The sequence below is a fragment of the Pseudactinotalea terrae genome, assembly GCF_009733845.1.
Classification (GTDB): Bacteria; Actinomycetota; Actinomycetes; order Actinomycetales; family Beutenbergiaceae; genus Pseudactinotalea; species Pseudactinotalea terrae.
Genome location: NZ_WNXZ01000002.1, coordinates 509,518 through 567,188, shown reverse-complemented (window position 1 = coordinate 567,188; position 57,671 = coordinate 509,518). Strand labels below are relative to the sequence as shown.

Sequence of the window (57,671 nt, the reverse complement as noted above, 5' to 3'; positions counted from 1 at the left end):
TCTGGCCGCCTCCTGCGCTACCCCTCCAACGGTGCGGGCAGGTTCGCCTCACCCTTGGTGATCGGATCTGCGGGCTGGCAGTCGATGGATGTTCTGCTGAGCGGGCTCGGCTGGAACGGGCCTGGCAGCAACGGCCTCATCGCGCGTCACGCATCGACCGGCGCTCTGTATTTCTACGTGCTCGGCAGCAACGGCATCTTGCGTTCCGCGGGCCGGATAGGCGTTGGGTGGAACACGATGTCCCACGTCCTGTTCGCTGGAGACTGGAATGGCGACGGCGGTCCTGACGTGATGGCAGTAGACCAGTCCGGGCGGCTCTGGCTCTATCCCGGTTCCGGTGCTGGGACCTTCCTGCCCCGCCAGCAACTTGGGCACGGCTGGTCCGGCATGGCGTCCTTGGTGGGCGGCTCGGACTGGAACGGTGACGGCGTCCTCGACCTGCTGGCAACCGACAGCAGCGGACGCCTGTGGCTCTATGCCGGGAATGGGGTCGGCGGTTTCCGCCCGCGTCAACAGATCGGCGTCGGGTGGTCGAGCTTCAGCCTGATTACCTGATTGGCGCGCCGCAGTCGCGTGAGTTCTGGATCGTTCCGCTACCGGGAGGCGCCTACCTGGTCGGCACAGATGTCTCGCCAGGGCTGTGGGTCAACTCTGATTCGAGCGAGGGTTGCTATTTGGGAGTGCCTTTCTGGCTTCCTCGGAGACGGCTCTCAGATTCTCGACAACTAGTTCACGTACTCCACAACCTACGTCGAAGTACTTCCAGGGGACGAGGGCTTCTTCAGCGAGGGCTGCGGGACGTGGACCTGGCTGGGCTAGACCCACTGCACCGCGGGCCAACTAGGCTGGCCGACGCGAGCAAGGTGCTCGTGAGCCGGCCCTAGGAGACGCATTTGCTCGCGCTGTGGCAGATCGTGCGCCGCTTGCTCGCGACGCTGCCGGAAGGTACGAGCCGCTTCGTCATCACCTTCGCCGTGCTCCAGAGTGCGCTCGCGATCCTCGATGTGGCGGCGATCGGGCTGCTCGCGCTCATCCTCGCGCCGATGCTGACAGGCGGTAGCGCAGCGCTGCCGGTGCTCGGCGAGATCAGCGAGCCGACGCAGTTCCGCAACGTGCTGCTCGCCGTCGGCGGTCTCGTCATCGCCAAGAGCGTGCTGGCGATCCTGCTGCAGCGCTGGGCGACGAAGCGGTTCGCCGCGTTCGAGCAGGTGCTGGGCGCCCAGCTGCTCGCCGGCACGTTCCGAGCGCCGTGGACCGAGCGCCTGTCGCGCAACGCGACCGACATCGTGCGTTCCACCGACGTCGGCGTCGGCGCCACGATCTCCGGCGTGCTGATCCCGTTCTGTCAGCTCGCGGGCGAGGTGGTCACGTTCGTCGCGGTGCTGGGTGTGCTGATCGTCGCCGAGCCGCTGCTCGCGAGCGCCACCGTGATCTACTTCGCGATCGTCGCGGCCGGGCTCTACCTGTGGGTGCTCCGCCGCGCCGTGCGAGCCGGCCAGGACAACCGCACGTACTCAGCCCGCGCTGTACGGCTGATGGCCGAGATGATCCACGCACTCAAGGAGATCACGCTCCGAGGCCGCTCCGACGAGCTGGCCGACCTCGTGCTGAGCGTACGGTCGCGTTCCTCCCGTGCCCGCGCCGACCAGACCTTTCTCGGCGCGATCCCCCGCTACGTCCTCGAAGCGGCACTGATCGGCGGCCTCGGGATCGGGGCCGCGATCGGCTACCTCTCCCACCCGGACGACGGCGTCGCGGGCGCGCTCGCGGCCGTCGCCCTCTTCGGGGTCGCCGGGTTCCGGATCGTTCCCTCACTCACCCGATTCCAGACGATCCTTGCGCAGACCGGCGCGAACATGCCCTATGCCGATCAGGTGCTGGCCGAGATCGACCGCAGCCGCGAGTACCCGGAGCCGGCCGCCACCTCGACCGAGAAGCTGGCCGAGGGCAGTCGCACCTTGCGCCTCGAGCACGTGACGTTCTCCTACCCCGGCGGCGCGACTCCGGCGGTGAACGACGTCAGTCTCGAGCTGCCTTTCGGGCAGACGCTCGCGCTCGTCGGCGCCTCCGGCTCGGGGAAGTCGACGCTCGTGGATCTCATGCTGGGCTTGCTCGAGCCCGACGCCGGCACGATCTGGATCGGTGACCAGCCCTTGGGCCGGGTCCTCATCGACTGGCGCTCGCGGGTGGGCTACGTCCCGCAGGACGTGTCGTTGTTCGACGCCTCCGTGGCTCACAACGTGGCGCTGACATGGTCCGACGAGAACATCGATGAGGACCGCGTGCGTCGTGCCCTGGCACGTGCGCAGCTTCTCGACGTCGTCGAAGCACGGCCCGAGGGGATCCATGCACCGGTCGGTGACCGTGGCCTGGCGCTCTCGGGTGGTCAACGCCAACGGCTCGGCATGGCGCGCGCGCTCTACACCGACCCGCTGGTGCTGGTGATGGACGAGGCGACCTCGGCGCTCGACACCAGCACCGAGGCCGCGGTCACCGCTGCGATCCGCGAGCTGGCCGGCGAGATCAGCGTGATCGTCGTGGCCCACCGCCTGGCCACGATCCGGCACAGCGAGCAGGTGTGCTTCATGCGCGACGGGCACCTCGTGGCGAGCGGCACCTTCGCCGAGGTCGTGGCCGGCGTGCCGGATTTCGCCGAGCAAGCGATGCTTGCCGGCCTTACTGGAGGATCCGATGCCTGAGCGCCTGCCACGCGTGCAGGGGCGCGCGCCGCGGGTGGCGCTGCTCGTGTACAACCAGGTCTCGAACGACAACCGGGTCCTCAAGACGGCAGCCTCGCTCCGTGACGCGGGCGCGGACGTGCTGATCGTCGGCAGTGCTCGACCCGGCTACCCCGCCGGTGACGATCTGGTGGGAGACGGCCTCTCGATCCACCGAGCCCGCGACTTCGACCTCGTCGAGCTGCTCCCCTGGCTCGCCCGGGGGGTGCGCCGGCTGCGTGGCCAGGACCCTGATGGCGCCAGGCCGAGCCCGGAGATCGAGGATGCTCCGCCGTCGACACCCCCGACGTCGGCCCGAGCATCGGTCGGATCCGTCGCCGGCGACCTGTGGATGCGCCTGTACCAGGTCGTCCGGCTGATGTGGTTCTGGGGAGGCGTGATGCGCAAGCTGCGTCGCATGCGACCCGACGTCGTGCACGCGAACGACGGCAACACCCTGCTGCCGGCGATGTTGCTCAAGCGGGCGGTCGGCTGCCGGATCGTCTACGACGCGCACGAACTGTGGACGCGACGCAACGTGCGACCCGACCGACTGCTGGCGCCGCTCGTCGAGTCGGTGATCGAGTGGCTCGGGGTTCGCGCGAGCGCCGGGGTGGTGACCGTGTCACCGTCGATCGTCACGTGGATGCGACGCCGTTTCCGGCTGCGCACGGCGCCCACGCTGGTGCGGAACATCCCGCACCGGCGCGGGGCGGTCCCCGACCCCCAGCAGGGCCGCCTTCGTGAGCTCGCGCGCCTGCCCAGCCACGCGCGGCTCGTCGGCTACGCAGGTGGCGTCACCACCGGGCGGGGTCTTGAGGAGATGCTGCACGCACTCACCGAGCTGGATGCTGACACCCACCTGGTGATGTTGGGCTACGGGGACCCCAGCTACGTGACGCGGCTGCTCGGGCAGGCGCGCGACCTCGGCCTCGGTGCCCGCGTGCACCTCGTCGGACCCGTCCCGGGACCTGAGGTCCCGATGACCTTGGCCGATGCCGATGTGGCGGTCGTCTACGTGCGACCGATCTGCTTGTCGTACCGCTACTCGCTGCCGAACAAGCTGTTCGAGTCCATCCATGCCGGGCTGCCGATCGTCGCGGCCGACCTGCCGGACACCGCGGCGATCGTCCAGGGCTATGGCGTCGGCGAGGTGTTCGGCGCCGATCGACCCGACCAACTGGCGGCGGCGATCGAACGCGTCATCGCTGACGAAGCCCGGTACCGTGCCGCCTCGGTCGCCGCAGCCGACGAGCTCGACTGGCGCCAGGAGGCAGATGCCCTGGTGGCGTTGTACGCCGATGTGCTGGGCGCCTCGCGGTGACGCCGGCCGGCGCGCGGCCCCGCGTCCTCATCATCAGCTACTCACCGCTGTACCGCGACGCACGCGTGCTGCGGCAGATCCGGCTGCTGAAGGATCGCTACGAGGTGAGCACCGTCGGGTACGGAGAGGCACCGGAGGGGGTAGCCAGTCACCTCCGGATACCCGACGAGATCGTCTACTGGCACAAGGACCGGCGGCTGCTGCTGGCGCGGGCCTACCAGCGCACCTACGACACGATGCCGGTGCAGCGGTGGCTGCGCGGGCGACTCCCGGTCGGCGAGCACGACGTGGTCCTCGCCAACGACGTCGACACGGTGCCGCTCGCGATCCAGCTGAAGCCCCGGCGCGGCGTGCACGCGGACCTGCACGAGTACGCCTCTCGGCAGAACGAGGAGAGCCTGCCGTGGCGACTCGTGGTCGCGCCCTATTTCCGCTGGCTGGTGCGGACCTGGGTCAGACGTGCCGACTCGGTGACGACCGTCTCCCCCGGTCTGGCCTCGGAATACTGGCGCGAGTTCGGGATCGACACCCGGCTGGTGATGAACGCACCGTCTCTGATCGATCTCGCGCCCACGCCGGTGGGGAACCCGATCCGGCTCGTGCACGCGGGCAACGGGGTGCCGGAACGGCTGGAGACGATGCTGACGGCGATGGACTCGGTGACCTCAGGCGCCACGCTCGACCTGTACCTCATCGACCAGGGAACGGGCTACGTGTCCTCGCTGCGCGACCGGTACGCCGACAGCGACCGCGTCCGCATCCATGAACCGGTGCCGACCGATGCGATCGTCAGGACACTCAACGACTACGACCTCGGCGTCTACGTGCTCCCGCCGATCTCCTTCAACTTCCGCCATGCACTGCCGAACAAGTTCTTCGACTTCGTGCAGGCGCGCCTCGGTCTTGTCATCGGCCCCAGCCCCGACATGGCGGCACTGGTCCGCGAGCACGGGCTCGGCGTCGTCACCACCGACTTCACGGCTGAGGCGCTCGCTGCAGCGATCGATGCGCTCACCCCTGAGCGAGCCGCCGAGCTGAAGGCTGCGAGCGACGCCGCCTCGACCACGCTGTGCGCCGAGCGGCAGGTCACCGGCTGGAACGACGCCGTCGAAGCCCTTCTTCGGGGTTCCTGAGCCGTGGCCGTGCGGTTGCCGCAACGGTGATGTTCCTCGCCATGAGGTGACTCTCGCCCGCTCGGTCGGTACCGTTGATGTCGGACGCCGCAGGTCGGCGGTTCCCCGGACGAGGCGCGCCGTACCCGGACACGACGACGGCGTGATCGCCCTGGGAGGGGCGCGTCATGGTTGCTGCATGGATCGTTCTGGTCATCTCCGGTGTGCTCGAAAGCGTGTGGGCGGGTGCCCTGACCCGGTCGGAGGGCTTCACGAAGCTGTGGCCCTCGGTGATCTTCGGTATCGCGCTGGTAGCAAGCATGGCCGGGCTCGGCTATGCGCTGAAGTCGATCCCGCTGGGCACCGGTTACGCGGTGTGGGTCGGCATTGGTGTCGTCGGCACCGCGATCTACGGGATCGCCGCGCTCGGTGAGGCGGTCTCGGTCGCGCGGATCGTCTGCCTGGTCGCCATCGTGGGTGGGATCGTCGGCCTCAAGCTGACGAGCCCCGCCGCCTAGCGCTGCCACCCCTCGCAGCCTCGACGACGGCGGCGGCCGCTCGCTCGGCGGCCGCCGCCAGCGAACGGTGCTCGGCCACCCAGGCAGCGCGCCTGCTGCGCTCGTGCTCGCCGTCGGGTGCTCGGAGCGCCGCGATCATCGCCGCGGCGACGGCGTCGACGTCGTGATCGGCCACCCAACCGAGCTCGTGCTCGCGCACCAGGTCGGCCGCCGCGCCAACACCCGCGTGGATGACGGGGGTGCCGGTCCCGAGCGCAGCGAAGAGCTTGGTCGGGAGAGCGAAGTCGTACCCCTGGCCGGGCACGATGCTCACGACTGCTGCCGCAGCCCCCCGTAGCCACGCTGCGCTGCGCTCGGGCGGCACGCTGGCGTGCATCGTGACGGCGCCCTGAGGAAGCGATGCGGCGACTGTGCCGATGGTCGGCCATGCACTCCCGTGCCCGAGGTAGACCAGGCGAGCGTCAGGGACCGCAGCCAGCACCTGCGGCATCGCGCGGGCAAAGACATCGGCGCCTTGCCACTCCGAGGCTGTCCCGGCGTACACGAACGTTCGGGGTCCAGCGAGCCGTTCGCCCTGCGGACAGAAGATCTCCGTGTCGATGCCGTTGCCGACAGTCACCACGTGCGGTGCGCCGAGCTCGCGAACTCGGTCCGCGACCTCCTCGGAGACGGCCAGCGAGACAGCAGCGCCCTTCAGCACCCACGACTCGAGGGCGCGAACGACCTTCGTGACGATCGCGGGTGCTCCGGTCGAGGCCGTGGCGTCCGACCACACGTCCGCGGCGTACCAGGCGTACGGCACCCGCCGCACGGCACATACGATCCGTACGGCTACCCCGGTGGTTGGCGGAGGCTCGACCACGAAGACAGTCGGCTTCCTCATCAAGATCAGCCGGAGCAGCAGCGGTACATCGAAGGACAGGTATGGCAGATAGCCACGCACGTAGCCCGAACGGTCGCGGAGGACCGGCCAGCGCCGCACCCGTACCGCGGCGGGCGGGTGGTGGTGCTCGCCCGCTGCGATCACCGTCAGCACGTCGACCTGACCATGCCTGGCTAGAGCCGAGACCATCTTGCCGAGGCGGAACGCGGCCGCCGCCACCTCCGGTGCGTAGATGCGCGTGACGACCGCGGCCCGCATGTCAGGAGACGACGACTGAGACAGGCAGCTCGCCGCGCGGGATGGCCGGGAGGAAGCCTCCGACCCGGTTGCCTGGGTACACGAGCACAGCACCTGTCCCTGTGACAGCAACCAGGTCCGCTGCGCCGTCGCCGGTCACGTCGTTGAGTCCCACGACGCCGCGCATCCCTGCCCAGCCAGGGCCCTGTGCGACCGGTGGAAGGGCCAACCCCGGGCCGTTCCCGTTGTAGAAGAACAGTCTGCCGCTATCAGCCCCTCGCATGAACAGATCAGGCGCGCCGCCAGAGTCCCAACGACCGGCATTGACCAGGTAGTTCATGCCGGTCGCACCGGTGGAAACGACAACCCTTGGAAGGAATCGGCCCGTGCCGTCGCTCGGATACAGGAGTAGTCGTCCCGAGGCGCGTTCGTGGGCGACGAGCCCCGGGCGTCCGTCGCCGCGCCAGTTTCCGGCACCGACGACCGTCACCATTCCCGACCAGCCAACCCCGATCTGGGTGCCTGACGCCGCAAACCGCCCACCGCCAAGGCCGGGGTGGAGCATGAGCGCCCCGCCCGAGGTGATGACCATCAGGTCTGCACGCCCATCGCCGTTCCAGTCGCCGGGGGCGACGACACGCGCGCCTGTACTCACGCGCACACCCGTGCTCGCGAGGTCGGTGTAGGCCGTACGTGTATTGGTATAGCCGTATCGGAGGAGCGCCGCCGAGACATTGACGGCGACGACTGCGAGATCCTCGCCCCCCACGGTCCCGAACGGAAGCACGCGCATCGCGCCCCATCCAGGCCCGAATGGCACACGCTCGAGCGTGTTGAGCCGACCCGCACCGGTCCCTGGGTACAGCCAGAGACGTCCCCCGCTGTCGACAGCCGCGAGATCACCCTTGCCGTCACCCGTGGCGTCGGGTACACCGACTGTCTGTTGCATCGACGACCACGTGCGACTCACGAGAATCCTGCTGGAGAACCCCCCTGCACCGTCGGACGGATAGGCGTAGAGGTTACCGGCGCGGTCGGTGGCGAGTAACGCCGGGCGATCACCGACGAAGTCATCCGACACACTCAGATCCGCCATCAGGTGCCAGCCGACGCCGACCTTCACCGAGCCGCTCTGAAAGCCACCGCGGCCGTTTCCGCGGTACAGCCACAGCGAACCGTCCGCGCGGCGGGCCAGAAGATCGGGATTGCCGTCCCCGTTCCAGTCATTGGTGCCGAGGACGAAGTCGAAGATGTTCCAACCGACGCCGACCTGCCGCCTCGCACCGGTCAACGAGCCGTTCGAGTCACCTGGATACAGCCACAGCCGACCATCGCTTCCGACAAGCATCAGGTCGGACGTCCCATTCCCGTCGAAGTCACCGGCGCTGACCGTCCGCCAGCTCGACCAACCGCTGCCTTCGGTCTGCTTCGTCCAACGGCCCCGATCGACACTTGAGGCCAGAGACACGGTCGTCCCCTGCGTGACGACAAGGTCCGGCCATCCGTCACCGTCCAGATCACGATCGAGCTGACGATCGGCGAACGACCCGATATACGAGCTGATCCTGGTGCGCATCTCGCCCAGGCGGTTGTACATGTACCGCCCCGGGCAGGTGGTCTGCTTCGAGTCCCGGTGACCGTTGACCCGACTGAACGTGCCGGCGTCGACGGTCACAGTGCCGGAGGCCGTGGTGTTGCCGTGCATCGCGAGCTTCCACGCGGCCAGCCGGGCCACCGAGGTGAACGCGGCCGCCGGCACCGCAACCGTGTCGAAGTTGCCCAGCAGCGAGATCCCTGAGAAGTTCGAGTTCAGCCCGGTGGCGTGCGCGCCGACCGGAGCCTGGTCGACACCCCCGTAGCGCCCCTCCCAGATCCGACCGAACCGGTCGACCACGAAGTTGTAGCCGATGTCGCCCCAGCCGCGCCCCCAGTCCTCGGCGTGGTAGGCGTAGATCGACCGCATCAGAGCAGGCACCTGTGCCGCTGTGTAGTCGTTCGCGTTCACCGTGTGGTGGATGTCGATGCCCTGCACCCGGCCCTGTGACGGGTTCCAGGTCATCTTGGACTCGTCGGCGCCCCACTGGGCACGTGAGTAGATCGTCGGGCGGTTCGTCGAGGTGGTCGTCATGGCAGCGGTGGTCACCGGCGCGGCATCAGCGGTGGACTCTCCCGGGTCCACCAGCGCCAGGCTCGGAGAGGCGGGCAACGTCGTGTCGCTCGCGAGCCTCACCTCGACAGCGTCGGCACCGATCAGCGCCGTCGGCAGCGTGCCGTCACGCGCGTCGGCGAGCTCGGCCTCGTCGTCACGGGTCTCGGTGGCCTCGACATGAAGCGGCTCCCACTCGCCCCACACATCCTCGGCCTGCGTGCGCATCTCGATCACCAGGTCAGCGGGTGCGCTACCCAGGTCCCAGGTGACACCGAGGACCGCAAGCTCCGTGGTCTCCGCCGATGCGTACAGCTGCGTCGACAGCTCCTCCCCAGAGGCGTCGTGATCGTCACCGTCTTCGCCGTGGTCGTGCTCACCCTCGGCGTGGTCGTGGCCGTCGTGGTCGCCCTCGGTGGCCACGTCCTCAGAGTCCTGATCGGTCGGCTCGTCGGTCGGTGCCTGCGTCGGCTCGTCGGTGGGGTCTTCGGTGGTCACCTCGTCCGAGGGTGCCTCCGCCGTCGGGGTCTCGTCCGACGACGCATCGGCCGGCTCGTCCGTGGTCGGCATCTCGGTCGAGGCCTCGTCCGTGACCGCGAGCGACGTCATCACTCCGTCGGTCGCGGCGGTCGCGATCTGACCCTGGGCCTCGTCGGCGGTCCCGGCCCCCTCGGCCTCGTCGGACTCGACTGCCTCGTCGGTCGGCGTCTCGGACTCGACGGCCTCGTCGGTCGGCGTCGGCTCCGGCTCCGTGGACTCAGACTCGGGGGTCTCGGCCTCAGCGGTCTGAGACTCCTCGGCCGCGTCCGCCTCAGGGGTGCCCTCAGCAGGCTCGGTCCCGAACGAGACGAGCTCGACCTCGGTCTCGACCGGATGAGCATCCTCGGAGACCGGCGCGACCACGGCCTCGGCGCCGTCGACGTCGGCCGGCGCCCGCAGCACGGGTTGCGGGACACGTCCCAGGTCGTCGGCTGCGGCCGGCATCGCGGTCAGCAGGGTAGCTACCAGCGCGACGGCGGAAGCAGCAGAAAGCGAACGGCGCATGGTTCAACCTTCACAAGGGGGCGAGACGGGGCAACTATGTCACATCACTCCCATGAGTAACAGCAGCAACTTTTCGAGCGGCGTCGCCGTCGGATGGATCGGTGCTGCGCTCCGCGCTGCCACAATGTCGCCATGCCGAACGAGGATGTCGCGATCCTCGTGCCCGTGTACAACGAGGCACGTGTCGTCGGTGACGTCATCGCCGGACTTATCGACCACGTCGGTCACGTCGTGTGTGTCGACGACGGCAGCACCGACTCCTCGGCCGATGCCGCCCGCCGAGCCGGCTCGATCGTACTGCGTCACGCGACCAACCTCGGTCAGGGAGCGGCGCTTCAGACGGCGATCGAGCATGCCCTGACGCTTCCTGACATGCGCTATCTCGTCACCTTCGATGCCGATGGTCAGCACCAGCTCGCGGACGCCCTCGCGATGGTCGACCTGGCCCGGAACGAGGATCTCGGTGTCGTGTTCGGCTCCCGCTTTCTCGACGAACGCACCCAGGCCGGCTTCCTCAAGAGGCTCGTCCTCAAGACCGCCGTCTGGGTGACGAACCAGAGCACCGGGATGCGGCTGACCGATGCCCACAACGGTCTGCGGGTCATCCGCACCGACGCGGCACGAGGCGTCCACCTGACCCAGAACCGGATGGCGCACGCGAGCGAGATCGTGCTCCAGCTCGGCCGGACGGGTTTGCCGTGGCGCGAGCACCCCGTGCACGTGCTCTACACCGACTACTCCAAGGCGAAGGGGCAGTCGCTGCTCAACGCCATCAACATCCTCTTCGAGCTCACCTTCCGCTGAGCAGACAAGGAGCAGCCCGATGGACATTCAGGACCAGCAGCTGGTGATCAAGATCGTCCTGCTCGTCGGCGTGACGGTGGCGACAGCGCTGCTCACGCGCTCCTCCAGCGGCGCGCGGCACCAGGCCATCCGGCGCGTGTTGTTGGTGCTGTTCGCCGCCGCAACCGCGGCGGTGATCGTTGCTCCGCAGCTCGTGTCCGGCCTTGCGCGGCTGATGGGCGTCGGACGCGGCACCGATCTCCTCCTCTACGGCCTGGCCGTCGCGTTCGTCTGCTTCCTCGCGACCTACTACGGCCGCATGCGCATGCTCAACCGCCAGATCACGAACCTCACCCGGGCACTCGCGCTGGCCGAGGGTCGCCGAACCGGCGAGTCCTGACCGCTCCGTGCTCACCACTCTCCCGATCGTCGCCCTGGGTGCGGCGCTGCTTGCCCTCATGATTCTGATCGCGCCGGGCTGGCTGATGCTGACCCTGATCCGCGTGCGCGGCCTGCTCGCCCTCGCGCTCGCCCCAGCCTGCTCGACGGCGGTGCTCGCCTGCGGTGCGATACTCGCCCAGCTCGTGGGGTTGCGTTGGTCGGTCCTCGTGGCGGCGGGCAGCATGATCGCGGCGCTCGCGGTCGCGCTGGTGGTCCGTCGACTGACATCCGCCGGACCCAGCTCGCCCAGCGCCAGCCGCGCCGACGGCCTGTTGCTCGGCGTCGGCGTGCTCCTCGCAGCCGTGCCGACGCTTGCCGCGATGCCCTCGCTCGACGCCTACCTGCAGCGCTGGGACGCCGTGTTCCATCTCGCGGCGCTACGCCTGATCGACGAGACGGGCTCCGCTTCCACGCTCACCCTCGGCGCGCTTTCCTACGGTGACGGCCACGCGTCGATCTACCCCGCCGGCTGGCACGCGATCGGCTCGCTCCTTCCCGGGTCCCCGACGGCGGCGCTCGCCATCGGCGCGACGGTCACCGCCGCGCTGCCGTGGGTGTTGGGCTGCGGTGTCCTCGCTGCCGAGCTCACGCGGCTGACGGCTCGACCGCTCCTCGGCTCGGGGGTCGTCGGCGTCGCGGGCGTGCTCGCAGGACTCGTGACGGCCTCACCGATGAGCCTGTGGACCGGTTGGGGCCACGTCCCCAACGCTGCGGCGTTGGCGATGCTGCCGGCTGCGCTCGCGCTCGGGCTGCGCCTGCTGCGCGAGCCCAGCGGCCGCCCAGCCGGCGTGATCGCGCTGCTGGTCACGGTGCTCGGGATCGGGCTGGCCCACCCCAACGGGGCGCTCGCGGTCGCGGTGCTGGCATTGCCCGCCTGCATCGGTGCCTGCGTTCGTGCGGTGCGGGCGCCTGCGCGCGCTGGTCGTCTGCCCGAGCTGGTCATGCCCGCGCTCGCCACCAGCGCCATCGTGGGCCTGCTCCTGGTGTTCCTGCTGTCCCCGCTCGCCGCGGCGGTCACGGGCTATACCTCTGGCGAGGTCGAGACCCCCGCGACCGCCGCCCTCGAGGCGATGGCGGGCTGGTACCGGCTGTGGCCGTCGATGGCAGGCGTCGTCGTCGCACTGCTCGCGATCGTCGGTGCGGTGATCGCGGCGATCCAGAGGCGCCGGTTGCCCGTGCTGATGCTGCTGGTGGCGTGGGCGCTCTACGTCGATGCAGCGACGGGCGGGTCGCTGAAAATCTCCAGCCTCTGGTACACCTCGGCGGCGCGGCTGTCGGTGGTCGTCAGCGCGGTGGCAGTCCCGCTGGCAGCAGGTGCGCTGGTGGCAGCAGGTACACGCCTGCGCGGGCGGTTCGGCACATCCGCCACGAGCGCGGCTGCGGCCGTGCTGGTCTTGGCGGTCACGGTCGCGAGCCTGAACGGCCGGCTCGAGCGCACGGGAAACGTGTTCGAGGCTGAGCCCGGCAACCCGCCGCAGTTCGTCACCACCGAAGAGATCGAGATGATTTCCGGCCTGCCGCCAGTGCTCGACGGGGTGATCCTCGGGAGCCCGTTCTCGGGTGCGAGCAGTGCCTATGGGCTGGTGGGGACACCGGTCGTCTTCCCGGTGGCCGGCCAGGTGTGGTCGTCGGATCAGCGGCTCGTGATGGAGCATCTCGACCAGATCGAGTCCGGCCAGATCGACGCTGAGGTCTGCGAGGCCGTGGAACGACTGGGTATTCGCTATCTGTACCAGGACACGGAGCCATATCAGGCCGACGTCCGTTACGAGCTGCTCGACTCCATCGAGCCCGCCGGCGCGGTCCCGATCGCCGAGGGGGACAGCGCCGTCGTTCTTAAGCTGCTGCCCTGCCGCGACTCAGGGCCATGACACCGCGGTCAAGCCGTTCGGGGCGCTGCCCGCGCCTTTCCACCCGGCGATGTGAACAGCCAGGCAAACGGCGTGCCCGCCACACGGTCGGCGAGCTGCGTGGATGCCAGCACCATCGCCATGACCGTGGCGGGAACCGCAAGCAGCACGATGAGGTTGTTCGGCGCACCCGAAAGCTGCACCAGCCATCCCTGCTCGTACGTGACGAGGCGGACGCCGTAGACCAGGACGGCATGCACCACATAGATCGGTAGCGTGCGTGCGGCGAGGTACACACCCAGCCGCGCGGCCGCGGGCCACTTGGCGATCAGGACGCTCACTGCCAGCAGCAGCGCCACTCCTGTCACGCTGAGCGGCTTGCTCATGGGGATCCCGCTGAACGACTCGCTCTCGCGGAGGCGTCCGGTGAGCCACACGCACAGTCCGAAGCTGGTGACGGCTGGAACCATCAGATCCCACCACGGGCGTGCACCGATGCGGAGAACGATGGAGCGACCGAAAGCACCGACCACGAACCACATCCCGAAGCTCGCCCAACGGTAGATGTTCGCCGCCAGCGCGTCCGGCACCGAATCTGGCAAGACGGAAGGAACCAGCGAGGCGAAGAACCACAGGATGAAGGATCCGAGCAGCAGCCATCCGGGAGCGCGTCTACCGACTCGGCAGATCGTGAAGAACAGCACCAGGGTAGACAGGTACCAGTAGCCGTCGCCGCCCTGGAGTATCCGCGGCAGCCGCTCGAGGATCGCTGCCCAGGGGTTGTCCGCGCCGCGGAGGGCGATCAGCACGGTCAGCAGCACAGACCAGATCAGGAATGGCCACAGGATCGCCGCGTACCGGGGCCGGAAGACGTCACGCCACCTCCTCGTGAGCGCATTGGCCGCGAGCACCCCGGAAACTACGAAGAATGCCGGCATCCGCACCGGGATCAACACCTGAGCCAGTTCCGACCAAAGTTCCCACGCCCACCCAGACAGACCGGCAAAGACGGCGGAGGCATGTGTCGCCACGTGGTACTGGACCACCAGCACGATCGCCAGTGCCTTCGCGATATCGATCCAGACGAGGCGACCGGTGTCGGGGGGTTGAACTGGTCCACGCGCATGACGTGCGGTGGCGGCGCTCTGCTCTCCCATCATCCGATCGGCGGCCGTTCCGGTGGCAGGTGCTCGACTGCAGCAACGTACCTGCCTTCCCGGAGATACCAGGCGACCATCGTCGCCAGGCCGTCGCGCAGCTTGACGGGCTGCACGTACCCGGTCTCACGCACGCGATCGGCGGCGAAGGAGGTCTCGGAGTCGGCCAGCTTGCGGATCCGCTCGCTCGTGATCGGCAGGTTGCGGCCCGTCACGCGGGCGATCAGGTCGAACGGCTTCGTCGCGATGATCGCCGGCTGCAGCGGCAGCCGCCACCGGGGCGGGCGTCTGCCGAGCCCCAGGTAGACCTCTGCGAGAATCTCCGAGGAGGTCAGGTCCGGCTGGTCCACACAGTTGTAGACCTCGACATCGCGCAGCGGCGGCTGGGTCCACAGGTGCAGGATCGCGGCCACGATGTTCGTCACGAAGATCATGCTCTTGCGGTTCGAGCCTTGCCCGACCGGGAAGAACCGCCGTCGAGCGACCTGATGGATCATCCGGTACACGTTGGCGTAGTTGCGCGGGCCGAAGACCACTGCGGGGCGGATGACCAGCAGCCGGCGGTCCTCGCCGTCGGCCTCCCACGCGCGGTACACACCCTCCGCCGCGAGCTTGGTGCGGCCGTAGTCGTTGACCGGCCGTGGCACGGTCGTCTCGTCCGGGCGCGGCGCCGCATCCCCGTAGACAGCCACCGAGGAGTAGAAACAGAGGTTCGCCACACCCGAGGCGACCATCGCCTCGGTGACCGCGCGAGCGCCGTCGACGTTCACCGACTCGAACGTGGCCGGGGTGAGGCCGAAGTCGTGGTGGGCGGCGGCCAGGTTGAGCACCGCATCGCAGCCGGTGAGGGCGCGCGTGAGGGCTGCGACATCACGGATGTCGCCACGCACGTCCGCCACCCCCTCGGGCAGCGGGTGCTCGGGCGGGTAGACGTCGTAGCTGACCACCCCGTAGCCGGCCTCGACGAGTGCGGGGATGACGTGAGACCCGATGAACCCGGACCCACCGAGCACCGCGACGCGGTCGCCGACACTCAGCTGAGTGGTCACGCCTGGCCTTCCTTCGCTGCTGCCCGATCCCCGGCGATCGTAGTGGGACGCGACCCGGCCGATGCGCGCAACGCCGTGACCTGCGTCATCACCCTCCACAATCCCTTCACCGAGCATGCGCGGCGCTGCCGCCACCATGAGGCGGCCGTTGCTTAGGCTGCATCCCGATGACGCAACCTCGCCACGCCAGCTCGGCGACAGCCCGCCGTCGCGATCTTCGTCACGACGGCGCGCGCACGCCTGCGGCCGCTCGTACCGCCGCGGCCCGACCAGCCGGGAACCGAGTGCAGCCCCGCCACGCAGGCAGCCACACCAAGCACCGCCTCCGCGCGGTCGCGCTCGGGGTGGTGGCCCTGCTCGCGTTCTCCGGGACGGCGGTCGCCGCGACGTACCAGCAGCTCCAGGGCGACGTGAACAGCGTGGACGTCGGCGGGCTCGTCGACCCACCCGTCGATGCTGACGGGAGCACGGCTCCCCCCGCCGATCCCAACGCGGGGACGCCGCTCAACATCCTCATCATCGGCTCGGACAGCCGGGCCGACGGCGGTGTGGACGACGGATTCACCTCGGTCCTCGCGGACACTCACATCATCGCCCACATCTCAGCCGACCGCGATCGCGTGGAGCTCGTCTCGATCCCCCGCGACACCATGGTCGACATCCCGCAGTGCCGCACCAGCAGCGGCACCACGGTCTACGCGCGGTTCGGCATGTACAACAGCGCGTTCGCCGAGGCGTTCGTAGCCGGTGGCGACACCGAGTCCGCCATCGCGTGCGACATCAACCTCGCGCAGTCCGTGACCGGGCTGACGATCGATGGCTTCGTGCTCGTGGAGATGGGCGGGTTCATCGACATGGTCGACGCGCTCGGGGGTGTCGACATCTGCATCCCGGAGCCGATCTACGCCCCGAAGGCCAACCTCGATCTCGAGGCCGGCCAGCAGACCCTGAACGGCGAGCAGGCGCTCGGCTACGCCCGTGCCCGCAGCGGTGAGGGCCTGAACGGTTCCGACACGGACCGCATCGGGCGCCAGCAGCACCTGATGTCCGCCATGGTCGACGAGGTGCTCTCCCGCAACGTCCTCACCGACGGTCCCGCGCTGTACCAGATGCTCCGGGCCGCGCTGAGCTCGCTCACGATGAGCTCCAACCTTGCCTCACTGAACGACATGGCCGGGCTCGCTCTCAGCCTCCGTTCGCTCGACCTCGCCGACGTCACGTTCATGACGACGCCGTACGCCGCCTACCAACCCGACCGCAACCGTCTGGTGTTCACCAGCGAGGTGGACCTCATCTGGGAGCGTATGGCCGCCGACGAGCCGATCGTGCAGGCGGACGAGCCCACCGGTGCGGCGACCGACGACAGCACGGGCGACGAGGCCAGCAGCGACGAGGCGAGCACCGACACCACGGACGAGACGACCACCGGCAGTACGGACGAGGCGAGCGACGACCCGAGCACCGACCCGGCTGACGGCGAGACCTCCGACGACGCCGGCGCGAGCACCGCGGACGACCTCACCCCTGTCTGCTGACGTCATGCGCCACGCGATTCGTGAGCGCAGGCGCCCGCCGGCGCGGGAGTCGGCAGCCCGCGACCGGCCCGCGCCGCCAGGTCCGTTCCGGCACGCCCGGCGGGTCAGGCAGCAGCGCGTGCGTCTCGTCGCGGCTCTCGTCTCGGGCGTCGCGCTGTTCGCCACCAGCGGGGCGGCGTGGACGTACCGCAACCTCGACGACAACATCCGCAGCCACGACATCGAGACGCTGCTCGGCACGGACCGGCCCACGGTTGCCGGTTCCGACCCGACCGACCCGGCCGATCCCCATGCCGGGCAGCCGCTCAACCTGCTGCTGGTGGGCGTCGACGACCGAGAGGGCGACAACGCCCGGTTCGGCGGCGCCGGCCAGAGCGGTGTCCGGTCCGACACGGTGATCCTGGCCCACATCGCCGCGGACCGCTCCCGCGTGGAGCTGATCTCGATCCCGCGTGACTCATGGGTCTCGATCCCCGCCTGCCCGCTGCCGGACGGCACCTGGAGCGAGCCCACCGAGTTCAAGTTCAACCAGGCGTTCGCGCTCGGCGGCGCGACCGGCGACGTCGGCTACGGCGTGGCCTGCTCGATCCGCACTCTCGAAGCAGCGACCGGGATCCGCGTCGACGGGTTCGTCGCGGTCGACTTCAGCGGCTTCATCCGCATGATCGACGCGCTCGGCGGCGTCGAGATGTGCGTGCCGGAGCCGATCGACGACCCGGACGCGGACATCCAGCTCGACGCAGGTCAACAGGTGCTCGACGGCGAGCAGGCTCTTGGCTTCGCCCGCGCCCGCAAGACCCTCGGCGACGGCAGCGACACCGCGCGCATCGGTCGCCAGCAGCAGCTGCTCGACGCCACGATCCGCACCGTGCTCGATCAGAACCTGCTCAGCGACTCCCCCGCCCTGCTGCGGTTCCTGGACGCGGCGACGGCGTCCCTGACCACGAGCAGTGAGCTGGGCTCGCTCTCGGCGCTCTCGGGCATCGCCCTGTCCCTGCGCGAGGTCCGCCGCGACGACGTCACCTTCGTCACGGTGCCCTGGACACCCCGAGGCGACGGCGCCAACGTGGTCTGGACGGCCGAGGCCGAGGAGCTCTTCGCCGCCATCGCGGCAGACCGACCGCTCGGGGGCGAGGACGAGACCTCCGACGGCGGAACCGCCGGCACCGACACGGGCGACACACCGGACACCACGGCCACCACCGCGCCCGGCGCGGACTCACCTAGCCTTGGCGGGTCCCACCACGAGAGCGAGAGCTGCTGATGAGCTCCGACGACCCCTTCGACTTCGAGGCTCCTGCCGGCCAGCGCCCTGCACGCGACCCCCAACGGCCCCCGGCGGGCCAGCCGGCGACGCCTCCGGGGCGCCGCCCGAGCCCGCGCACGTCGTCCCGCGCCCGCAGCAACGGCACCGCCCGGCCACTGCCCGGCAACCAGGTCCCCCCGCGTCGCGAGCCGACCGGCGCGAAGCGTCCCGCGCCGCCGCGGTCCGGCCGAGACGCGGGCCGGAACGCTGCAGCCCCAGGCGGCCCACCGCCGTCGTACACCCCTGGACAGGCTCCCCATGGCGAGGGCGCACCTCGCACCCGCGTGATGCCGGCAGGCGGCAGTGCCTCACCGCGCTCGGTCTCCGCGAGCAGCCGGAACGAGCGACCCGGCTCGCGGCCGCCGGATGCGCCCCCGTCGGCGACGCGCCCGAGCAAGCCGAAGCGGAAGAAGCGCCGCGGCCGCATGGTGGTGGCCGTGCTGGTGGTCCTGCTCGTGCTGGTGCTCGCCTGGCCGATCGGGCTGATGATCTGGGCCAACGGCAAGATCAACCACGTCGACGCCCTGAGCGGTGGTGCGGGTACGGCCGGCACCACATACCTGCTGGCGGGCTCCGACTCGCGGGCCGACGGCGCGCTGCGCAACGACACCACCGAGGGCCAGCGCACCGACACGATCATGCTGCTCACCGTGCCGAGCAGCGGCAACACCTCGCTGATCTCGCTCCCCCGCGACACGTACGCGGAGATCCCTGGTTACGGCCCCAACAAGCTCAACGCGGCCTTCGCGTTCGGTGGCGCCCCGCTGCTGGTCGAGACGGTCGAGCAGCTCACCGGGATCGGCGTCGACCACTACGTCGAGATCGGCATGGGCGGTATCGCCGGACTCGTCGACGCGGTCGGCGGCGTCGAGCTGTGCCTGGACTACGTCGTCGACGACCAGGACAGCGGCCTGGTCTGGGAGGAGCCCGGCTGTCAGGTGGTCGACGGCGAGACGGCGCTCGCGTTCGTGCGCATGCGCAAGGCCGACCCGCAGGGCGACATCGGGCGCTCCGAGCGGCAGCGACAGCTGATCCAGGCGATCACGAGCACGGTCGCGGATCCATCGCTCGTGACCCAGCCGGGCGAGCAGGTCCGGCTCGCTGAGGCAGGGCTGGGTGCGCTGCTGGTCAGCGAGGGCACCGGCATCCTCGACCTGGGTCGCATGGCGCTAGCGTTCCGCAACGCGACCGGGGACGACGGCGTGCGGGGAGCCCCGCCGATCGCGGACATGGACTACCGACCCGGCGGGGTTGGCTCGACCGTGCTGCTCGATCCCGACCTCGCGCCGGGATTCTTCCAGTCGCTCCTCGACGGCACCGTCACCGACGAGGACACCCACTCCTTCGAGTAGGCAGGCGTCGTCAGCGCAGGATCCGCGGGCCCTCGATCGCCGGGCAGCGGTCCATGACGACCTCAAGACCGGCGTCGAGCGCGCGCTGCGCTGCCGCGTTGTCGATCACGCCCAGCTGCAGCCACACTGCTCGCGCGCCGCGGGCGATCGCTTCGTCGACGACGGCGCCCGCGAGATCGGCGTTGACGAAGACGTCGACCACGTCGACGGCGACATCGCCGGGGATGTCGGCGAGCGTGGCGTAGCCGGTCGCCTCGTGCACTGCCTCGGCCTTGGGGTGCACCGGCACGATCGTCTTGCCGATGCCCTGCAGGTAGGCCGCCACCCTGTAGGCGGCACGGGCCCGGTTGGTCGACAGCCCCACCACCGCCCAGGTGGCCGGGGTGCGGATGAGGCGCTCGATCACTGCTGGGTCGTTGATCTGGGTCATGTCGCCAGCCTTCCAGACGCGCCCGGGAGACCCACGGCGAACGGCGGGTCCCATCGAGAGGGCGCGCGCTCCCGCCGCCGGAAGTGAACGGAAGCGTGTGGAAACCGCTCAGGTGGCGATGTGCGAGCCCACCGGGAGGATCGGACCGAGGGTGAACCGTGCGTTGCTCCACAGCGCGTACAGCAGGGGTGTCGCCGACAGCCCGATTGCCAGGGCCGGGTGGAGCGTGAACAACGCGGCCTGCAGCCCGAGGATCACGAGGGCGGCGATGCTGAGGTACCAACGCCTCACCGCGAGATAGAGACACGCGCGGAGCACGTCGCGCAGCCGCGCATCCGGCCGCTCGACGCTCGCGACCAGGGCGAGCACCGCCGTCGAGACGGCAAGGGCGAGCACAACCATGAGGAGCCCGCCGAGGAGCACGGCCCAGCGGCTGGCGCCGAGCACGACGAGGTCGATGGTGATCACCACCGACAGCGCCACCACCCCGGCGCCGATCGCGAGGGAGCGGCGCATCGTGCGCCACCAGCCGGACCAGAAGGCCACGACCACGCTGCCGCTGCGGGCCTCGGTCAGGTGCCGGAACACGGCGAACAGCGCAGGCAGCGCCGGGACCGCTGCGACGGCTGCGACCGCGAGCGCGGGCCAGGATCGGCGCGGGTCGGTCGTGATCAGCAGCACGAGCAGCGGCGCCGAGGCGATCGCCAGACACAGGTTCGCGATCAACGCGCCGGCGACCGTGCTGAAGATCGACTCCCAGGCGATGCCCGAGATCCGCAGCAGCGGGCGCCGCTCGCTCGCCACCGTCATCCCTTCACACCCGTGGTCGCGATGCCCTGCACGAAGTAGCGCTGCCCGAGCATGAAGATGATCGCGATCGGCAGCACCGAGAGCACCGATCCGGTCATGATCAGCGCGTACTCGGCGTTGTACTGCGACACCAGCGACTTCAACCCGATCTGGATCGTCCAGATCTCGGGTGACCGCAGGTAGATGAGCGGGCCGAGGTAGTCGTTCCACACGTTGACGAACGTCAGCAGCGACAGCGAGGCCACGGCGGGTCCGGACAGCGGCAGCACCACGCGGCGCCAGATGCCGTACTCCGAGAGCCCGTCGATGCGGGCGGCCTCGGACAGCTCCTCGGGGATCGACTCGTAGTACTGCTTCATGAGGAACACGCCGAACGCCCCGAATGCCTGCAGCGCGATCATCGCCCACAGCGTGTTCGAGAGCTCGAACCTCGACATCAGGATGAACTGCGGAATCATGTACGCCTGCCACGGCACCGCGATCGTGCCGACGTAGGCCAGGAACAGCACGTCCCGGCCGGGGAACCGGACCTTCGAGAAGCCGTAGGCCGCGAAGCTGCCGGTCAGCACCTGCAGGAACGTGATGACCACCGAGAGCAGCAGCGTGTTACGCAGCCACGTGCTCATGTCGGCCTTGGTCCAGATGTCCAGGTAGTTCTGCCAGACGACGGGGTCCGGCAACCACTGGATCGGCACCGTGAAGACCTGGGTGCTGTTCTTCAGCGACGACGTGACCATCCACACGAACGGCACGAGGATCGCCGCGGCAGCGACGAGCATCACCGCATAGAGCAGCACCCGGCCGACGAGGTGCAGACCTGTCCGCCGGTCCGCGCGGCCGCGGTTGCCCGGGGTGCCGGTCCCGGTGCTCGGCGGGTCGAGCGTGAGCGTGGCCATCATCGCTCCCTTCGCTTGTTCACCAGGAACTGCAGCACCGTGACCCCGATGCAGATGAGGAACAGCACGATCGCCACCGTGGAGGCGTACCCGAAGTCCCGCTCCACGAAGCCGGTGTCGTAGATGTATTGCGACAGCACCAAGGTGGCTGTGCCGGGGCCGCCGTTGGTCATCACGAGGATCAGGTCGAAGACCTTGAAGCTGCCGATCGTCAGCATCACGGTGACGAAGAAGGTCGTCGGGCGCAGCCCAGGCATCGTGACGTTCCGGAACCGCTGCCACGCGTTGGCGCCGTCGATGCGTGCGGCCTCGTACAGCTCGCCCGGGATCGCCTGCAGACCCGCGAGGAACAGCAGCATGTAGTAGCCCATGTCGCGCCAGATCGAGACCAGGATGATCGCGGGCATCGCCCAGTCGGTCGAGGTCGTCCAGCCCGGCGGGCTCGCGATCCCGATCGCCTCGAGGAACTGGTTGACCGGCCCCGCCTCGGGCGAGAACAGCATGTTCCAGACGACGGCGATCGCCACGATCGAGGTGATGTAGGGGAAGAACGCGACCGTGCGGAAGAAGGCCACCCCGCGCAGCTTTTGGTTGAGCAGGACGGCCAGGCCCAGCGCCGCCACCAGCGTGAGCGGGATGTGGAAGACCGCGTAGTACAGCGTGTTGAGCAGCGCGGTGTGGAAGGTGCTGTCGGACAGCAGTCGCTCGTAGTTCTCCAGCCCCGTGAACTCGGCCGCGCCGAAGGCGTTCCAGCTCGTGAACCCCAGGTACATGAGGATCAGCACCGGGACGAGGGTGAACGTGGCGAACCCGAGGAAGTTCGGCAGGATGAAGGTCCATCCCACCAGGGCGCGTCGGCGCCTCAGGCGCCGGCCGGGGGCCCGGGGCCGCTCGATGGTCGTCGCTGACATGCGTGCTCCTTGCAGCGTGTGGCGTGGGATGCCGATCGGGGTGGCGCCGGCAGGTGCCGGTCACCAACCCCGACGGTCGGATCAGCCCAGGACCTCGTCCTGAGCGCGGGCGATCGCAGCGGCGATGCCGTCGGCCGGGCTGATGTTGCCGGTCATGATCTCCGAGTGAGCGTCGTCGAGGATCGTCTGCAGCGGCGGCGTTCCGGAGTTCACCGGGGCCTCGGGCACCGGCTGCTGCGCGGAGAACGCAGTGCGCGCCACGTCATCGGTCGGCACACCCTCGAGCCCGAACATCACCTCGGCCACGGCCTCGGTGGTGTAGGCGGGCATGATCCCGATCGCGGCCAGCTCGCTCGCCGCCTCCTCCGAGCCGATGTAGGCCAGGAACTCCTTGGCGGCGTCGAGCTTGTCCTCGTCGATCGCCGGGTTGATGCCGATCGCGGTCGGGTTGCCCTGCGTGATCGGGGCGTCGAGCGTGCTGTCGTCGAGCTGCGGCATCGGCGCGAAGCTCCAGCCGAAGGTGTCGGCGTCACCGCTCTCCTGCTGCGCGAGCAGCGTCGCCACGTACCACGAGCCCATCGGCATCATCGCGACCTTCTGCGTGCCGAACTGGCCCTGGTAGGTGAGCGAGTTGGTCGTCACGGTGCCGTAGCTCTCCTGCGCGCCCGCATCCTGCAGCTCGAGCGCACGCTCGTAGAACGGCACCATGTAGTCCCACTCGGCGGCGAGGAACTTCTCGTCCGAGCCGGCTTGGGCGTTCGCGAAGCCCTGCACCAGGCTGGCCCACCCGTGCTGGTAGGTGGCCTTCGCGTCGGTGCCCGCCAGGCCTTCCTGCAGCGCGGACGAGGCGGCCACGTAGTCGTCCCACGTCCAGGTGCCGTCCGGCGCGTCGACACCCGCCTGGTCGAACAGCTCCTGGTTGTAGTAGAGGAACCAGGCATCCTGCCGGTACGGAATCGCGTAGGTGGCGCCGTCGACGACGTAGGCGTCGACGCCCAGGATGTCGCCGCTGAGCTCGGACGCGACGTCGCTGACGTCGACCAGCTGGCCGCCCTCCTGGTAGGTGGGCAGCGTCGTCACCGTCTTGAGCGGGTACAGGTCCGGTGCCGAGCCGGCCGCCAGGTCAGCGGTCAGCTGCGTGTCGTAGTTGGCGGCGTCGTACTCGAGGACGTCGATCGTCACCTCGGGGTTCTGCTCGGTGAAGCCGTCCACGAGCACCTGGAACTCGGGCGTGGTCGAGAGCGACCACCCCGCGAGCACCAGGTCCACGGGACCGCCGTCGCCCCCGCCGCCGCCGTTGTCGCCCGAGCAGCCCGCGAGCATGAGCGTGGCTCCTGCTACCGCCGCCACACCGGCTTTCGTCATCCGCTTCATCGCGTGTACTTCCTCTCCTGCTGAGATCCGGCCCGTGGATCGGGCCCTGGTGGTTGGTTGTGCGTCATTGAGTCGGAAGGCGTCATGCGCTGACGCCGATCTCGGCGAGCGCCACCGCTCCCCGCACGGGTCTGCCCGCGCGGAGGTCCTCGAGCGCGTCGAGGGTGTGTCGTGCGAGCCGTTGCGTCTCCGAGCCCAGCGACCCCGCCAGGTGCGGCGTGATCATCACGTTCGGGAGCGCGAGCAACGGGTGACCCGCGGGCAGCGGCTCGGGCTCGGTGACGTCGAGGATCGCGTCGAGCCGGCCGCTCGTGCACTCGGCCAGCAGGGCGTCGTGGTCCACGAGCCCGCCCCGAGCGGTGTTGATCAGGGTGGCGCCGTCAGGCAGCAGCGCCAGCTCCGCAGCACCGATCATGCCGCGCGTGGCCTCCGTGAGCGGGGCGTGCAGGGACACGATCTCGCCCGCGCGCAGCAGCTGCTCCAGCGGCACCAGCTCCCCACCCGCCGCAGCGACGGCGTCGGCGTTGGCGTACGGGTCGGCCACGAGCACCCGGGCCGGCTCGAGGACCTCGCGCACCAGCTCGAGCGTGCGGCGTCCGATCCGGGAGAACCCGACGAGCCCGAGCGTTCGGCCGAGGTTGGAGACCTCCGCCGCGGTCACCGCACCCCACGGCATCGGCGCCGTGCGGTTCGCGGCGGCCAGCGGGATGGCGCGCTTGCCGGCGAGCACGATCGCCGCCAGCGTGAACTCGGCGACCGGGATCGCGTTCGCGTCGGCACCCGAGACCACCGTGATGCCACGCTCGTAGGCCTGCGGCGCCACCAGGTCCCGCACGCTCCCGGCCGAGTGGAGCACGGCGCGCAGCCGCGGCGCGCGATCGAGGATCTCCACGGTGATCGCCGGGCAGCCCCAGGAGGTGATGAGCACCTCGACCTCGGCCAACCGCCCCGGGTTGACGCCGTCGAACCCCTCGCACCACGGAGGTTCGCCGAGCTCGACGAGGGAGCCGAGCCGCTCCAGCTCGGCCTGGCCGAACTGCTGCTGGTACGTGGCTCGCGCCATCACCAGCAATGCCTGCGGGTCCGCCATGACCACCGATCTCTCACCGTCGAGCCAGATTGTTTGTTTATGATCGTTGCGTATCCAACGAGCCGTATGGCACGGTAAGCGAACACGTTCGATCGTGTCAACCGATCACAATCGAACCTGCGACGGTGACCACGGGCCGGGCACACTGTGTCCACCCACAGGAGAGCGAGCATGGACGACGACAGCACCGGAGCGGCCGAGGGCCGTGCGCTGGGCGCGACCCGACGTGCTCAGATCCTCGCCGCCATCCGGCGGCACGGCACCGCCCGCGTGGCCGATCTCGCCGCCCAGTTCGGGGTCACGCCCGTCACGGTCCGGCGCGACCTCGCCGACCTCGACGATGCGGGCCTCGTCACCCGCGTGCACGGCGGTGCGGTCGTCGTCGAGGACCAGCCCGACCCCACCGCCCCCGGACCCGCGCGCAGATCCGAGCCCGGCGGTTTGCCCGACGGCGTGATCGGCATGCTCGTGCCCTCGCTGAGCGTGTACTGGCCCGACATCGCACGCAGCGTCGAGAGCGCGGTCAGGGACTCCGGCATGCGGCTGTTGCTGCACGAGTCCCGCTACGAGGCCACCGACGAGCGGCCGGATCTCGACCGACTGGTCGGCGCCGGCTGCGTGGGCATCCTCGCCGCACCGACGATGCAGGGCATCGGTGGCGAACGTGCGCGCGAGTGGCTGCGGGACGCCCCGGTGCCGGTGGTGCTGGTCGAGCGCACCGCCGTCGTGGACGGCTACCGCCGCGCCGTCGACTCGGTCATCTCCGACCACACCCTCGGCGGCGAGATGGCCGCTCACCATCTCGTCGATCTCGGGCACGAGCAGATGGGGATGGTGTTCTCGACGCACTCCCCCCACGCGGAGGAGATCCAGCTCGGCTGGCGGCGCGCGCTCCATGCTCGGGGGTTGTCGGAGGGCGGCGTCCTGGAACCGGTGCCCGATCGCGCCCACGCGGATTTCGACGGCGCCCTGGCAGCCGCGATCGAGAAGGTGATCGCCACCCGCACCACCGCCTTGCTGGTCCACTCCGACCCGGAGGCAGTCCGGCTCGTGCAGCACGCGGAGACCCGTGGTCTACGCGTGCCGGAGGATCTTGCGGTGATCTCCTACGACGACGAGATCGCCGCCCTCGCCAGCCCCCCGTTGACGGCGCTGCGACCCCAGCGCCAGGAGGTGGGCCGAGCCGCCGTCGCAGTGCTCCTCGATCGGGTCGCCCGCCCCGACCGCCCCGTCCACCGCGTGGCCATCAGTCCTACCCTCGTGGTGCGGGAGTCGACGGCGCTGCGCAGCTGATGCGAGGGAGCGCTCGACACGCCGGGCCTGCGAGGGTGAGTTCTCTTGAGTTCCTCACCGCGGGGCGAGAACGGGCACGCCGTTCTGGCGCGCCGCCTCAGCCAGGCGGTCGTCGTAGGTGACCATCGCGTCGAGCTCGTCGCCGAGCTCGAGGGCCGACGCCAGATGAAGAGCGTCCAACGAGCGTAGGTTCTCGGGATCGATTCGCCCCGCCGACTCGTAGGTGGTGGTGTCGAGCCGCAGGAGCGAGACCGAGTCGAGCACCGTCCGCGCCCGCAGCACCCGGTCCGGTGCGCCGCGCCGCACTGCTCGCATGAGCTCGGTCCGGGCGAGATCGGATGCCACGAAGTCACGATGGCCTTCTGCGAGCCACCCTCGGAGGGCGGGCGTCTCGACCTCGGCGATGACCAGCTTGACCAGAGCAGATGTGTGGAGGTAGTGCGCCATCAGTACCGCTCGTTCTCGCGCGCCTGAGCGAGAACCTCGGACAGCGGCGGGCCTGATGGAGGTTCGTCGAGATCGGCCAGGTCGTACCTGGCTGGTCGGGCACCGCCAGCAACGATCAGCGCCTGCAGCTTCGAGCTCGGCAGCGGGGTCAGCTGGGCGACGGGACGCCCACGGTCGGTCACCGTGATGATCTCGCCGGCAGCGGCCTGCCTGACCACCGCCGACGCGTTCTGCTTGAGTGCTCGTACACCGACCTCGCTCATGTTCTACAGTGTAGAACATCGGGACTAGCCGGCGTTGAATCCGGTCTTCTGCCCGCGCTGTGCGCGCAGTCGCGCGCCCTTCTCGACGGCGGTCTGACGCAGCTGGTCCTGGAAGGTCGCCATCTGCTCGCGCAGCCGGGCACCGAGCTCGTCGCCGCCGGCGGCGAGCACGCGCACGGCCAGCAGACCGGCGTTGCGGGCGCCGCCCACGCTCACGGTCGCGACCGGCACGCCTGCGGGCATCTGCACGATCGAGAGCAACGAGTCCATGCCGTCGAGGTGAGCCAGCGGCACCGGCACGCCGATCACCGGCAGCGGCGTCACCGCCGCAAGCATCCCGGGCAGGTGGGCAGCACCGCCGGCGCCGGCCACGATCACCCGCAGCCCCCGCCCGGCAGCCTGCTCGCCGTAGCTGATCATGTCGGTCGGCATCCGATGGGCGCTGACCACGTCGGCCTCGTAGGGCACCCCGAACTCCTCGAGCGCGAGCGCGGCCTGCTCCATCACGGGCCAGTCGGAGTCAGAGCCCATCACGACCCCTACCAGTGGCTGCGTCATCGGGCTTCCTCTTCCTCGGGGTCGTCGCCGCGCAGGATCGCGACGGCAGCGGTGGCCCGCTCACGGCAGACCTCCAGGTCGTCACCGGTCACCGTCACGTGCCCGAGCTTGCGCCCGGGGCGCACCTCTTTGCCGTACAGGTGGACCTTGGCATCCGGGTAGGCCGCCATCAGCGCTGGGTACGCGCCTGCCGGGTCCTCCAGCTGGGAACCGAGCAGGTTGACCATCACCGCCCACGGCGCGGTGGCGGCCGTGTCCCCCAACGGCAGGTCGAGCACCGCGCGCAGGTGCTGCTCGAACTGGCTGGTCACCGAGCCGTCGATCGAGAAGTGGCCCGAGTTGTGGGGCCGCATCGCGAGCTCGTTGACGAGCACCCCCTCCGCCGTCGCGAACATCTCGACGGCGAGCACACCTGTCACCCCGAGGCCCTCCGCGACGGTGCGCGCGATCTCCTCGGCCTGCGCCGCGAGCGCGGGGTCGAGGCCCGGGGCGGGCGAGACCACCTCGGCGCACACGCCGTCGCGCTGGATCGTCTCGACCACGGGCCACGACCGCATCTCGCCCGAGGGCCGCCGCGCCACCAGCGCGGCCAGCTCCCGCACGAACGGGACCTTCTCCTCCGCGAGGAGCGGGCCGCCGTCGGACATCCAGTCGGAGATCTCGACGGCGGAGCCCACCACCCGGACCCCCTTGCCGTCGTAGCCGCCGACCGGGGTCTTGACGATGACGGGCCGGCCGACCTCCTCGGCGAAGGCGTTGAGCTCGGCGGCGCTGCTGATGCGCGCCCACCGGGGGCACGGCACGCCGAGCGCGCCGAGGCGCTCGCGCATGTGGAGCTTGTCCTGCGCGCAGGCCAGGGCCTCCGGGCCGGGCTGGACGCTCACGCCCTCGGCCTGCAGTGCGCGGAGGTGCTCGCCGGGGATGTGCTCGTGCTCGAAGGTGAGCACGTCGGCGCCGTCGACGAGCGCGCGCAGGTCGGCGATGTCCTTCGGCGTGCCCACGGGACTGTCCGGCAGCACCTGGGCGGCGGCACCGTCAGCGGCCTCCACCAGCGCTCGGAGCCGGATCTGCAGCGCGGCTGCAGGCTCGGCCATCATGCGGGCCAGCTGCCCGCCCCCTACAACAGCGACAACGGGACCCACGAGGGGCAAGCCTAGTCGCCGGGGAGCGCTCCCCGGGTCAACGTCCACCCCGCCTGCCCGCTGGTCAGTCAGCGTCCCCCCGACCTCCATCCCAGCGCCTCGCTGGTTGGTCAGCGTCCACCCCGCCGCCCCACTGGTGCGTCAGCGCCCAGCCTGAGCACCCGCTGGTGCCTCAGCGTCCACTCGCCACGCTCCCGTGGACGCTCTCCCACCACTGGCGAGCCGGCGACATCCCACTCCCCTACCCCCTGGTGCCTCAGCGTCCACCCGCCACGCTGCCGTGGACGCTCTCCCACCACTGGCGAGCCGGCGACATCCCACTCCCCTACCCCCTGGTGCCTCAGCGTCCACCCGCCACGCTCCCGTGGGCGCTCTCACACCAGCCGACGGCCGGCCTGGACGCTCAGTCACCAGTGCGCTCCGGGGAGCGCTGCCCGCCGCCGGTGACCAGAGTCCGGTACGCGTGACATCCTGACGCCGTGGAACGGCTGAGGCACTGGCTGCTGGTGAGGCACCGCAGCAACTGGATCCAGCTGTTCCGCTTTGCCCTCGTGGGTGGCTCCGGGGTGCTCGTGAATCTGCTGGTCATGGTGATCTGCAAGAAGATGGGCGCGCACCCGGAGGCGATCGCGGTCGACCTGCCCGGCACCGACTTCAACGTGCGCTGGTACCACGTGTTCTCGACTATCGCCTTCCTCGTGGCCAACCTCTGGAACTTCCAGCTCAACCGCTGGTGGACCTTCCGCAGCGCCAAGCAGGTCGGCTGGTGGCGCGAGTACCCGCCGTTCCTGGTGGTCGGCTCGGCGGCCCAGGTGGTGGGCCTGGGCATCCTCACCCTGCTGATGCACCCGCACTCACCGCTCGGGCTGCCATCGGAGATCTTCGACGACACCACCGGCCTGCGCACCAAGGTCTACTGGGCGCAGCTGATCTCGGTGATCCTCGTGACCCCGGTCTCGTTCGTGCTCAACAAGATCTGGACCTTCCGCCGCGTCCGCACCCGCGACGGCCGCTCGCTCGCCACTGCCGCCCACCTCGACCCGGAGCCGGCGCCACCTCGCGGCGCCGCGGACTCGAGCGAGAACGAACCTCAGCGAACCTGACCGGCGATCACCACGCCGACCGCGCCGACGTTGCCCTTCACGCCCTGCGGTCACTTCTGCAACACCTCAACCGCCGCGGCGTTGTGCATCACGCCCCGTCGTCACTTCCGCAACACCCCCACCGCCGCGGCGTTGCACCCCCACAGCCCACGGTCAACGCGCCTGCGGGCCGCCCACGACCTCGGCCTGAGCCGCACTGGCGCCCGAAGCGTTCGCCTGTCCCCTGAGCACCCACCAGAAGGCGAGATACCGACGCCGATTCGCGGACTCGTGCGCGCGAGAATGGCTGGGCCTGGCTGGAGCACGTGAGGAACGAGCGTGCGGATGGTTCTCCGCGCGCACGAGTCCGCGAAGCCGCCCCGCGCAGAACCTCCGTTGTCACCCTCCCGACGAGATCAGCGGCGCCGCCGCCGCCTCCCCACCACCACCATCGACCCCGGCGGCAGCACGGAGTCGGGCTCGAGGTGCTTGGGCACGGCGGCGAGGAAGATCGAGAACACGGCCGGCCGTCGCTGCGAGAGGTCCAAGCGGCCGCCGTCGGCGGTCACGAGGTCACGGGCCAGCCCGAGCCCGAGCCCGGTCCCCTTGCCGGAGGTGACGTGCCGCTCGAAGATCCGGGGTGCAAGGTCGTCTGAGACGCCCTGGCCTTCGTCGGAGACGGCGATGACGACGCCGTTCTCGACGCCGGACTTGGAGGGGCGGGCCTCCACGCTGGTGGTGCCGTCGCCGTACTTGAGGGAGTTCTCGAGCAGCGTCGAGAGCGCCTGCGAGAGCGCGCCCGGGGTGGCGAGCACCGCGACCTCGTCGGGATCGCTGAAGCGCAACCGACGGCCGCCGCGTTTGAACGTCGGCCCCCACTCGCGCTGCAGCTGCTCGAACACCTCGGACAGCTCGAGCGGCTCGGTGGTGCCGCCATCGGTGCTGCGCGCGGCGGACAGCAGGTCGTCGACGACGCCCACCAGGCGCTCCACCTGCTCGAGCGAGATCCGCGCCTCGTCCGCGATGTGCGGGTCGTTGGCGGTCATCTCGATCTCCTCGAGACGCATGGTGAGCGCGGTCAGCGGCGTGCGGAGCTGGTGGCTCGCGTTGGCGGCGAACTCCCGCTCGGCGGCCATGCGCTGCGCCATGCGTTCACCCGAGCGCACCAGCTCGGTCGAGACCAGGTCGATCTCCTCGACCCCGGAGGCCACGACCGTGGGGCGGGCGCGGCCGGCGCCGAGCTGCTCGGCGCTCGCTGCGAGGTAGATCAACGGCGCGGCGAGGCGCCTCGCCTGCCTGCCCGCGACCAGCGCCCCCACGCCGAAGGCGACCAGCGAGGCGACCACCACGAGGATGACCACCTGCGCGCCGCGCCAGAACAGGCTGCTGGCAGGCACCTCGACGACGACGAGCGCACCTCGCGCGGTGGGCTGCCGGTGATAGTAGGTGTTGCCCTCGAAGTCATCACCTGCGACGACGACCTCGCCATCCGGCGTCGTGACGGTCACGCGCATCGGCATGTCGCCGGTGTCGTCGGCCCAGCGGTCGAGGTACTCGCTGTCGATCTCGAGGTCGTACGTCAGCCGTGTCTCGACCGCACGCGCGATGCTCTCGGTCCGCAGCTGCAGGTCGGAGCGCACCGAGTCCTGCGCGAGCACGACGCCGAAGATCGACATCGGCACGCCCAGCAGCAGCACCGCGACGGTCACCGCCGCGATCGTCGCGGTGAGTACGCGTCTGCGCAGCTCAGTGCTCCTCGGTCTCGAACCTGAACCCCATGCCGCGCACGGTGGAGATGTAGCGCGGCGAGTTCGCGTCGTCGCCGAGCTTGCGGCGCAGCCACGAGACGTGCATGTCGAGCGTCTTGGTGGAGCCCGAGGGGTCCGACGCCCAGACCTCGCGCATCAACGAGTCGCGCGAGACCACGGAGCCCGACTCGCGCACGAGCACGCGCAGCAGCTCGAACTCCTTCGCGGTCAGCGACAGCTCCCGCTCGCCCTGGAACGCGCGGTGCGCGGCCACGTCGACCTTGACGTCCTGAGCGGCGATCTCGTCCTCTTCCTCGCCGTCGCTGCCCGCGCGCCGCAGCAGCGCCCGCACGCGGGCGAGCAGCTCGGCCAGCCGGAACGGCTTGGTGACGTAGTCATCAGCACCCGCGTCGAGCCCGACGACGAGATCGACCTCGTCGGCGCGCGCGGTCAGCACCAGGATCGGCGTCGTGAGGCCCTGGTTGCGCACCCAGCGAGCGACATCGAGGCCGTCCATGTCCGGCAGGCCGAGGTCGAGGACCAGCAGATCGGCCGTGCTCGCCTGGTCGATGGCGCCACCACCGGTGCCGTGCACCGACACCTCGTAGCCCTCACGCGAGAGCGCACGAGCCAACGGCTCGGCAATGGCAGGGTCATCCTCAGCTAATAGGACTCGGGTCACTCGGCCATGCTAATGCCATGAGCGAGGGTGGTGAGTGTCAAACCACCCCGGCCGCGCCGCCGTCGAGCGGGCTGACGCGCGCGAGCCGCACCGGTCTGACCACCCCCAGGCCCTGCACCGCGACCGGCTGCTCGGGCGAGAGCGTCACGCCCGGCTCCGTGGCCTCCAGGAGGGCCGCGCTGACGTCGTCGAGCACCACCACACCCGCGCGGGCGACGTCGCCCAGCCGCGAGGCGAGGTTCACGCTCGGCCCGAACACGTCGCCGGAGAGGGACAGCACGCGGCCCCACACGAGCCCGCCGCGCACGTCGAACCCCGCCCCTCGCATCACCTCGAGCAGCTGCAGCGACACCTCGGCACCGGTGCGCAGATCGTCAGCCACGAACAGCACCGCGTCACCGATCGTCTTGACCACGCGGGCGCCGTTCGCGGCGATCGTGTCCCGCGCCGCGGTCTCGAACCCCTGCACCAGGTCGGCGAGCTCGGCCGAGGACAGTCCCGCGGTTCGCTCGGTGTAGGAGACCATGTCGAAGAACCCGATGGCCCGCTCCAGCGGCAGCTCGCCGGAGTCGGGCAGCGCCGGCGTGTGGGCCTGGCCGATGTCCCGATCGAGCCGCCCCATCAGCGCCACGAGCTGACGCCGCCACGTGTGCACCATCTGCTGCTCGAGCACCGGGGCCAGCGCAGCCAGCCGGTCCAGCACCACCAGACGGGCGGAGGTGTCGTCGAGCCGGTACCGCACCGAGGCGTCCTCGACCAGGGCCTCCAGCTGCCACAGCGCGAGCCGGTCGGCGCTGTGCCCCTGCGCCCGCACGAGGGTCTGCGCCGCCGCCAGCCCGACCGTGCCGGCCTCCACCAGCTCGACCATGCGCCCGAAGACCACCAGATCGTCCTCGGTGAAGTGCGGGACGTCGTCGGGCACATCGGCGAAGCCCAACGACCGCCAGAAACCGCGGACGATCTCCAGGCTCTGACCGGTGCGTTCGGCAACGTCGAGGCTCGTCAGCGTGGCGCCCTCGCCCAGCAGGCCGCGAGCGAACGCCTGATACGTCGACCCGACGGCGTCAGCGTTCTCGACCACGCTCGTGAAACTACCCTTCATCGGAAGGCGTCGCCCGCAGATGCTGCACATCACCCGCCATCACCAGCTGCCGCGAGCCGTCGGGCGCCTCGATCACGAGCCCGCCGCCGGCACCGATCTCGCGCGCCACCCCGGTGACCTGGACCTCCCCCGGGAGGTGCGCCACCACCTGCGCACCGATGCTCACGCATCGCCGCTCGACGGCGTCGCGCCAGCGTGCGGGGTCGCTCACCAGCCGCTCGCGCAGGTGGTCTCGGATCGCCTCGAGCAGCGCATCGGGCTCGACACCGAGCCCGTGCTCCCGCAGGGTCGTGGCCCACGGGACCGGCGGGACGCCGTCGAGATTGAGCCCGATCCCCACCAGCACACCGGCCTGACCGGGCAGCACCTCGGCGAGGATGCCGCCGGCCTTGCGCCACCTGCCCCAACCCTCGACCTCAGCCTCCGCGGGCAGCACCACGTCGTTGGGCCACTTCAGCCCGGCGGTGCACCCGAGGTCTGCGAGCGCGTCGGTCACAGCGCACCCCACGATCAGCGGGATCCACGACCAGCGCTCGGCCGGCAGCGCCGGGCGCAGCACGAGGCTCGCCGTCAGCGCGGTCAGCTCGCTGGTGTCCCAGGTGCGCTCGCCGCGGCCATGGCCGGCACGCTGGCGCACGGCCCGCAGCCCGGACAGGTGCGGCCAGTCCGCGGCGTCGGCTGCGAGCGCACGGAGGTCGTCCTGCGTCGACCCGGTCTCGGTGACCGTGACCACCGCGGAGCACCGTGGCGCCTGCACCTGCGTCATGGTCCCAGCCTCGCATGGGCCAAAGTCCACGCTCGATGCCCGCAACCGGACGAAGCAACCGGTTGCCACGCCGTCGAGCGTGGGATTCGTCCCACCACCGCAGCCGGCGGCACCCTCTACTCTGCTGAGCGTGACCACTTCCTCCACCGCCGACAAGCTCGCCGATCTGGACCGACGCATCGCCGAGGGCCCCGAGGCCCTGGCGAGCGCCGCCGTCGAGAAGCAGGGCAAGCGCGGCAAGAAGTCCGCACGGGAGCGGATCGACGCGCTGCTGGACGAGGGCAGCTTCGTCGAGCTCGACGCGTTCGCCACGCACCGCTCCACGAACTTCGGCCTGGACAAGCGCCAGGTGCCGGGCGACGGCGTCGTGGTGGGGTACGGCACGGTCGACGGGCACCAGGTGGCCATCTACAGCCAGGACTTCACGGTGTTCGGCGGCTCGCTGGGCGAGGTGCACGGCCAGAAGATCAGCAAGGTGATGGATCTCGCGCTCCGCACCGGGGTGCCGTTGATCGGGATCTCCGACGGCGGTGGCGCGCGCATTCAGGAGGGTGTCGCCGCGCTCACGCAGTTCGCGGAGATCTTCCGGCGCAACGTGGCCGCCTCCGGCGTGATCCCGCAGATCTCGCTGATCCTGGGCCCGAGCGCGGGCGGCGCGGTGTACTCCCCCGCGCTCACCGACTTCATCGTGATGGCCGATCAGACGTCGAACATGTTCATCACCGGGCCCGACGTGATCCGCGCCGTGACCGGGGAGGACGTCGGGTTCGAAGAGCTCGGCGGCGGCCGCACGCACAACGAGCGATCCGGGGTCGCGCACTACCTCGCCGCCGACGAGGAGGACGCGTTCGACTACGTGCGTGCACTGCTGCACTACCTGCCGGCGAACAACCTCACCGATCCCGAGACGTTCCCCACCGAGACCGATCTCGAGCCGTCCGAGACCGACACTGCGCTCGACACGCTGATCCCCGACTCGGACAACCAGCCCTACGACATGCACGCGCTGATCGAGGCGGTGCTCGACGACGGCGACTTCCTCGAGGTGCAGGCGCTCTACGCGCGCAACGTCATCATCGGGTTCGGGCACGTGGAGGGGCACCCGGTGGGGATCGTCGCGAACCAGCCGCAGACGATGGCCGGCACCCTCGACATCAACGCCGCCGAGAAGGCGGCCCGGTTCGTGCGCACCTGCGACGCCTTCAACATCCCGGTGCTGACGTTCGTGGACGTGCCGGGGTTCCTGCCCGGCACCGACCAGGAGTGGAACGGCATCATCCGCCGCGGCGCAAAGCTGATCTACGCCTACGCCGAGGCCACCGTGCCGCTGATCACGGTGATCACGCGCAAGGCCTACGGAGGCGCGTACATCGTGATGGGGTCCAAGCAGCTCGGCGCCGACCTCAACCTCGCGTGGCCCACCGCCCAGATCGCCGTCATGGGATCGGGCGGCGCCGTCAACATCCTGCACCGCAGCACGCTGCGCAAGGTCGAGGAGGAGGGCGGCGACGTCGAGGCCGAGCGCGCCCGGCTCACGGGCGAGTACGAGGAAGCGATCGTCAACCCCTGGGACGCCGCGGCCAAGGGCTACGTCGACGCCGTGATCGCGCCGTCCCAGACCCGCGCCCAGATCGTCCGCGGGCTCCGAGCGCTGCGCACCAAGCGTGCCCAGCTGCCCGCCAAGAAGCACGGGAACATCCCGCTGTGACCGCCGCCGGCGCGGACAACGGCGAGGAGAACGCGGGCCCGCGAGGAGAGATCGGCGAGGTCGGCGACCTCGTGCGCGTGGTCCGCGGCGAGGTCGACGAGGAAGAGCTCGCGGCGCTCGTGGCGGGCATCGTCGCGGCCCGGATGGCGTCCACCGGCGACGAGGTCGACGACGGCACGCGCACCTCGATCTGGGCCGACCCCCGCCGCCGGTGGGGTGTGCCGCGGGGCGCGCAGCGCGCCGCCTGGCGCTGGAGCACCCACCAGGCCTGGTAGCCCGGGCACGGCGGGTATCGTCTCGCCGATGAGCACCAGCACCCGTACCGCCACCGCGGTCGACGCGATCGCGGACGCCTACGTCGACGACCTCGTCCGCCTCAGCCCCATCGCTGCGACCGAGCTCGGTCTGCCCGGCGCCGAGACCGAGCTGGACGACTTCTCGCCCGAGGGGCTGGACGCCGTCGCCGAGGCCACGCGGGCGACGCTCCGCGAGCTCGCGCAGGCCGAGATCGTCGACGACGTCGACCGGGTCACGGTCGCCGCGATGCAGGAGCGGCTCGGTCTGCAGGTCGAGCTCTACGAGGCGGGCGAGCAGCACGGCGCTCTCAACGTGATCCACTCCCCGCTGCAGGCGCCGCGTGAGGTCTTCGACCTCATGCCCGCGGCCACAGCCGGCGACTGGGAGCGGATCGCTGAGCGGATGCACGCCGTGCCCGGGGCGATCGAGGGCTACATCACCTCGCTGCACCACGCGGCCGAGCGGGGCAACCTCTCGGCGGTCCGGCAGTTCCAGGAGTGCATCAAGCAGGCGGAGGAGCTGGCCGGCCGCACGAGCACCGAGTCCTTCTGGTCCGCCTTCGCCTCCGGTGCCCGGCCCGACGACGACGCCCCCTCGGCCGCGCTCGCCGCCCACCTCGCCGCGGGGGCGGAGCAGGCGAAGGGCGCGTACGCGAGGCTCGCCGAGGAGTTGCGGAAGCTCGCGCCGCGCGCGCCGGAGGTCGACGCCGTGGGTCGGGAGCGCTACCAGCTGTGGTCGCGGTACTTCCTCGGTGCGAGCATCGACCTCGACGAGACCTACGAGTGGGGTCGCGAGGAGCTCGCCCGCATCGTGGCGGAGCAGGAGGACGTCGCCGCGCAGATCGGTGGGCCCGGCACCACGCCGGAGCAGGCGATGGACATCCTCGACGCCGACCCGGAGCGCCAGATCCACGGCACGGAGGCGTTGAAGGCGTGGATGCAGGAGACCTCGGACGCCGCCGTCGAGGCGCTCGCCGGTACCCAGTTCGACATCCCGGAGCCGGTGCGCCGGCTCGAGTGCCTGATCGCCCCGACCACCTCGGGCGGCATCTACTACACCGGCCCGAACGCGGACTTCTCACGCCCCGGCCGGATGTGGTGGGCGGTCCCCGAGGGCGTGACGGAGTTCGGCACCTGGCGCGAGACCACGACGGTCTACCACGAGGGCGTTCCCGGGCACCACCTGCAGATCGGCCAGACGGTCTACCGCGCCGAGCTGCTCAACACCTGGCGCCGGCTCGCGAGCTGGGTCAGCGGTCACGGCGAGGGCTGGGCGCTGTACGCCGAGCGGCTGATGGCCGACCTGGGCTTCCTCGACGATCCGGGCGACCGGCTCGGGATGCTCGACGGCCAGCGCATGCGCGCCGCCCGCGTGGTCCTCGACATCGGCGTGCACCTGGGCAAGGAATGCCCGCCCGAGTGGGGTGGCGGCAGCTGGGACGCCGACAAGGCCTGGGACTTCCTCGACGCCAACGCCAACATGGCCGAGGGTTTCCTCCGGTTCGAGCTCAACCGCTACCTCGGCTGGCCGGGCCAGGCGCCCTCGTACAAGGTGGGCCAGCGGCTCTGGGAGCAGATCCGCGACGAGACCAAGACCCGCGAGGGTGAGGCGTTCGACCTCAAGGCGTTCCACCGTCGCGCCCTCGACGTCGGCTCCGTCGGCCTCGACACCCTCCGCGACGCCCTCCTCCCCTAGCTCTCACCACGATTCCGGACACCTCCGGACGCTCAGCTCGCCGTCGTCGCGCTCCGTTGCCTCCTTCGAGCAGCGGCGACCGTGCTGCTGATCACCTCGTTCCACGGGGTCGCGGTGACGCCGAGGAGGTCGGTGGTGTCGGAGCCGTCGCTGACGAACGGTTCGACGTGCTGGTAGCTGATCTCGCGCAACTCCCGCATCATCGGCACCAGCACACCCATCAGCCAGCTGAGCACCGCAGGGTACTGGCGGACGCGGACCCTGGGGAGCCCGGCGGCCGCGGCGATATCGGCAGCGACCTGGTTCAGTGACCGTGGCGGCTCGGTCGGCACGATCCACGCCCGACCCCAGCCGACATCGGTGCCCAGCACGGCCATCACCGTGGCAGCGATGTCGCCGACGGCGGTCCACGTGTGCGGTGCGTCCGGCTCGCCGACGACGTACGCCGTGCGGCCCGCGAGGATCGGGTCGACGAACCGCGCACCGACGTGGGCACCCTGGGTCGCGAGCGACTCGGGGCCGCAGTAGTCGGAGGCCCGGATCTCGGTGACCCGCACCCGGCCGGCGCGATGCGCGTCCATGAGCGTCTCCCACATCCGAGCCCGCACGGCACCCTTGCGGGTGGTCGGCGCCAGCGGCGTCGCCGAGGTCATCGGCGAGGTCCCCGGCGCGTAGCCGTAGAGGTTGCCGATCAGCACGATGTCGGCGCCCGTGGCTGCCGCCTGCTCGATCACGTTGTCGATCAGTGGCGGCCACTCCTTCTCCCACTCCGGGTAAGGAGGGTTCGTGGCGATGACGAGGCTCGCGGCGCCCTCGAGGACCTCGCGGAGCCGAGGGTCGGCACCCGCGAGGCGGACGGCGTCGGTGCCGGGGATCTCGGTTCCCGATCGGGTGACGACCGTGACCTCGTGCCGGGCCGCGAGCATCCGAGTGACGACGGCGCGACCGATCGGGCCTGCGCCGAGGACGACGTGACGTGGCATGACTGAACTCCTTCTGGGCATCGGCGAGAACACTGTTCTCTGGGGTGAGAACAGTGTTCACGTTGGCCGACAGGATGTCAAGAACACTGTTCTCGAGATGTGGCATCCTGTGGTCATGGCCGACGACGCAGCGCCCCCGATGTTGACCGCTGTGCTCGAGGTCGCACGCCGCCAGCTCGGCGAGGTCGGGCCGACGGCGCTGTCGCTGCGGTCGATCGCCCGCGAGATCGGCGTGGTGCCCTCGGCGCTGTACCGGTACCTGCCCGGCCGGGAGGCGATCCTCACCCAGCTGATCCAGACCGGGTACGAGCGGCTCGCCGCCGCGGTGCGCGAGGCCGAGGAGGCCGTCCCGCGCCAGGACCACCTGGGCCGATGGTTGACCATCTGGCGCGCCACGCGAGACTGGGCGCTCGCCCACCCCCACGAGTACGCCCTGCTCTACGGGACCCCCGTGGTGGGCTACGCGGCTCCCAGCAGCACGATCGAGCCCGCGACCGCCGTCGTGCTCATGCTCGCGCGCGTGGCCATCGAGGCCCATGCTGCCGGGGCGCGGCCCGCCGCCGAGACGCAGCCCGAGCTCGCACAGGAGCTGCGCGACGACGCCCGCACGATCCAGGACGCCCTGCCGAGGCTCGGGGTGGAGGCAGCGATGCCGTCGGACCCGCAGCTGGTGCTGCTCGTCGTCGATGCCTGGACCACTCTTTTCGGGGCGATCTCGTTCGAGCTCTTCGGGCACTACGAGCGGTCGATCACCGCCCGGGGCGCGCACCTGGAGGCGCTCGCACAGCGGCGAGCAGCCGAGCTGGGGATCGTCGCGGCCGCGCCCAGCACAGGCTGAGGCCTACGGAACGGTCGTGCCGGCGCCCAGCCCTCTCGGGCCCTTGCCCCCCCGCTGGTGAGCCAGCGTCCACGCCCGCCCAGCGCTGGTGAGCGAGCGTCCACACCCGCCCCGCACTGGTGAGCAGGCGTCCACCAACCGGTACACGGTGGACGCTCTTCCACCAGGGCAAGACCGAGGTGGACGCTGAGGCACCATCGCCGCTCCATGGGGATGCTCACGCCAGGGCGGTAGGTACGCCCGTGAGTGGTCGAGCGATATCCACAGCTGCAGGCTGATGTCCGCTCATCCACAGCAAGGGGACGGGGCGTTCGCGCCACAGGCACGACATGCGATGCGCTGCTCGCATGCCCCGAGCCACGTCAATCAGCTCACGATTCCTGAACGGTCCGTTCGCGTCGTCGGACTTCGTTGCTCAGGGCTATTCCGAGAAAGTCCTTCGAGGCCAGCGGTTCCGCCGGCACCACCCGAGGGTGTGGGTAGCGACCGAGCACGTCATGACGCTCGCGGACCGCGTGGACGCCGCCAAGCTGTATCTGCCGCCTGCAGCCCGAGTCACCGGCATCACCCGGATCCAACAACTCGGGCTTGAGATGGGGCCCGTCGAGCCCGTGCACTTCGTTATCGACTCGGACCTGCACCTCAGCACTCCGGGGATCGTGCTTCACCGCACTGCTTCCATGCCGCCATCCGACGATGACGGCGTCACACCCGCAGCGGCGTTCATCGCCTACGGGACACAGGCCCGCCTGATCGACCTGGTTGCCGTCGGCGACTGGTTGCTGCATCGGAGCTTCATGACCGAGGAAGAGCTGCTCGATCTGCTTCAGGCGCAACCATGGCGAGACGGCGCGCACGAGGTCAGGAAGATCCTGAGCATGCTGAGACCTCGATCTCGCTCCATCCCTGAATCCAAGCTCAGGTTGCTGCTGGAGGCGGCGGGGATCGTGGGACTCGAGGTGAACGCGCCGCGTCGGCGCCTCGACGGCAGGCTCGTCGAGATCGACCTGCTGGCGACGAGCTGCGGCATGGCGATCGAGTACGACGGCGCGCACCACCAGAAGGATCGCGGCCAGTACCTGACCGACATCGACCGATACGCCGCGTTCCGGGCGATGAAGTTGCCCTACAGCCAGGTGACGAAGGAATCGATGCGGGTGCCACGAGCCATGGTGCTGAACGTCTACGACGACCTCGTGTCGGTGGGCTACCAGGGTCCCCGCCCCGAGTTCGGTCGTGCCTGGCGAGCACTCTTCCGGAGCGTTCGGCGCCCCCGTGCGGGCCAGGACGCCCCTCGCGCACGCACAAGGGTGGGCCACCGTGCGCCTCGCCCGGGGCCAGGTCGCTCAGCACCCATCACGACCGGGACGCAGGTCAGTCAGCGTCCAAGGAGCAGACCCTGATGGACGCTCAGCCACCACCCCACGCCCCCAGTGGACGCTGACCCACCACCCCCGCAGGCCAGGTCACTCAGCGTCCACCGAGCCGGCCCCGATGGACGCTCAGCCACCACCCCACGCCCCCAGTGGACGCTGACCCACCACCCCCGCAGGCCAGGTCACTCAGCGTCCACCGAGCCGGCCCCGATGGACGCTCAGCCACCACCCCACGGCCCCAGTGGACGCTGGCCCACCACCCCGCTGGCCAGGTCACTCAGCGTCCACCGAGCACGCCCCGATGGACGCTGAGTGACCCCCCAGGCGCCATGTGGACGCTCAGCCACCAGCCACCTGGGAGGTGGACCGAGCGGCGGCGGACCATGCAGCCGGGCAGCTGCCGGGGCGGGCGTCTCAGTAGCTCGGCGGGGTGCCCTCGCCCGTGGGCTGCTCGTCGACGACCGGGGCGTCCTCGACGGGAGCACCCGCGGGCTCGCCACGTCGCTCGACGCCCAGCGTCACCTGGGTGAGCAGGGCCGCGACGGCGCCGACAGCAACGAGAGCCGGCGCGACCGCAGCGGTGAGAGCGGTGATCGCCACACCGGCAGTCAGCGGGATCTCGAACAGGGTCTCGCCGTCGCTCTTCTTGATGAACACGCGACGCACGTTGCCCTCACGGATGAGCTCCTTGACCTTGTCGAGCAGCTCGCCGCCAGAGACGGTGAACTCCTCGTACCAGGTCTTGCCGCCGTCGTTCGGCTGGGGCTGCTCGGTCATGGTGAAGCCTCCTGTCTGGGTCTCGCCCGCAGCGGTGAGGCGCTGCATCCGCGACGAGTTCCGTTCGGTCACCACTGTGCCGCACGCGCCCGCTCGTGCCTACCCCGGCAGCCTCCACCCAGGCTCCCGGCCAGCCCCCATTAGGCTGGCCGGGTGAATCACGAACGCGCGTACCGCGAGCCGGCGACCGACTGGGTCCGTCGGCAGGTGGAGAAGATCGAGGAGACCGGCGACACCGGATCGGTGGACGTGATGGGCAGGCCGGTGATCGTCGTCGAGGTGCTGGGCGCCCGGTCGGGCCTGTGGCGCAAGGTCCCGCTGATGCGGGTGGAGCACGACGGCGTGTACGTCGCCGTGGCCAGCAAGGGCGGCTCCCCCGAGCACCCGGCCTGGTTCCACAACATCACGGCGAACCCGGACGTGACCGTCCAGGACGGCACCGAGACCCACCAGGCCCGGGCACGGCTGATCACCGGCGCCGAGCGCGAGGAGTGGTGGCCGCGCTGCGTCGCGGCGTACCCGCCCTACGCCGACTACCAGACCAAGACCGAGCGGGAGATCCCCCTCTTCCTCCTCGAACGTCGCTAGCGCGTGCGCCTGCTGCTGGCCTCGTCCTCGCCGGCCCGCGCCGCGACGCTGCGCTCGGCCGGCATCGAGCCGCTGCTGCAGGCAGCCGATCTCGACGAGGACGCGCTCCTGCGCGACGCCGCCGCCGAGCGGGGCACGCTCAGCGTGACCGACGCCGTGCTGATGCTCGCGCGCGCCAAGGCGGACGCCGTGGCCGGTACCCACGCCGCTCGGTGTGCCGACATCGTGGTGGGGTGCGACTCGCTGCTCGATCTCGACGGCGACCCGATGGGCAAGCCCGGGACCGCCGACCGTGCCCGTGCTCGCTGGCTGCGCATGCGCGGTCGCACCGGGGTGCTGCGCAGCGGGCACTGGGTACGGCTGCGTGACGGCCGCAGCGCCGGCGCGGTCTCCTCGACCACCGTGCGGTTCGCGGACGTCAGCAGCGAGGAGATCGACGCGTACGTCGCGACCGGCGAGCCGCTGCAGGTGGCCGGAGCGTTCACGATCGACGGTCTCGGCGGCGCGTTCATCACCGGTGTGGACGGCGATCCGCACGGCGTGGTCGGCATCAGCCTCCCGCTGCTGCGGCAGATGCTGACCGACCTCGGCATCCGCTGGACCGACCTGTGGCACCCGGCCAGCCCTTGACCCGCCCATTGTCAGGCACCGACTAACACGGTCCCCACCGGAGGGCGAACCTACGGCACCGTTTGTATGGTTGGCACAATCCGCGGGATCGCCGGTTGCCTGCCCTCACAGACTTCCGCGGGGCGGTGCGGCGTGGCACGGATGCACCCCTGCTCGGTACTAGCGTGGGTCGACGGACTTCCCGCCGCGCGTTCGCGCGACCTCACCCGAGAACCCCTGGAGCGACTGGATGACGAGCACGATCCCTCCGGCCCGGCCGTTGCGGAAGGTGCTCATCGCCAACCGAGGAGAGATCGCCGTCAGGGTGGCGCGCGCATGTCGTGACGCCGGCATCGCCTCGGTGAGCGTGTACGCGGACCCGGACCGCACCGCGCAGCACGTGCTGCTCGCCGACGAGGCCTACGCCCTCGGCGGCACGCGCGCCGCCGAGACCTACCTCGACTCCGCGAAGATCCTCGACATCGCCCGCCGCTCGGGCGCCGATGCGATCCACCCCGGCTACGGGTTCCTCTCCGAGAACGCCGCGTTCGCGCAGGCGGTCATCGATGCGGGTCTGGTCTGGATCGGCCCGCCCCCGGCGGCGATCGAGTCGCTCGGCGACAAGGTGAGCGCCCGCCACATCGCGCAGCGCGCCGGTGCGCCCCTGGTCGCCGGCACGCCCGAGCCGGTCACGGAGGCCGCCGAGGTCGAGGCGTTCGCCGCCGAGCACGGCCTGCCGATCGCCATCAAGGCGGCGTTCGGCGGCGGCGGCCGCGGCCTCAAGGTGGCTCGCACCACCGAGGAGATCGCCGAGCTGTATGCCTCCGCGGTGCGCGAGGCCACCGCGGCGTTCGGGCGCGGCGAGTGCTTCGTCGAGCGGTTCCTCGACCGCCCCCGCCACGTGGAGACCCAGTGCCTCGCCGATGCGCACGGCACGGTCGTGGTGGTCTCCACGCGCGACTGCACGCTGCAGCGCCGCCACCAGAAGCTGGTCGAGGAGGCGCCCGCGCCGTTCCTCAGCCCCGAGCAAGACGCCGAGCTGCGCCGCGCGTCGATCGCGATCCTCAGCGAGGCCGGCTACCAGGGTGCCGGGACCTGCGAGTTCCTCCTCGCCGTCGACGGCACGATCTCCTTCCTCGAGGTCAACACCCGGCTCCAGGTCGAGCACCCCGTGACCGAGGAGATCAGCGGCATCGACCTGGTGCGCGAGCAGCTGCGGATCGCCGCGGGCGAGCCGCTCGGCTACGACGAAGTCCCCACCCGCGGGCACTCGATCGAGTTCCGCATCAACGGCGAGGACCCGGCGGCGAACTTCCTGCCGGCGCCGGGCACCATCGAGACGCTGCGCTGGCCGAGCGGACCGGGCGTGCGTGTGGACTCCGGCGTGGTCGCGGGCGATGTGATCTCCGGGGCGTTCGACTCCATGCTCGCCAAGATCGTGGTGACCGGCGCTACCCGCACCGAGGCGCTGCAGCGTGCCCGTCGCGCGCTCGCGGAGGCCGAGGTCACGGGCATGGCCACCGTGCTGCCGTTCCACCGCGCCGTCCTGGACGAGCCGGCCTTCGCCGCCGAGGATGCCGACTCCTTCGGCGTCTACACCACGTGGATCGAGTCGGAGTTCCTCGGCCGCGTCGATGTCCCGGCCGCTCCCCCGGCGGCGCCCGTGGCCGCCTCTCCCGAGGAGGAGGGCGTCGAGCGGGTGGTCGTCGAGGTCGGCGGCAAGCGCCTGGAGGTCGTGCTCCCGGCGGGCCTGGGCCTCGGCAGGCGCCGCCCCTCGAAGCGACCCGTGCGCCGCCCCGGAGCACGGCTGGGCGCCGGGGCCGTCACCGGCAACGCGCTCGCCTCGCCGATGCAGGGCACGATCGTCAAGGTCGCGGTCAACGATGGTGACGTCATCGCCGAGGGCGATCTCGTCGTCGTCCTCGAGGCCATGAAGATGGAGCAGCCCCTGGTGGCGCACCGGGCCGGCAAGGTTCACGGCCTCGCCGCGATCGTCGGGCAGACGGTCAGCTCCGGCAGCGTGATCTGCCAGATCGACGCGGTCGAGGCCTGACGCGGCACGCCGTGCGCCCGTGATGCCCTAGTGTCGCGAGCGTGCTCCCGACGACGGATCCCAGCCATGCCGGCATCGACGCCCAGGGGATCCTCGATCTCCTCGACGGCGCTGCTCACCTCGATCTGCACAGCATCGCCCTCGCGCGCCGCGGGCAGGCGGTAGCGCGGGGCTGGTGGGCCCCGTACGGACCGGAGCGCAAGCACCTCCTCTACTCGTGCTCCAAGAGCATCACGGCGACGACGGTCGCTGCCCTGGTGGGCGACGGCGTCTTCTCGCTCGATGACGCCGTGCTCGACCTGCTGCCTCCGGCTGCGCTGGTCGGTGAGATCGCCGAGGTGTGGCGCAGGGTCACGGTGCGGCACTGCCTGACGATGACGGTCGGGCACACCGTTGACGCGTGGCCGGGGCTGATGGCCGATGGCGGGGAGCTGCTGCGCTCGATCCTGGCGGATCCGCCGGACGGCGAGCCTGGCGCGGTGTTCGCGTACAACCAGGTGGCCACGTACCTGCTCTCGCGGGCCGTCTCCCACATGACCGGTCGCATGCTCGACGAGGTCGCGATGACCCGAGTGCTCAGCCGCATCGGCATCCCCGCGATCGACTGGGAGCGCGATCGCGCCGGCCACCCGCTCGGGTTCACCGGTGCCCGGCTCCGCACCGACGACCTGCTCGCCCTCACGCAGCTGTGGCTGGCCCGCGGCGAGGTCGACGGCGAGCAGATCGTGCCGGCGTCGTGGTTCGACGAGGCCACCCGCCCGGCGCTGCCGGTTCCCGAGGGTGCCAGCGCCTCCGACTGGGAGCACGGTTACGGCCACAGCTTCTGGATCGCTCGGCACGGTTACCGCGCCGACGGTGCTTACGGACAGTTCGGGATCGTGCTGCCCGAGCAGCAGCTGAGCATCGCGATCACCTCCGAGCTCGAGGCCATGCAGGAGGTGCTCGACCTCGTGTGGACGCATCTGCTGCCCGCGGTCGATCGACCCGGCTCCGCGGAGGCGGACGCGCGCCTCGCCGAGCGGCTCGCCACGCTGCAGCTCCAGCCGCTGTCCTCGAGCGCGCCGGCCGGCGAGCGCCGCTCCTGGGCCACCGACCCGGCCTCCGATCTCGATCCCGCCTACACGGCGGTCGCGGTCAGCGCCGACGGCGCCACCCTGACCTTCACGCGCGCCGGCGACGAGGTCCCGATCGCGGTCGGTGACGGCGCCTGGGCCGAGAGCGAGCTGGTGGCCGACGGCCGGTACCTGCCGGTCGTGGCCAGCGGCGGGTGGACCGCAGCGGGCTACGAGGCCGTGGTGCGCGTCATCGAGACCCCGCACTCCTTCCGCATCGCCGCGGGTGGTGCCGGCGCGTCGCTCACATGGCGACAGCGTCCCCTGCGCAGCGTCGACCCGCTGGACCACGCTGTCCGATGACCGCCGCCCAGCGCCCGTGAACGCCGACGGCTGGGTCGAGTGCCGCTGCGGCTCCCGGCACTGGGGGCGCGGCGGCGCTGCCGGGCTGCTGCTGACCGACGGCGACCGGGTCGTCCTGCAGCACCGCGCCGAGTGGAGCCATCAGGGCGGCACGTGGGGCATGCCCGGCGGTGCCCGCCACACCGACGAGAGCGCGGTCGCCGGAGCGCTGCGAGAGGCCGCCGAGGAGGCCGGCGTCGACGCCGAGCGGGTGAGCGCGTTCGCCACCTCGGTGCTCGTGCACCCGGACTGGAGCTACACGACGGTGCTCGCCCGCACCGACGCCGACCTGCACGTGGAGCCGACCGACGCCGAGAGCCTCGAGATCGCCTGGGTGCCGATCCCCGAGGTCACCGACCGGCCGTTGCTGCCCGCGTTCGCCGACGCGTGGCCCCAGCTGCGCAGCATGCTCGCGATCGACCTGCACGTGGTGGTCGACGCCGCCAACGTGGTCGGGAGCCGCCCCGACGGCTGGTGGCGCGACCGGCGCGGCGCGACCGCACGGCTGATCGAGCGCCTCGACACGCTCGCGGCCACCGGGATCCCTGCCGCCTTCGCCGACCTCCCCGGTGACCGCTGGTGGCCCACGTGGCTCGTGGTGACCGAGGGTGCGGCACGCGGTGCCGCCGCGGCCGCCCGCGTCGCCACGGTCCCGGCGCCCGGCTCGGGTGATGACACGGTCGTCGAGATCGCCACCGAGCTGACCGCGAGCGGAGCGCACGTTGTCGTTGTCACGGCCGACCGCGGGCTGCGGGAGCGCTGCGAGGGGGCGGGAGGCACCGTCGTCGGCCCCAGGACCCTGCTCGACCTTCTCGACACGCTCGGCACCCTCGGCTGACCACACCACCCCGCCCGCGGGAAAGCGCTTCGGGGTGCAGGGGTGCCACCTGACGGACCGGAATCACCCCAGACCACGCTCCGGGCACTCACGAGACCCTCACGTACGCTCGCGTAGGCTTCCCGGCATGGCAGAGCAGATCACCGATCGGCGGGCCTGGGGAGTCGGGCTGGCCACCACCACCTATGACGGGCGTGTGCTCGACACCTGGTACCCGAAGCTCGGGCTGGGCGGCGCTCCCGACGACGCTCGCGGCCCCTACGGGACCCCGGCTGGGCTGGCGGCGCTCGCCACCGAGTCGCCCGCGCGGCGCATCCGCTCCGGCGTGGTCCACACCGAGATCGACCTCGATGCCCCGCCCGCCGACACCTCCGACGCCTACCTGCGGCTCCACCTGCTCTCGAGCCGCCTGGTGCAGCCGAACACGGTCAACCTCGACGGCCTGTTCGGGGTGCTGCAGAACGTGGTGTGGACCTCGGAGGGCCCGTGCGCGCCCGAGGGGTTCGAAGAGGTCCGGCTCGCTCTGCTGGCCGGCATGCACGGCCGCCCGGTCACGGTCCACGGCATCGACAAGTTCCCGCGCATGACCGACTACGTCATCCCCAGCGGTGTCCGCATCGCCGATGCCGACAGGGTCCGCCTCGGTGCCCACCTGGCCGAGGGCACCACCGTGATGCACGAGGGCTTCGTCAACTACAACGCCGGCACACTCGGCGCCTCGATGGTCGAGGGTCGGATCAGCCAGGGCGTGGTGGTCGGCGCGGGCAGCGACATCGGCGGCGGCGCCTCGATCATGGGCACCCTCTCGGGCGGTGGGGCGCATCGCGTCTCGATCGGTACCGGCTGCCTGCTCGGCGCGAACTCGGGCATCGGCATCTCGCTCGGCGACGACTGCGTGGTCGAGGCCGGGCTGTACGTGACCGCCGGCACCAAGGTGACGGTCCGCACGAGCGCCGAGCCGCACCAGCGCATCGTCAGCGCCCGCGAGCTCTCCGGCGCCTCCAACCTGCTGTTCCGCCGCAACTCCACCAGCGGTGTGGTCGAGGCGATCGAACGCAGCGGCTCCGGCGTCACGCTCAACACGGCGCTGCACGCCCAATGAGCCGACGCCGCGGCCGCCGGCTCCTCGGTGGGCTGCTGGCCTCGGTGCTGCTCCTCGCCGCGGTCGTCGGCGGGGTGGTGCTGCTGCTGCGGAGCCTGGACGTCGGTCTGCCGACCTCCGCCCGGTGCACGGCGAGCGTCGACGGCGCCTCCGCCTCGCTCAGCCCCGAGCAGACGGCGAACGCGGCGCTGATCTCGGCGATCGCCGTCGAGCGCGGCCTGCCCGCCCGGGCGGTGACGATCGCGCTCGCGACCGCGATGCAGGAGTCCAGGCTCGAGAACATCGACTACGGCGACCGCGACTCGATCGGCCTGTTCCAGCAACGGCCCTCGCAGGGCTGGGGAACGGTCGAGGAGATCATGGATCCGGTGTACTCGACCAACACCTTCTACGACGCTCTCGTCGAGGTCGAGGGCTACGAGACGATGGAGATCACGGTCGCCGCGCAGACCGTGCAACGCTCGGGCTTCCCCGACGCGTACGCCCAGCACGAGTCGATGGCGCGGCTGTTCGCCTCGGCCCTGACAGGCTGGTCGGGCGCCGCCCTCGCGTGCGAGCTCCCCGAGCAGGAGGCGAGCATCGCCGTCGTCGATCTCCTCGCCCGGGATCTCGGTTCCGCGACCGCCGAAGCGGTCGACGGCGCCACCGTGCTGCGCCTCGACGGCGATCCCGACCGCTCCGGCTGGGTCCTCGCACACTGGGCCGTGGCGACGGCGGAGCTCACCGGCGTGCAGCAGGTCACCTTCGGCGACCTGCTGTGGACCCGATCCTCGGACGAGTGGGCCACGGCCGAGGTGCCCGCCCCCGCGGGCACCGTCACGGTCCGCTGACGCGGGCGCCCCGGAGCCCTTCCCGGGGGCACCTCCCCCGGCGGTCAGCCTCGCTCAGCGCTGGTCGAGCGGCACGTACGCCCGCTCGGCCTCACCGGTGTAGACCTGCCGCGGGCGGCCGATCTTGGTGGCGGGGTCGGTGATCATCTCGCGGTACTGCGCGATCCAGCCGGGGAGCCGGCCGAGCGCGAACAACGGGGTGAACATCTGCGTCGGGAACCCCATGGCCTTGTAGAGCAGCCCGGTGTAGAAGTCGACGTTCGGGTAGAGCTTGCGCTCCACGAAGTAGTCGTCGGACAGCGCGATCTCTTCGAGCCGCATCGCGATGTCGAGCATCGGGTCGGACTTGCCGAGCTTCTCGAGCACCGTGTGCGCGTACTTCTTCACGATCGCCGCACGCGGGTCGTAGTTCTTGTAGACGCGGTGCCCGAAGCCCATGAGGCGGACGCCCGCCTCCTTGTTCTTGACCTTGGTCATGAAGGTGTCGACGTCGTCGTCGGAGCCGTGGATCTGGTCGAGCATCGCCAGCACGGCTTCGTTGGCACCACCGTGCAAGGGACCCGACAGCGCGCCGATGCCGGCCGAGACCGAGGCGAACAGGTTCGCCTGCGCCGAACCGACGATCCGCACCGTCGAGGTCGAGCAGTTCTGCTCGTGGTCGGCGTGCAGGATCAGCAGCATGTCGAGGGCGTCGACGATGTCCTTGTCAGGCGTGTGGTCCTGGTAGGGCAGCCCGAAGGTCATCTTGAGGAAGTCCTCGACGTACCCCATGTTGCTGTCGGGGTAGAGCTGCGGCATGCCCTTGGAGCGCTTGGCGATGTTCGCGATCATCGTGGGCATCTTCGCCAGCAGCAGCACCGCTGCGAGGTCGAGCTGCTCGGCGTCGTACGGGTCGAGCGTGTGCTCGTAGTAGGTCGCGAGACCGGCGATGCCCGCCTGCAGCACCGACATCGGGTGCGCGCTCAGCGGGAAGGCGGTGAAGAACTTCTGGAAGTTCTCGTGCAGCAGGGAGTGCTTCTTGACGCGCGCGGTGAAGGCGTCGAGCTCGCCGCCCGACGGCAGCTCCCCGTAGATGAGCAGGTAGGCGACCTCGAGGAAGTTCGAGCCCTCGGCGAGCTGGTCGATCGGGTACCCGCGGTAGCGCAGGATCCCCTCGCCGCCGTCGATGTAGGTGATCTGCGACTCGCAGTTCGCCGTGTTCATGAAGCCCGGGTCCAGCGTGACGAGACCCGTGTCCTTCAGAAGGTTGGGGATCTGGACTCCGTCGTTACCCTCCACGGCTGCGACGCGGGGGAAGGAGAGTTCCTTCCCGTCCACGCTGAACGTGGCAGGGGTAAGAGTGGCGTCCGACATCGATGACCCTTCCAAATCCGACTGCTGATCAGCCTGGCGAGTCTATCCCCACGCACGGGGGGGCTCCGCCCCCGTATGCCCCCCGCCCCCCTTCCTGCCCTCTCCCCACGCACGGGGGCTCGGCCCCGGCGGCACCCTGGGCCCACAGCCCCGCCAGCCCTGGTGACCCATCTCACAGCGTGTCTCATTCCGTAAGACGCCTGCCCAAGTTGGGTTGTCATGGTCGCAACTTGACCGTAACTTTGCCCCAGTTTCCAGCGTGAGGTGCCATGGGCGGGCGCCGACCGCAGCGAGAGCTTCAGCGTGGCAGCGCTCGTCCCCACACCCGTGGCTCGCGGGTAGACGAACGGCAGGACCACATGGACCTCAGGCGAGCGACCCTCTACAACCCCTCGACCGAGCACAGCGACTGCGGCGTCGGGTTCATCACGCGCAAGGACGGCCGGCCCTCCCACGACGTCATCGTCAAGGGTGACGAGGCCCTGTGCGCGATCCCGCACCGCGGCGGCCGCTCCTCCGAGGGCGTCGGCGACGGCGCGGGTGTCAGCGTCGACCTGTCGGTCGAGTTCTTCAGCGCGATCACCGGCGAACGCCTCCTGGCGGGCCGGTTCGGTGTCGGCAACTTCTTCATGCCCGACGACGAGGCCGCCTGGCCTGCGGCCCGCGCGCTGATCGACGCCACCCTGGAGCGGGTCGGCGTCGAGGTGCTCGCCGTCCGCGACATCCCCGTCGACAGCAACGTGATCCGCCCGGCGGCGCACTCCTACCAGCTGCCGGTCGTGCAGTGGGTGTTCCGCGCCCCGCCCGGCTGGGAGCGCATCGACCTCGACCGGGCAGCCAACGATGCCTTGCTCCAGATCGAGTCGGCAGCGTTCTCGAGAGCCCCCGACGGCCCCGATATAGCCGGCCTGTACCCGCTCTCGCTGAGCGCCCGCACCCAGGTCCTCAAGGGCCGCCTCAACTCCGGTGAGGTGATCCGCTACTTCACCGACCTCCTCGACGAGCGGCACTCGGTCCGGACCCTGTACTTCCACACCCGGTTCTCCACCAACACCGAGCCGCACCCGAGCATGGCGCAGCCGTTCCGCATGATGGCGCACAACGGCGAGCTCAACACCGACCGCAAGAACAGGCTCTCGGACGAGGCGCTCGCGAGCTCCCGCCACCGCAGCATCGTCCGGCCGCCCGGTCAGTCCGACTCCAGCCGCCTCGACCAGACCCTGCAGAGTCGGGTGTTCGACGACGGTCTCGGGCTTCTCGAGGCTGTCGTCTCGTTGATGCCGCCCGCCTGGGAGAACGACCGCACGTTGCCCGCCCACGTGCGCGACATGCTCGAGTACTTCTCGCTGTACGAGGAGAAGAACGACGGCCCCGCGGCCCTGATCTTCAGCGACGGCGACGTGGTCGGCGCCCGCCTCGACCGCCTCGGGCTGCGCCCGCTGCGCACGGTCGAGACCGACGACTACCTGATGGTCGCCTCCGAGGCCGGCCAGGTCGACTTCGCCGCCGACGACGTGACACACCGCGGCCGCATCGAGGCCGGCGGCATGCTCTACCTCGACCACCGCACCGGCGTGATCCACCGCACCGGCGAAGCGCTCAGCGTGCTCGCTGAGCGCCGCGACTACGGCGCGCTGCTGCAGCGCGCCCGCGTCAACCTCGCCGACCTCGAGCTGCCGGGTCGGCTCGAGCGTGGCAGCAACACCTTGGGGTACGACGGCGATCTGCCGCTCCCTGCCCGCTACGTCGCCTACGCGCTCAACTCCGAGAGCTTCCGGTTCATGATGGACCCGATGCTCGCCGCCGGAGCCGAGCGCATCTCCGCCATGGGGTACGGCAACGCGATCAACGCGCTCTCCGACGCCGAGGGCGGCATGGCCAAGTACTTCTCGCAGCGCTTCGCGCAGGTGACCAACCCCTCGCTGGACAGCATCCGCGAGGCCGACGGCATGAGCATGCACGTCGCGCTGGGCGCCAAGCCGGGCAGCGGCGCCGACATGACGCAGATCGTGGTGCCCTCGCCGATCCTCGGCCACCTGGAGATGCTGCGGCTGCGCGAGCAGCAGGTCACGCCGCTGCAGCGCTTCGACATGCTCTACGAGCCGGTCCCGGGTGACGAGGTCGCCAACGCCGACTCGGTCCGGACCGCGCTGACGACCCTGTGCGACGAGGTCGAGGCGTTCGCGCTCTCCTCCGGCGGCATCGCGGTGATCAGCGACCGCGGCATCTCGGCGGCGCTCGCGCCGCTGCCGCTGCCGCTGGCGCTCGCTGCGGTGAGCCGGCGACTGATCGACACCGGGCTGCGGCTGCGGGTCTCGCTCATCGCCGAGAGCGGCCAGCTGCCCTCCTCCCACCACATCGCGGTCGCGCTCGGGTTCGGCGCCTCGGCGGTCTACAGCATCGCGGCGCGCCTGCGCGCGGAGCAGAAGTATCCCGCTCCCCCGGCACCCGCGGAGACGGTCACCGAGACCGACCTCGCCGTCGAGAAGTATCGCAAGGCGGCGCTCAAGTCGCTCGCCAAGACCATGGGCCGGGTCGGTCTGTGCACGGTGGAGAGCTATATCGGCGGCGAGTTCTTCGAGCCGAACTACCTCGACACCCGCGACGACGTGCTGGCGCAGGTGTACCCGCACCTGGACGCCCCGGTGGGCGGCGTCGGCTTCGCTCGCATCGCGGCGGCCGCCACCGCGTGGCACACGCGCGCTCTCGAGGTCACCGACGAGAGCCAGATCCCGCTGCTCGGCCTGTTCAAGGAGCGGGCCGAGGGCGCCGGCCACTCCTACGGCACCGTGGTGGTGCGCGGCTTCGGCGACATGACCGAGGAGAAGGTCGGGTTCGCTCCGCAGGACACCGACCCCGCGCTGCGGCTGCAGACCCTCCACGGGCTCGAGGGCGCCTTCGGGCTCACCGAGGAGGCGTACCAGCACGCCGGCTTCGACGCGCTCACCGATGACGAGATCGACGGGTTCACCATCACGCCCGGGTACCGGGACTTCGTCACCGAGACCCGCGCCGAGCGGGCGCGCCGCCCCTCCGCGCTGCGTGACGTGCTCACCTTTCCCGCCGACGTCACCGGTCTGCGCACCGCAGGCGAGTTCGCGGCCGAGCTCGACCGGTTCGCGCTCGAGGGCAACGAGCACGTGCTCGTCAGGGGTCTGGAGATCCACGAGGAGGCCGACCGGCCGGACCAGGCGGCGCACGGCACGTTCCGGGTGCGGTTCACCGACGTCTCCGGCCCCGAGCCGGCCCGCTACGAGGCGCTCGTGGCCGCCCTCGTGCGCACCTACCCGCACGAGGTCCACGGCCACGCCGTCGACGGAGGCGAGCTCGCCGTCACGGTCTCGGGCCGCACGGCACGGTTCCTCCGGATGCTGCGCACCGCACCCGCGGGCGTCCCGCTGCCCGAGGTGCAGCCCGCGCACGAGATCACCCGCACCCTCACCTCGGGAGCGATGAGCCACGGCGCGCTGGTGGCGACGGCGCACGAGGCTGTCGCGCACGGCACCAACATGGCCGGCGGGCTGTCGAACTGCGGCGAGGGTGGCGAGCACCTCTCGCGCTACAACACGATCCGCGGCTCGCGCATCAAGCAGTTCGCGTCCGGGCGCTTCGGCATCTGGGCCGGCTACCTGGCCGACCCGATGCTGCAGGAGCTCGAGATCAAGATCGGGCAGGGCGCCAAGCCCGGCGAGGGCGGTCAGCTGCCCGCGCCCAAGGTCACGGTCGAGATCGCCGCCGCGCGTGGCGGCACCCCCGGCGTCGAGCTGGTCTCGCCGCCGCCGCACCACGACACGTACTCGATCGAGGACCTCGCCCAGCTGATCCATGACTGCAAGGCGGCGCGGGTGCGGGTGATCGTCAAGCTGGTCTCCTCGGAGGGGATCGGCACGATCGCCGTCGGGGTGGCCAAGGCGGGAGCCGATGTCATCAACGTCGCCGGCAACACCGGCGGCACCGGCGCGGCCCCCGTCACGAGCCTCAAGTACGCGGGCCGCTCGGCCGAGATCGGCGTCGCTGAGGTGCACCAGGCGCTCGCCGCGAACGGGTTGCGCCAGAAGGTCACGCTGCGCTGCTCCGGCGCGCACCAGACCGGGCGTGACGTCGTGATCTCGGCCCTGCTCGGGGCCGACTCCTTCGAGTTCGGCACCACCGCGCTGATGATGCTCAAGTGCGTCATGGCCAAGAACTGCAACATCAAGTGCCCCGCGGGCCTGACCACGAACCCTGAGGCGTTCGACGGCGACCCGCGCGCGCTCGCGCAGTTCCTCCTCAACGTCGCGCACGACGTTCGCGAGCTGCTCGCGCGGCTGGGGCTGCGCTCGTTGCGGGAGGCGCGCGGCCGTGGCGACCTGCTGCAGCTGCTCGAGCACCCGGCCGCTGTCGGTCGGCTCGACGTGCGCCGCATGCTCGCGCACGTGCCCGAGAAGGTCGTCACCGACCCGGTCTACCTCGAGAAGGACTTCGCGGTCGACGACGCCATGATCGACCAGCTGCGCGCTGCCCTCGTGGAGGGGCGCCAGGAGCAGGTCAGCATCGACGCCGGGAGGCTGCAGAACCCGAACAAGACCGTGGGCGGCCAGCTGGCCATCGACGTCGAGCGCCTGCTCAACTACGAGCTGGACGCCGAGATGGTGGCGGCCATGCCCGCGGCCGCGACCGACGAGCGCGGCCGCAGCTACCTGCTGCCCGACTCGGTGCGGGTCACCTCGACCGGCTCCGCCGGGCAGTCGTTCGGTGCGTTCTGCAACGACGGCCTCTCGCTGGTCCACACCGGCACGGCGAACGACGGCGTGGGCAAGTCGGCCTCAGGCGGCCAGATCGTGGTCCGCACCCCGGGCGGCGGCAGCCCGCTGCCGGGGGGCAACGTGTTGATCGGCAACTTCGCGCTGTTCGGCGCCACGGGTGGTCGACTGTTCGTGCAGGGTGAGGCCGGCGACCGGTTCGCGGTGCGGAACTCGGGTGCGACCGCCGTCGTCGAGGGCATCGGCGAGTTCGGCTGCGAGTACATGACCAATGGCGCGGTGCTCAACCTCGGCGGGGCCGGCAAGGGCCTGGGCAACGGGATGAGCGGCGGTTTCGTCTACCAGTACGACCCGGCCGGCACGATCGCCCCCCGGGTGAGCGAGGACTCGCTGCTCGTGCTGCCGCTGACCGACTCCGAGCACGGGCCGTTCCACGAGCTCGCGGCGCGGACGATGCTGCAGTGGCACCTCGAGGCGACCGGCTCGGCGCTGGCCGAGCGGCTGCTGGAGGACTGGTCGAGCACACGGGAGAGCATCTTCATCGGGATGCCGCGCGCGCTGCTCCTCTACCAGGACGCCGATGCGATCGCCGCGAACAAGCCCCGCAAGGAGCTGCTGGAGGAGCTCGGCACCTCGATCGCCGTCGACAAGCTTCGCGACTTCAAGGAGCACTACCGCGACCAGCGGCCCATCGCGGGCGGCCGGGTCCCGGTGATCGGCGGCACCGACGTCAGCGACATGTACGGCCTGCTCAGCCACTACACGGTGCTGAGCGCGGCTCAGGAGGTGGCGCTCGACCGCGTGGCCGGGGCCACCGAGATCAACGACCCGCGGGTGGTCGAGGCGGCACGCAAGCTCGTGCTGACCGAGGACTTCTTCGTGATGCAGCGACTGGTCAAGTACGTGCGGGCCCGGCTCGAGGTGTTCGAGGACCACGATCTCGCGACGCTGGTCGCGGGCAAGCGGCTCGACGACTACCGCCGTTCGCTGCAGCTGCGCAACGTGCGCGGCATCGACGCACCCGGCACGTACGGCTGGATCCTGTACCAGCAGGGGAAGAACGACCGCCGTGCCCGCACGGCGCGGTTCGACGAGATGCTCGCGACCGCGGCGTTGGACGACCTGGCTTCGCTCGCCGGTGCGCTGACCTCGAAGGTGGTTCTGCCATGAGTGCCCTCTTCATCCCACCGGACGCGCCCTTCAGCACCGCTCAGCAGAGCTGGCTCGGCGGGTTTCTCGCCGGGTTGGCGTCAGCGCACCGGGACGTGCCGGCCGGGCCCGCGCCCTCGTTGACCGTGAGCGTGCTCTACGGCAGCCAGACCGGCAACTGCGAGATGCTCGCCGAGGACTTCGTGGCAGCCTCCCGGGACCGGGGTGTCGCGGCCACCATCCAGCCGCTGGACGCGGTAACGCCCGAGGCGCTCGCCGAGCTCGGGCACGTGCTCATCATCACCTCCACCTACGGCGAGGGCGACATGCCCGACAACGCCGAGCTGTTCTGGGAGGCCCTGACCGACGAGGGCGCGCCGCGGCTGGAGTCGCTGCAGTTCTCGGTGCTGGGCCTGGGCGACACCGGCTACGACAACTTCTGCGAGGCCGGGAAGCTGCTCGACATGCGGCTGGAGCAGCTCGGTGCGCAGCGGCTCGCGCCGCGTGTGGACTGCGACGTCTCCTACGAGGACGAGGCGGCCGGGTGGATCCAGACCGTCGTCGAGGCGCTGGCCAAGCAAGCCCCCGCGGGGGCGAGCGTGGCCGCGGGGGGCGAGGCCGCGCCGTCGAGAGCTCGATCGGCGTGGAACAGGAAGAACCCGTTCCCGGCGCGGCTCGTGGAGAACCGTGTGCTGTCCCGCGCGGGCAGCGCGAAGGAGATCAGGCACCTCGAGCTCGCGCTCGGCGACTCGGGCATCGAGTACGCGGCCGGTGATGCGTTGGCCGTGATGCCGCGCAACGACCCGGCGCTGGCCGAGGCACTGGTGTCCGTGCTGGGGCACGATGCGGAGGCAGAGGTCGCGGGCACGACCCTCACGGACGCGTTGCTGCACAGCTGGGAGATCCGGACGCCGTCGAAGGATCTGATCGCCGCGCTCGCCGAGCGGAACCCCGGCGGCGAGCTCGCGGCGCTCGTGCAGCGCGAGGATCGGGAGCCGCTGGAGAACTGGCTGTACGGCAAGGACACGCTCGACCTGCTCGAGCTGAACGCCGCGCCCACGTTCGGGCTGGATGAGATCGCCGCGCTGTTCCGGCCGTTGCAGCACCGCGCGTACTCGATCTCCTCGAGCCCTCTCGCGAGCCCCGACAGGATCCATCTCACGGTGGCATCGGTGCGTCACGGCTCCGACCGGGTGCGCGGTGGCGTGTGCTCGACGTTCCTCGCCGACCG

General features: G+C 70.6%; 48 protein-coding genes and 1 riboswitch (2 of these 49 only partly in view). Of the genes, 27 read left to right on the top strand and 21 right to left on the bottom strand.

From position 1 onward, the window contains the following. From GPA03_RS10120 to GPA03_RS10100, 5 genes are all read left to right on the top strand, one after another. On the top strand, positions 1–555 hold the final stretch of the coding sequence (locus GPA03_RS10120; RefSeq protein ID WP_206673506.1) for a SpoIID/LytB domain-containing protein. Its footprint begins 1,422 nt before the window's first position; 555 of the gene's 1,977 nt are visible here — the last part of the coding sequence; its start codon lies beyond the left edge, outside the window; its stop codon occupies positions 553–555. Positions 556–893: 338 nt separating this feature from the next. Further along, positions 894–2,699, top strand: coding sequence for an ABC transporter ATP-binding protein (locus GPA03_RS10115; RefSeq protein WP_156251848.1), 1,806 nt, complete (start codon positions 894–896; stop codon positions 2,697–2,699). Continuing rightward, on the top strand, positions 2,692–4,041 hold the full coding sequence (locus GPA03_RS10110; protein WP_156251847.1) for a glycosyltransferase: 1,350 nt from the start codon (positions 2,692–2,694) through the stop codon (positions 4,039–4,041). The genes GPA03_RS10115 and GPA03_RS10110 overlap by 8 nt, the downstream gene beginning before the upstream one ends. Continuing rightward, on the top strand, positions 4,038–5,174 hold the full coding sequence (locus GPA03_RS10105) for a glycosyltransferase family protein (RefSeq protein WP_156251846.1): 1,137 nt from the start codon (positions 4,038–4,040) through the stop codon (positions 5,172–5,174). The genes GPA03_RS10110 and GPA03_RS10105 overlap by 4 nt, the downstream gene beginning before the upstream one ends. Positions 5,175–5,254: 80 nt before the next feature. Then, a riboswitch (guanidine-III (ykkC-III) riboswitch) is annotated at positions 5,255–5,321 on the top strand. A gap of 20 nt (positions 5,322–5,341) precedes the next feature. Then, positions 5,342–5,671: a DMT family transporter gene (locus GPA03_RS10100; RefSeq protein ID WP_156251845.1), complete on the top strand. Its 330-nt coding sequence runs from the start codon at positions 5,342–5,344 to the stop codon at positions 5,669–5,671. Here GPA03_RS10100 and GPA03_RS10095 read toward each other — a convergent pair. Both GPA03_RS10095 and GPA03_RS10090 read right to left on the bottom strand, forming a co-directional pair. Further along, positions 5,646–6,812 (bottom strand): glycosyltransferase, encoded by a 1,167-nt coding sequence (locus GPA03_RS10095; protein ID WP_156251844.1) that lies wholly within the window; start codon positions 6,810–6,812, stop codon positions 5,646–5,648. The genes GPA03_RS10100 and GPA03_RS10095 overlap by 26 nt on opposite strands. Before the next feature lies 1 nt (position 6,813). Further along, a complete protein-coding gene (locus tag GPA03_RS10090) occupies positions 6,814–9,981 on the bottom strand; it encodes an FG-GAP-like repeat-containing protein (RefSeq protein ID WP_156251843.1) in 3,168 nt (1,055 codons plus the stop codon). A 132-nt stretch (positions 9,982–10,113) separates the two neighbouring features. On the opposite strand from GPA03_RS10090, the gene GPA03_RS10085 reads away from it, so the two are divergent. From GPA03_RS10085 to GPA03_RS10075, 3 genes are read left to right on the top strand one after another with little or no spacing between them, the layout of a single operon-like run. Then, a complete protein-coding gene (locus tag GPA03_RS10085; RefSeq protein ID WP_156251842.1) occupies positions 10,114–10,785 on the top strand; it encodes a glycosyltransferase family 2 protein in 672 nt (223 codons plus the stop codon). Between the two features lie 19 nt (positions 10,786–10,804). Next, the gene (locus GPA03_RS10080) at positions 10,805–11,164 is read left to right on the top strand and encodes a DUF2304 domain-containing protein (protein WP_156251841.1); all 360 of its coding nucleotides are present in this window, start codon (positions 10,805–10,807) and stop codon (positions 11,162–11,164) included. Positions 11,165–11,171: 7 nt separating this feature from the next. Continuing rightward, positions 11,172–13,076, top strand: a complete 1,905-nt coding sequence (locus GPA03_RS10075; protein WP_156251840.1) for a DUF6541 family protein — start codon at positions 11,172–11,174, stop codon at positions 13,074–13,076. An 8-nt stretch (positions 13,077–13,084) separates the two neighbouring features. Here the strand turns inward: GPA03_RS10075 and GPA03_RS10070 are convergent, their stop codons facing one another. Together GPA03_RS10070 and GPA03_RS10065 are read right to left on the bottom strand one after the other, a co-directional pair. Then, positions 13,085–14,212 carry an acyltransferase family protein gene (locus GPA03_RS10070; RefSeq protein WP_162458324.1) on the bottom strand — a complete coding sequence of 376 codons (1,128 nt, stop codon included), beginning with the start codon at positions 14,210–14,212 and terminating at the stop codon, positions 13,085–13,087. Continuing rightward, positions 14,212–15,261: an NAD-dependent epimerase/dehydratase family protein gene (locus GPA03_RS10065; protein ID WP_162458323.1), complete on the bottom strand. Its 1,050-nt coding sequence runs from the start codon at positions 15,259–15,261 to the stop codon at positions 14,212–14,214. The genes GPA03_RS10070 and GPA03_RS10065 overlap by 1 nt, the downstream gene beginning before the upstream one ends. A gap of 167 nt (positions 15,262–15,428) precedes the next feature. Here GPA03_RS10065 and GPA03_RS10060 point away from each other — a divergent pair, with 167 nt between their 5' ends. The 3 genes from GPA03_RS10060 (at position 15,429) to GPA03_RS10050 (ending at position 19,454) form a co-directional block, all read left to right on the top strand. Continuing rightward, complete coding sequence (locus GPA03_RS10060; protein WP_156251837.1) at positions 15,429–16,796, top strand: LCP family protein; 1,368 nt, start codon at positions 15,429–15,431, stop codon at positions 16,794–16,796. 118 nt (positions 16,797–16,914) lie between these two features. Further along, positions 16,915–18,060, top strand: coding sequence for an LCP family protein (locus GPA03_RS10055; RefSeq protein WP_162458322.1), 1,146 nt, complete (start codon positions 16,915–16,917; stop codon positions 18,058–18,060). 479 nt (positions 18,061–18,539) lie between these two features. After that, positions 18,540–19,454, top strand: a complete 915-nt coding sequence (locus GPA03_RS10050) for an LCP family protein (RefSeq protein WP_241681209.1) — start codon at positions 18,540–18,542, stop codon at positions 19,452–19,454. A 10-nt stretch (positions 19,455–19,464) separates the two neighbouring features. On the opposite strand, the gene GPA03_RS10045 is transcribed toward GPA03_RS10050, so the two are convergent. The 6 genes from GPA03_RS10045 to GPA03_RS10020 all read right to left on the bottom strand — a co-directional run bounded on the left by GPA03_RS10045 (position 19,465) and on the right by GPA03_RS10020 (position 24,965). Beyond that, positions 19,465–19,884: a CoA-binding protein gene (locus GPA03_RS10045; protein ID WP_156251834.1), complete on the bottom strand. Its 420-nt coding sequence runs from the start codon at positions 19,882–19,884 to the stop codon at positions 19,465–19,467. Between the two features lie 108 nt (positions 19,885–19,992). Beyond that, entirely contained in the window at positions 19,993–20,694 is a 702-nt protein-coding gene (locus GPA03_RS10040) for a YesL family protein (protein ID WP_156251833.1), read from the bottom strand. Continuing rightward, entirely contained in the window at positions 20,691–21,590 is a 900-nt protein-coding gene (locus tag GPA03_RS10035; protein ID WP_338325728.1) for a carbohydrate ABC transporter permease, read from the bottom strand. The genes GPA03_RS10040 and GPA03_RS10035 overlap by 4 nt, the downstream gene beginning before the upstream one ends. Continuing rightward, positions 21,590–22,501 (bottom strand): carbohydrate ABC transporter permease, encoded by a 912-nt coding sequence (locus GPA03_RS10030; protein WP_156251831.1) that lies wholly within the window; start codon positions 22,499–22,501, stop codon positions 21,590–21,592. The genes GPA03_RS10035 and GPA03_RS10030 overlap by 1 nt, the downstream gene beginning before the upstream one ends. A gap of 81 nt (positions 22,502–22,582) precedes the next feature. Next, positions 22,583–23,866, bottom strand: coding sequence for an ABC transporter substrate-binding protein (locus GPA03_RS10025; protein ID WP_241681208.1), 1,284 nt, complete (start codon positions 23,864–23,866; stop codon positions 22,583–22,585). 91 nt (positions 23,867–23,957) lie between these two features. Continuing rightward, positions 23,958–24,965, bottom strand: coding sequence for a hydroxyacid dehydrogenase (locus tag GPA03_RS10020; RefSeq protein WP_156251829.1), 1,008 nt, complete (start codon positions 24,963–24,965; stop codon positions 23,958–23,960). A gap of 171 nt (positions 24,966–25,136) precedes the next feature. Between GPA03_RS10020 and GPA03_RS10015 the strand changes: the two genes are divergently transcribed. Beyond that, a complete protein-coding gene (locus tag GPA03_RS10015) occupies positions 25,137–26,258 on the top strand; it encodes a substrate-binding domain-containing protein (protein ID WP_156251828.1) in 1,122 nt (373 codons plus the stop codon). 54 nt (positions 26,259–26,312) lie between these two features. Here the strand turns inward: GPA03_RS10015 and GPA03_RS10010 are convergent, their stop codons facing one another. The 4 genes from GPA03_RS10010 to GPA03_RS09995 are packed head-to-tail and all read right to left on the bottom strand — an operon-like array spanning position 26,313 to position 28,758. Next, complete coding sequence (locus GPA03_RS10010; RefSeq protein ID WP_156251827.1) at positions 26,313–26,705, bottom strand: type II toxin-antitoxin system VapC family toxin; 393 nt, start codon at positions 26,703–26,705, stop codon at positions 26,313–26,315. Next, the gene (locus GPA03_RS10005; protein ID WP_156251826.1) at positions 26,705–26,968 is read right to left on the bottom strand and encodes a type II toxin-antitoxin system Phd/YefM family antitoxin; all 264 of its coding nucleotides are present in this window, start codon (positions 26,966–26,968) and stop codon (positions 26,705–26,707) included. Before GPA03_RS10005 ends, GPA03_RS10010 begins: the two co-directional genes overlap by 1 nt. Before the next feature lie 24 nt (positions 26,969–26,992). Beyond that, positions 26,993–27,526: a 5-(carboxyamino)imidazole ribonucleotide mutase gene (purE, locus tag GPA03_RS10000; RefSeq protein ID WP_156251825.1), complete on the bottom strand. Its 534-nt coding sequence runs from the start codon at positions 27,524–27,526 to the stop codon at positions 26,993–26,995. Next, the gene (locus tag GPA03_RS09995) at positions 27,523–28,758 is read right to left on the bottom strand and encodes a 5-(carboxyamino)imidazole ribonucleotide synthase (RefSeq protein WP_156251824.1); all 1,236 of its coding nucleotides are present in this window, start codon (positions 28,756–28,758) and stop codon (positions 27,523–27,525) included. Before GPA03_RS09995 ends, purE begins: the two co-directional genes overlap by 4 nt. Before the next feature lie 389 nt (positions 28,759–29,147). Here GPA03_RS09995 and GPA03_RS09990 point away from each other — a divergent pair, with 389 nt between their 5' ends. Next, the gene (locus GPA03_RS09990; RefSeq protein WP_156251823.1) at positions 29,148–29,771 is read left to right on the top strand and encodes a GtrA family protein; all 624 of its coding nucleotides are present in this window, start codon (positions 29,148–29,150) and stop codon (positions 29,769–29,771) included. Positions 29,772–30,166: 395 nt separating this feature from the next. Here GPA03_RS09990 and GPA03_RS09985 read toward each other — a convergent pair whose 3' ends face one another. The 4 genes from GPA03_RS09985 to GPA03_RS22575 are packed head-to-tail and all read right to left on the bottom strand — an operon-like array spanning position 30,167 to position 34,048. After that, positions 30,167–31,459, bottom strand: coding sequence for an ATP-binding protein (locus GPA03_RS09985; protein WP_338325727.1), 1,293 nt, complete (start codon positions 31,457–31,459; stop codon positions 30,167–30,169). A 37-nt stretch (positions 31,460–31,496) separates the two neighbouring features. Further along, a complete protein-coding gene (locus tag GPA03_RS09980; protein WP_156251821.1) occupies positions 31,497–32,180 on the bottom strand; it encodes a response regulator transcription factor in 684 nt (227 codons plus the stop codon). A gap of 37 nt (positions 32,181–32,217) precedes the next feature. Beyond that, on the bottom strand, positions 32,218–33,261 hold the full coding sequence (locus tag GPA03_RS09975) for an adenylate/guanylate cyclase domain-containing protein (protein WP_156251820.1): 1,044 nt from the start codon (positions 33,259–33,261) through the stop codon (positions 32,218–32,220). Positions 33,262–33,271: 10 nt separating this feature from the next. Further along, complete coding sequence (locus tag GPA03_RS22575; protein ID WP_156251819.1) at positions 33,272–34,048, bottom strand: biotin--[acetyl-CoA-carboxylase] ligase; 777 nt, start codon at positions 34,046–34,048, stop codon at positions 33,272–33,274. Between the two features lie 130 nt (positions 34,049–34,178). Here GPA03_RS22575 and GPA03_RS09965 point away from each other — a divergent pair, with 130 nt between their 5' ends. The 3 genes from GPA03_RS09965 to GPA03_RS09955 are packed head-to-tail and all read left to right on the top strand — an operon-like array spanning position 34,179 to position 37,748. Next, positions 34,179–35,756 carry an acyl-CoA carboxylase subunit beta gene (locus GPA03_RS09965; protein ID WP_421958411.1) on the top strand — a complete coding sequence of 526 codons (1,578 nt, stop codon included), beginning with the start codon at positions 34,179–34,181 and terminating at the stop codon, positions 35,754–35,756. Further along, entirely contained in the window at positions 35,753–36,031 is a 279-nt protein-coding gene (locus GPA03_RS09960; protein WP_156251817.1) for an acyl-CoA carboxylase subunit epsilon, read from the top strand. Before GPA03_RS09965 ends, GPA03_RS09960 begins: the two co-directional genes overlap by 4 nt. Positions 36,032–36,059: 28 nt before the next feature. Then, entirely contained in the window at positions 36,060–37,748 is a 1,689-nt protein-coding gene (locus tag GPA03_RS09955; protein ID WP_156251816.1) for a DUF885 domain-containing protein, read from the top strand. Between the two features lie 32 nt (positions 37,749–37,780). Here the strand turns inward: GPA03_RS09955 and GPA03_RS09950 are convergent, their stop codons facing one another. Then, the gene (locus GPA03_RS09950; protein ID WP_162458321.1) at positions 37,781–38,731 is read right to left on the bottom strand and encodes an NAD-dependent epimerase/dehydratase family protein; all 951 of its coding nucleotides are present in this window, start codon (positions 38,729–38,731) and stop codon (positions 37,781–37,783) included. A gap of 115 nt (positions 38,732–38,846) precedes the next feature. On the opposite strand from GPA03_RS09950, the gene GPA03_RS09945 reads away from it, so the two are divergent. Together GPA03_RS09945 and GPA03_RS09940 are read left to right on the top strand one after the other, a co-directional pair. After that, positions 38,847–39,569, top strand: a complete 723-nt coding sequence (locus GPA03_RS09945; RefSeq protein ID WP_206673505.1) for a TetR/AcrR family transcriptional regulator — start codon at positions 38,847–38,849, stop codon at positions 39,567–39,569. Between the two features lie 497 nt (positions 39,570–40,066). After that, on the top strand, positions 40,067–40,972 hold the full coding sequence (locus tag GPA03_RS09940; protein ID WP_156251813.1) for a hypothetical protein: 906 nt from the start codon (positions 40,067–40,069) through the stop codon (positions 40,970–40,972). A gap of 387 nt (positions 40,973–41,359) precedes the next feature. On the opposite strand, the gene GPA03_RS09935 is transcribed toward GPA03_RS09940, so the two are convergent. Beyond that, positions 41,360–41,722 carry a DUF4342 domain-containing protein gene (locus GPA03_RS09935; RefSeq protein ID WP_156251812.1) on the bottom strand — a complete coding sequence of 121 codons (363 nt, stop codon included), beginning with the start codon at positions 41,720–41,722 and terminating at the stop codon, positions 41,360–41,362. 153 nt (positions 41,723–41,875) lie between these two features. Here GPA03_RS09935 and GPA03_RS09930 point away from each other — a divergent pair, with 153 nt between their 5' ends. From GPA03_RS09930 to GPA03_RS09900, 7 genes are all read left to right on the top strand, one after another. Then, positions 41,876–42,310 (top strand): nitroreductase family deazaflavin-dependent oxidoreductase, encoded by a 435-nt coding sequence (locus tag GPA03_RS09930; protein ID WP_156251811.1) that lies wholly within the window; start codon positions 41,876–41,878, stop codon positions 42,308–42,310. Positions 42,311–42,313: 3 nt separating this feature from the next. After that, positions 42,314–42,940, top strand: a complete 627-nt coding sequence (locus GPA03_RS09925; protein ID WP_194239511.1) for a Maf family protein — start codon at positions 42,314–42,316, stop codon at positions 42,938–42,940. A gap of 229 nt (positions 42,941–43,169) precedes the next feature. Continuing rightward, complete coding sequence (locus GPA03_RS09920) at positions 43,170–44,972, top strand: acetyl/propionyl/methylcrotonyl-CoA carboxylase subunit alpha (RefSeq protein WP_156251810.1); 1,803 nt, start codon at positions 43,170–43,172, stop codon at positions 44,970–44,972. 41 nt (positions 44,973–45,013) lie between these two features. Beyond that, positions 45,014–46,387: a serine hydrolase domain-containing protein gene (locus GPA03_RS09915; protein ID WP_156251809.1), complete on the top strand. Its 1,374-nt coding sequence runs from the start codon at positions 45,014–45,016 to the stop codon at positions 46,385–46,387. Between the two features lie 16 nt (positions 46,388–46,403). Continuing rightward, the gene (locus GPA03_RS09910; RefSeq protein ID WP_241681205.1) at positions 46,404–47,264 is read left to right on the top strand and encodes an NUDIX hydrolase; all 861 of its coding nucleotides are present in this window, start codon (positions 46,404–46,406) and stop codon (positions 47,262–47,264) included. Between the two features lie 127 nt (positions 47,265–47,391). Next, complete coding sequence (gene dapD, locus GPA03_RS09905) at positions 47,392–48,366, top strand: 2,3,4,5-tetrahydropyridine-2,6-dicarboxylate N-succinyltransferase (protein WP_170296884.1); 975 nt, start codon at positions 47,392–47,394, stop codon at positions 48,364–48,366. Continuing rightward, a complete protein-coding gene (locus tag GPA03_RS09900) occupies positions 48,363–49,196 on the top strand; it encodes a hypothetical protein (RefSeq protein ID WP_156251808.1) in 834 nt (277 codons plus the stop codon). The genes dapD and GPA03_RS09900 overlap by 4 nt, the downstream gene beginning before the upstream one ends. Before the next feature lie 54 nt (positions 49,197–49,250). Here the strand turns inward: GPA03_RS09900 and GPA03_RS09895 are convergent, their stop codons facing one another. After that, complete coding sequence (locus GPA03_RS09895; protein ID WP_156251807.1) at positions 49,251–50,549, bottom strand: citrate synthase; 1,299 nt, start codon at positions 50,547–50,549, stop codon at positions 49,251–49,253. Positions 50,550–50,908: 359 nt separating this feature from the next. Between GPA03_RS09895 and GPA03_RS09890 the strand changes: the two genes are divergently transcribed. After that, complete coding sequence (locus GPA03_RS09890) at positions 50,909–56,461, top strand: glutamate synthase-related protein (protein WP_156251806.1); 5,553 nt, start codon at positions 50,909–50,911, stop codon at positions 56,459–56,461. Further along, positions 56,458–57,671 carry the 5' portion of a diflavin oxidoreductase gene (locus GPA03_RS09885; protein ID WP_156251805.1) on the top strand. 523 nt of this gene lie beyond the right edge of the window, so 1,214 of the gene's 1,737 nt are visible here — the first part of the coding sequence; its start codon is at positions 56,458–56,460; its stop codon lies beyond the right edge, outside the window. Before GPA03_RS09890 ends, GPA03_RS09885 begins: the two co-directional genes overlap by 4 nt.

Coding starts and splice junctions, on each gene's coding strand:
- GPA03_RS10110 (WP_156251847.1), top strand. CDS start 2,692: ATGCCTGAGCGCCTGCCACGCGTGCAGGGGCGCGCGCCGCGGGTGGCG.
- GPA03_RS10100 (WP_156251845.1), top strand. CDS start 5,342: ATGGTTGCTGCATGGATCGTTCTGGTCATCTCCGGTGTGCTCGAAAGC.
- GPA03_RS10095 (WP_156251844.1), bottom strand. CDS start 6,812: ATGCGGGCCGCGGTCGTCACGCGCATCTACGCACCGGAGGTGGCGGCG.
- GPA03_RS10090 (WP_156251843.1), bottom strand. CDS start 9,981: ATGCGCCGTTCGCTTTCTGCTGCTTCCGCCGTCGCGCTGGTAGCTACC.
- GPA03_RS10085 (WP_156251842.1), top strand. CDS start 10,114: ATGCCGAACGAGGATGTCGCGATCCTCGTGCCCGTGTACAACGAGGCA.
- GPA03_RS10080 (WP_156251841.1), top strand. CDS start 10,805: ATGGACATTCAGGACCAGCAGCTGGTGATCAAGATCGTCCTGCTCGTC.
- GPA03_RS10070 (WP_162458324.1), bottom strand. CDS start 14,212: ATGGGAGAGCAGAGCGCCGCCACCGCACGTCATGCGCGTGGACCAGTT.
- GPA03_RS10060 (WP_156251837.1), top strand. CDS start 15,429: ATGACGCAACCTCGCCACGCCAGCTCGGCGACAGCCCGCCGTCGCGAT.
- GPA03_RS10045 (WP_156251834.1), bottom strand. CDS start 19,884: ATGACCCAGATCAACGACCCAGCAGTGATCGAGCGCCTCATCCGCACC.
- GPA03_RS10040 (WP_156251833.1), bottom strand. CDS start 20,694: ATGACGGTGGCGAGCGAGCGGCGCCCGCTGCTGCGGATCTCGGGCATC.
- GPA03_RS10035 (WP_338325728.1), bottom strand. CDS start 21,590: ATGGCCACGCTCACGCTCGACCCGCCGAGCACCGGGACCGGCACCCCG.
- GPA03_RS10030 (WP_156251831.1), bottom strand. CDS start 22,501: ATGTCAGCGACGACCATCGAGCGGCCCCGGGCCCCCGGCCGGCGCCTG.
- GPA03_RS10025 (WP_241681208.1), bottom strand. CDS start 23,866: ATGACGAAAGCCGGTGTGGCGGCGGTAGCAGGAGCCACGCTCATGCTC.
- GPA03_RS10020 (WP_156251829.1), bottom strand. CDS start 24,965: ATGGCGGACCCGCAGGCATTGCTGGTGATGGCGCGAGCCACGTACCAG.
- GPA03_RS10015 (WP_156251828.1), top strand. CDS start 25,137: ATGGACGACGACAGCACCGGAGCGGCCGAGGGCCGTGCGCTGGGCGCG.
- GPA03_RS10010 (WP_156251827.1), bottom strand. CDS start 26,705: ATGGCGCACTACCTCCACACATCTGCTCTGGTCAAGCTGGTCATCGCC.
- GPA03_RS10005 (WP_156251826.1), bottom strand. CDS start 26,968: ATGAGCGAGGTCGGTGTACGAGCACTCAAGCAGAACGCGTCGGCGGTG.
- purE (WP_156251825.1), bottom strand. CDS start 27,526: ATGACGCAGCCACTGGTAGGGGTCGTGATGGGCTCTGACTCCGACTGG.
- GPA03_RS09995 (WP_156251824.1), bottom strand. CDS start 28,758: ATGGAGGTCGGGGGGACGCTGACTGACCAGCGGGCAGGCGGGGTGGAC.
- GPA03_RS22575 (WP_156251819.1), bottom strand. CDS start 34,048: ATGACGCAGGTGCAGGCGCCACGGTGCTCCGCGGTGGTCACGGTCACC.
- GPA03_RS09955 (WP_156251816.1), top strand. CDS start 36,060: ATGAGCACCAGCACCCGTACCGCCACCGCGGTCGACGCGATCGCGGAC.
- GPA03_RS09950 (WP_162458321.1), bottom strand. CDS start 38,731: ATGCCACGTCACGTCGTCCTCGGCGCAGGCCCGATCGGTCGCGCCGTC.
- GPA03_RS09945 (WP_206673505.1), top strand. CDS start 38,847: ATGGCCGACGACGCAGCGCCCCCGATGTTGACCGCTGTGCTCGAGGTC.
- GPA03_RS09940 (WP_156251813.1), top strand. CDS start 40,067: ATGACGCTCGCGGACCGCGTGGACGCCGCCAAGCTGTATCTGCCGCCT.
- GPA03_RS09935 (WP_156251812.1), bottom strand. CDS start 41,722: ATGACCGAGCAGCCCCAGCCGAACGACGGCGGCAAGACCTGGTACGAG.
- GPA03_RS09920 (WP_156251810.1), top strand. CDS start 43,170: ATGACGAGCACGATCCCTCCGGCCCGGCCGTTGCGGAAGGTGCTCATC.
- dapD (WP_170296884.1), top strand. CDS start 47,392: ATGGCAGAGCAGATCACCGATCGGCGGGCCTGGGGAGTCGGGCTGGCC.
- GPA03_RS09900 (WP_156251808.1), top strand. CDS start 48,363: ATGAGCCGACGCCGCGGCCGCCGGCTCCTCGGTGGGCTGCTGGCCTCG.
- GPA03_RS09895 (WP_156251807.1), bottom strand. CDS start 50,549: ATGTCGGACGCCACTCTTACCCCTGCCACGTTCAGCGTGGACGGGAAG.
- GPA03_RS09890 (WP_156251806.1), top strand. CDS start 50,909: ATGGACCTCAGGCGAGCGACCCTCTACAACCCCTCGACCGAGCACAGC.